A 53,482-nucleotide genomic window follows, 5' to 3' on the forward strand; every position below is an offset into this window, starting at 1 on the left:
GCGTGCTGCCGATAGAGGCAGGCGCATTATGGTGCGGCGAGATGTGGCTCGCGAGCTGATGATCGATGCGATCGCGGAGGAGATTTACTCCGTTACGCCGGACGACGCGGACCTCGACGTGCTCGCGCTGGCCGACACCATCGTGGACCGCTTGGAGGCGATGGGCGTCGAGCTTCTCAAGCCTCGCCTCAGTGTTCGGGCGGCGACGCAGCGCGCGGCCTGAAGCCCAGGGCGAATTACGACATGAGGCCCGCCGGTGCAGATCGGCGGGCCTTTGCTTGTCAGATTGCTATTCGCTTTCCACTACGCGGCAGCTATCGCCTTTGTTGGCTCGGCAGAAGCCGAGGGCAGCCTTGCGCGCTTCGGCGACGTTCGCCTTGCCATATGCATAGCCGCACGCTTTGGTCGTGCCCTTGGCGAAGGCCTTTGGGGCTTTAGATGCCGCGAAAGTTTCGTAGTGCTTTTGGCAGCCTGCTCCCATGCCGGCCGGCATGGCCATCGCCGGCGCCGCAATCAGTAAAAGCGCAAGCGCGGTCGCCGTTCCCAATAGTTTCATAGTAGATACCCCAGCCATAGCCAGCGCCAGTGCCGGCGCACAGCATCACCTTACGGCAGCCGGAATCAGGTTGTCGAGATAGCGTTACGGCTCATCGCCTGAATCCTAGCGTGATTTACGACATGAGGTCCGCCACGTCGGCGGGCCTTTGCTTGTCGCGCTAAGCCGCAACCGGCATAGTAGGTCAAGCAGGGGGAAGCTACATGAAGTTCGACTACACCGTTACCGCGCGTTGGATGCGCCAGAGATTCGTCCGCCATGCTTGGACGACATCACAGCAAAAGTGGACGACATCGTGCGCCATTGGCGGGCTTGTCCTCGCGACGATGGTCACTCCCGGCTTTGGGATCGCCGTCTTCGGAACCGCGTTTGCGGGTTGGTGGGTGGCCGTAATCCTCATTACGATCTTCAGCGGCCTATTCGGCAGGCACCTCAGCCTTTCCCGTTCACACTCAAAGCTGGTGAAGCAAGTAGAGGCCGACCGCTTGCGGGCTGAGTAGCCTTGCTACCTCACTACAAGGCCCAGCGGTGCATGTCGTCAGGCCTTGTAGCATTGAGGCAGATTTACCGCCTCAACATTTCTTTGCCAGCCGAGCATTCTCAATTACGAGAAGCTTCCCCTTCGAAACGGCGACATTTCCTTCCTGATCACCTCCAAACGCTGAAGATGTTGGAACGCCGATCAGAAAGACACCCACTGCATCGCCTGTCGCAGTGCTATTTTGAGCAGCCGACAACGCAGCGAATCGCGCGTTCTCATTGTTAAGTTCATCGTTCAACCGACTGCATGACATAGCCATATATGCATCTGAAGGAATCGTGGCTGGTGCAATAGCGTCAGGTCGCTTGGCGCAAGCCGATACGAGCATCGACAGGCCAACAAGGCCAAAAGAATACATTACGTGCATTTGTCGCCCCTTTAGATCGCTGAGGCTATCGCGAACGAGTTCAGCGACTCGTTTCTCAGCCATAGCGATTCTTATTCAAGCCCACCTTCACCATAGCGACGCTCAAAGCCGCTGCCATCCCTCTCGCCGTTCAGGACGCGCGTCATCAACTGTAACGAGTGGTTCAGCGGATCAAGCGCGAGGTAGACGCTGCTCGCGATAGGAACCTCTGCTGCCCACCTCCGCACCTTCCATTCGAAGTCCTTCGCCTCGCGCTGCATCTCTTCGATTTTACCGAGATGCAGGGAGCGCTTCGACCTCTGGACCATCACTGATCCTCCCCGACGACGCGAGGCGCCCTAGCGCCCTCTGAGAACACGCCACGGACGAAGCCGCGCGAGACTGCCTTGTCGGCATCGGCAAGCAGCACATGGAAATCGTGCAGGAGCGCCCGCAGCGCCGCGCGCTCGCTGCCGTGCTCTTCAACCAACTCGATCAGCTCCCATTCAAGGGCGTCCTTGTCGTCGTCAATCTCGGCCGGCTGCGCTGACATGACTTCTGTCCTCGTTATGAGAACAAAATAGGAACAAAAGCCGAGTGGGAGTCAAGCCTTGCCGTTGTCTTGCACAGCTAAAAGTGACCCAGCAGGCGCCCCACCCCAACGCCCCAAAATACCTCATAAGATATTGATTTAATTACGATATTCGGAGTTCGATCCTCTCCGCCGGCACCATGTCCCTTCTCGCGTTTTGCGATCTCCTGCCCGCCACGGATGGCTTGTCCAGCGGGCTTACGGCGCGGGCTTCGGCGACGGCATCGAGATCACCTTGCCGTCGGGCATGATGATGTCGCCCGGCTTATGGCCGGGCGCGCATTCGCCGACACGCGTGGCCTCGACGACGAGCTTGCGCTCCACCGGGCCGGACTGGCCGGGCATGCCGCTGATCTTCGTCGTGCCTTCGGTCCGGACCGATGTCTGGAAATCGCCGGTGATGACACTGTTGCCGGAAGCCTTGATCTGGCCAACCGCGCATTCCGTCTCGACGGCGTATCCGGTGGCCGTCTTGGTCACCAGCATCTTGGAGCAGGCACCGGCAGCAAGGCCTCCAACGATCGACTGGTCGGTTCCCGGGCCGACGCATTGCCTGGCGATAGTCTCGCCCTCGTTGCCCTTCGATTTCGTTTCCCAGAGCCCGGGCTTGCGCTGGGGCAGCTGCTGCGCCGCGGCGGGCAACGCAGCGAGGGCGCCGAGCGCGGCGATCAACGCGAGTTTCATGGCGGTGCTTTCCCCTGTGAATCGGCAAGTGCCGAGACAAGACGGGCGCCAAGGCCAGAATGAGGCAGTGGCCATGCGGGCCTGGGGCGATGGAACGCCCCTTGACAGATAGGCCGTGCGGGGAACGTTTGGCGGACCAGGCGGTCATCCGGCTGGTCAAGCTTCGGGAGGCTTCGATGAAAGCCATTGTCCTCACGCTCGCCCTTGTCCTCACAGTCGGAAGCGCCGTTGCGCAAACGCGGCCCTCGACCGTCTCGCGCCCCTGCACGGCGAGCCAACGCGACGTCCAGGCGAATGGCGCTATCGTGCTGGGTACGGGCGGCTTCACCTATGACCGCTTCGTGCGGGACCGTAGCTTCTGCGAATTCGACGAGGGGCTCGAGGCCGCCTTCGTGCCGAGCCGCGACAACCCGACCTGCTTCATCGGCTATCGCTGCAAGACGCAGTCTCGCTGGATGAACGACTAAGCCCGCGGCCATTCTGACCGCCTGAGCATTCCGAGGCTGGCCGGCAGACGCGATCATGGGTTAGATGGCGGGATCGCGGTGCCCACTTGCGGCCCACCGCCCTGATCGATCTTTGCACGGACCGGAATGGACGACCGGACACAACTTCTCGCGCTGGCGGCCCGCTGCGAGGCTTCCAGCAAGCCCGACCGCGAGCTCGACGCCGATATCTACGAGGCGCTCGGCTTCGTCGTCAGGCGCAAGCCGGCGCAGCTGGTCAACCGGCGCACGCCGGCCGGCGGCATCTATCAGCACGGCTCGTTCTGGAAGACGCTGGGAACCGTCAGCGCCGATATCGACATCGCCGTCTCGCTGCTGCGGCAGAAGGCGCCCGGCTGGAGCTGGAGCCTGCAATGCCTTGCGAACGAGGAGACGCTCGCCTTCCAGGCGCTCGTCGCCGATTGCTCCGGCCAGGGCGTCATGGGCTCGCTCGCACTTTGCGCCGCAATGCTGCGCGCGCTGGCACGGCGAGATCCGGCCACTCCGGAATCGGGCCTCACGGAAACTTGACCTTCCGGCAAGCCCTTGCGGTTGAAAGCAGGATGGCCGCCGCTAGTCTGCCTGCGACCCGAGGGGAGACCAGATCATGCAGGATACAGATTTCTCGCGCCGCGCCGCCCTTGTCGGCGCCGGCGCGCTCGTTGCAGCCGCGACACTCGATCTGCCCGGCATCAGCCCGGCCCAGGCACAAGGAGTTCCCGTGAACCAGGCTCCCGGCTTCTATCGCTACAAGATCGGCGACATCACGCTCACCGCGATCAATGACGGTTTCGGCAGGCGCCCGCTCGAAGGCTTCGTCCGCAATGCCGAGCTCGCCGACGTCAAGAAAGCGATGGAGCAGGCCTTCCTGCCGCAGGATGCGCTCAGCATCACCTTCACCACGCTGGCGATCCAGCATGGCGGCAAGCTGACCCTGATCGATACCGGCAACGGCGATTCGGGCGCGCCGACCTCCGGCACCTGGATGGCGAATTTCAAGGCCGCAGGCCTCGACCCGAAGGACGTCTCCAGCGTCGTCTTCAGCCATTTCCACGGCGACCACATCAACGGCTTCCGCCTGAAGGACGGCACGGCCGTGTTCCCCAATGCCGAGGTCATGGTGCCGGCCGCCGAATGGGCCTTCTGGATGGACGATGCGAAGATGAATGCCGCGCCGGATGCCATGAAGGGGGCCTTCGCCGGCGTGCGCCGTGTCTTCGGCCCCGTCGCCAAGGATGTGAAGCAGTTCGAGCCCGGCAAGGAGCTCCTGCCCGGCCTGACCCCGGTCGCGGCACCCGGCCATACGCCCGGCCACACGGTGTTCGCGCTGAGCTCGGGCAACGGCAAGCTGATGATCATGTCCGACACGACTAACCACCCGGCCCTGTTCGTGCGCAATCCCGACTGGTCGGCGGTGTTCGACATGGATGGCCCGCAGGCGGCGGCAACGCGGCGCAAGCTCCTCGACATGGTCTCGGCCGAGCGCATGCAGGTCGCCTTCTATCACGCCCCCTTCCCCGCGACCGGGCATATCGCCAAGGACGGCAACGGCTTCGCGATGGTGCCCGTGCAGTGGAGCACTGCTCTCTAAGGGGCGTCGGTTTCTCAGTTCACATCGAGGCCGGGCGAAAGCCCGGCCTTTTTCGTTGCCGGGACTTTGTTGCCGCCATGGCCTCGCGGCCTGACGCCCGAACGTGTTAAGCCTGCCTCGATACCGCAGGGCCTGCCGTTTCAGGACACGCTATGACCGAACGATTCGGCGCGATCTCCTTCGTCGCCAGCGAAACCCCTGAGGCGCAGGCGGCGCTCGACAAGCTCGTCGAGCGCTACGGCAATGCCGATCCGGCCAAAGCCGATGTCGTGGTCGCGCTCGGCGGCGACGGGCTGATGCTGCAGACGCTCCACCGCTTCCTCGGCACGGGCAAGCCGATCTACGGCATGAACCGCGGCTCTGTCGGCTTCCTGATGAACGAGTTCAAGGAACGCGGCCTGACCAAAAGGCTGGACGCCGCCCAGCGCAGCATCGTGCATCCCTTGTCGATGCAGGCGACGGACTGCAACGGCGCGACCGTGCAGGCCAAGGCGATCAACGAGGTCTCGCTGCTGCGCCGCTCCTATCAGGCGGCGAAGCTGCGCATCTCGGTCGATGGCCAGGTGCGCCTGTCCGAGCTGATCGCCGACGGCCTGCTGCTGGCGACCCCCGCCGGCTCGACCGCCTATAATCTCTCGGCCAACGGCCCGATCCTGCCGCTCGACGCGCCGTTGCTGGCCTTGACGCCGATCTCGGCCTTCCGGCCGCGACGCTGGCGCGGCGCCCTGCTGCCGGACCATGCCAAGGTCTTCATCGAGGTGCTTGAAGCCGAGAAGCGCCCCGTCAGCGCCGTCGCCGATCACACGCAGATCGACGAGGTCAGCTCGGTCTCGATCGAGATCGACCGGAGCGTCGACCTCGTCATGATGCACGATCCCGGCCACAGCCTGGACGAACGCATCCTGCGGGAGCAGTTCGGGTACTGAGCCTCTTCAGGCGGCGTCGCGCAGGTCGCTTTCCGCGAGCTCGATCAGGAAGGACGGATCAGCCTCGACGAGGAGGGCAAGCGCCGCATCGTCCGCCAGCGAATCCGCCAGACCGCGCGCCTCTTCGCGGGCAGCTTCCGCATCGAGGCGGCGCAGCAAGGCCATCAGCGCTCCCGCTTCAGGTCCTTCCGCCCCCTCGCAGGCGATCAGCACCGTGCGCAGCAGATCGCGGTCCATGCCGGGACGGACCGGCGGCCGATCGAAACCGCGCGCATTGAGCGCCATGATCGCAGCCGAGAAGGCCGGCTCCAGCGAGGCCGGCAAGCCCGCCTTGCGGCAAAGCGCCTTGAGCCCGGCACCGCGCCTGTCGCGCAGCAGGGCCGCGACGCGCTCCTCGGGCAGGCCGGACAGGGCGACGAAAGCCGCCTCCGCCAGCGCCGGCTCGCCGCTGAGCAGCGAGCGCAACATCAGCCCCGGCGTCAGCCGCCCGGTGACCCTGAGCACCTCGACGATCGCCGGCGCATCGCTGGCTTCGCCGCCGGCCGCGAGCGCAACGGCAACCCGCTCGGTCGATTCACGCGCCAGTCGCGCGCTCCGCTCAGCCGTCAGCCAGCCGCAGCCGGTGACGAAACTCGCCAGCGTGTCGGAAACCCTGGCCGCGATCGTCTGCCGCAGGCCGCCCGGCAGGTCGACACGCTCGAGCAGTGCCTCGCGGAGCGCGCCGCTATCGCCATGGCGCTCGATCATGCGCTCCAGAGAGAAATCGGGGATCTCGGCGGTGCGATTGCCCGCGAGCGTGACGAGTGCCTCCTCGCAGCCGACTTCGGCCAGCGCTGCGCAGACGCCGACCGGCAGGCAGCGGCGCATGGCGATGGCCTTCTGGGCGAGCGTGTCGCCGACAGCGGCGGCATCGACGAGGTCAGCCTCGGTCAGCACCGGCGAATGCGCCAGGACCAGCGCCGCGACATCGCTTTGCTCGGCGATCAGGCCGAGCGCGAGATTGCGCGGCGTGCGCATCGAAGGCGCCATTTCCTCGGCGATCGCGCGCCGCACCAGTGGTGAAGGATCGTCGATCAGCGCGATCAGCGCCGTCTCGGCCTCATGGCGGTCCTCGTCGGACATGCCGGAGCGCAGATAGGCGCCGGCCAGCGCCGCGGCCCCGCTGGCGCGCGCCTCGGCCGGCGCGGTCCGGGCCCACAAAAGGAAGCGTCGAACGATCATGTTCCGCTCCGCTGGATCATGAAGGAAGACAGGTCGAGCGGCCCGCTGCGACGCTTGCCAGCCGGCTGCGCGGCAGCAACATCGGGCTGGGACAGATCATTCGGGCGCGACGGCGGCAGCGGCGCGTTGACCGCCTTGGCCGGAGCACTGACGACCGATCCGGTCGCCGCGGGGCTCGCATCGGACAGCGCGCCTTCGCTCTGGCCGGGCCGCGGGAAGTAGCGTTCGCCGCCTTCGAGCGAGGCCATGCGCGTGCCATTGCGAGGCGGCGTCGTCCAGAGATTGGCGACGGCCTTCGAGACCGGATCGCGGGAACCGCCGGTCGAGAACAGGCCGACGAGCCCCTTGGCGCGCTCGGGCCGCAGCGCCGCCGCGATCTCAGCGACCGGGATATCGCCCTGCGCCGCTTGCGCGTTCGGCGTCACCTTGGCGGCGACCTGCGTGCTGGCATGGCTGGCCGCCAGCACGCCATAGACCTCCTGCACGCTGCGCGCGCGGCCGGCCTTGTCGTAGAAGATCGAGCGATTGGCGGCGGCGGCCTCCGGGAAATCCCGCGCCGCGACACGGCCCGGATCGTTGGCCGTCGCACGGATCAGGTCGGAGGCGCCGCGCGCGCCGAGCACATGTGCCATATAGAGCTCGCCGGCCTGCGGCTGGCGGCCGAGGCTGGAAGCGAGCTGGTCGCGATTCTTCTGGGTCAATGCACCGGCCATCACGGCCGCGACCTGCGGATCATTGCGCAGCTGGAGAATCTTCTCGCGCGCCGCCGGATCGGAGACGCTGAGGCGCCCGCCGCTCTCCGTGATGGCGTCGGCATATTGCGAGAGCCCCTGCTTCGGCCCCTCCTGCTTGACCATGGATAGCCAGGTCTGCTCGATGAACTGGAAGAGCCCGGTGGCGCTCGACGTGCCCGCCTTGGCCGTCGGCTCCAGCGCCGATTCCCGCTGCGCCGTCTTGAGCAGATAGTCGAACCCCACCCCCGTCCGCTCCGCGCCCTGACGAATGGCGCTGACGACCGGGTTCGCTGGCTGCGTTTCGCGGCTCTGGCTCTGCGGCGTGGTGAAGAGGAACATCGAGACCTTCAGCGGCGGCCCGCGCGCATTGCGAGGGCACCCTCCAAAATTGCTCCATTATGGTAAGCGAACCGTTAAGATCGCCCATGCGCCGGGGCTCCAGCGCTTTCCGCTTCCCTCCCGGCGGAGGTCCCTCTACGACTTCTGGTTCCGGCTCAGCAGCCGGCATGAAGAAGGCGGAGGCGTCTATGGCGGATGTGGTGCGTCACAAGCGTGGCGGGATCTATTTCGAGGATTTTCAGGTCGGCGCGGTCATCGAGCACGGCCTGACCCGCACCGTCACGCAGATGGACAACATGCTGTTCTCCAACATGACGCTGAACCCGCAACCCCTTCATATCGACGCGCATTTCTGCGCGACCGAGACCGAATGGGGCAAGCCGCTGATGAACTCGCTGTTCACGCTCGGCCTGATGATCGGCATCTCCGTCAACGACACCACGGTCGGCACCACCATCGGCAATCTCGGCATGACCGACGTGCTCTTCCCCGCCCCGCTCTTCGAAGGCGACACGATCAACTGCACCACCGAGATCGCCGCCAAGCGCGAGTCGCGCTCGCGGCCCGAGGCCGGCATCGTCGAGTTCGTGCACAAGGCCTACAAGCAGGACGGCACGCTGGTCGCCCAGTGCCGCCGGCAGGCCTTCATGCGCAAGCGCCCGGCCCCCGAGACGGTCGCGGTCTGATCATGCGTTCGCTCCTGTTCGTGCCGGGCGACAGCCCGAAGAAGCAGCAGAAGGGCCTGGATTGCGGCACTGACGCGCTGATCCTCGACATCGAGGATTCCGTCGCGCTCGACAGCAAGCCGCAAGCGCGCGAGATCACCCGCGCCTTCCTCGAAGCGACCCGCCCCCTGCCGAAACGCCCCTTGCTGATCGTCCGCATCAACGGCCTGGCAACCGGCATGAGCGACGCTGATCTCGACGCGATCATGCCGGGCAGCCCGGACGCGATCATGCTGCCGAAATCAGAGGGCGGCACCGATGTCGGCCATCTCGCTGCCAAGATCGCGGTGCGCGAGGCCGAGGCCGACCTGCCGGACGGCACGACGCGCATCCTCCCGATCGGCACCGAAACCGGCAAGGCCATCTTCGGGCTCGGCAGCTATAGCCGCTCCTCGCATCGCCTGATGGCGCTGACCTGGGGAGCAGAGGACCTCTCGGCCGATCTCGGCGCCGAGACCAACCGGCTGGAAGACGGCTCCTATACCGATCCCTATCGCCTCGCCCGCGCGCTGACTCTGTTCGCGGCGACTGCGGCGCAGGTCGACGCGATCGACACCGTCTTCACCAATTTCCGCGACGATGCCGGCTTCCGGGCCGAATGCCTTGCCTCGCGCCGCGACGGCTTCACCGGCAAGATGGCGATCCACCCGGCGCAGGTCCCGATCATCAACGAGATCTTCGCGCCCTCGCCGGCGGCACTCGCCAAGGCCGAGCAGATCATCGCGCTGTTCGAGGCCAATCCGAGTGCCGGCGTCATCGGGCTCGATGGCGAGATGCTGGATCGCCCCCATCTGATCAAGGCGCAGCGGCTCGTCGCGCGAGCTCGCAAACTGGCTGAATGAACCGCCGGAGGCGATTCGAATGACTCAGGTTTTCGAGGTTTCAGGCATGCATTGCGGCGGCTGCGCCTCGCGTGTCCAGCGCGCCGCGACGGCGCTCGCTCCCGGCGCGACGGTGACGCTCGATCCACCACGCCTGACCTTGCCGGAGGGCGCCAAGCTTGATGCCGAGGCAATCAACAAGGCACTGGCGGAGTTCGGCGACTATCGCGCCAAGCCGCTGGCGAGTTGACGCCAACCGGGCCGAGGCGCCTCCCCCACGAAAGCATCGTCCAAGCGAATGCCACCGATGCGCAGCCACTTCGCGAAATACGACGGCGCCTGTCCGTCAAAGTGACAGTGCGGCCTTGAATTTGGCCGAGCAGTTCGCGGCTGTCCGGCCGCGTAGGGCCAGAATCAACGGAACGGATTCGCGCCACTTCGCCAGCGGCATGGTGGACGCCTCCGTTTCCGCACAGGACTGGATCATCACGACTTCTTGCGTCTTGATGTTCGTGACGTTCATCCCGACGGTGTAGGTCAGCTGGAAATGGTCCCCCATCGCGGGCGTCAGGCTCCCGCCGCCGGCAACCAGGACTTTGTAGAAATTCTGCGCCGATGCGTCAGGGCGGCGGAATTTCTTCTGAAGACCATCTGCGATCGGCTGGGTTACGTTTGCGATATTGGGAATCTCGGGCTCGGCCGATGCCGCAACGATGGCCGCCCCGATCAGAACTCCGGCAATACCGCCTTGGCCGTTCATGATCGCGGTGCCCGCAGTTTGCCCTCGGGTGACGACATTCACAGCGTTGCGGCTGGTATTGGCCTCAACCTCCACCGAGCCTTTCGACAACATGTCGGCGACCTCGATGGACGAGTAGCGCGGTACGCAAGCGCCAAGGCTCGACACGAAAAAAGCCGCCAGCGCGGCGGCTCGGAAAGATGAATGCATTCGGCCCGTCCCCTATCCCAAGGCATGTCGCATGCCGCGGATTATCGAGTCGAGGCGATCCCTGCGCAGGCGATGTGCAAATGCACAGCTTATCCGCCGGCCGGGCGGGTGATCGAGAACAGGCTCGTCACCTCGGCATAGTCGGCATAGCCGCAGCGCGCGATCGGGTTAGCACCGGCGGTGTCGAAGCGCCCGTCCTTGACATAGGCATCGTCGATGAAGATGCCGACGACCTGCCCCAGCACCATCCAGCGCGGCACGGCCTGCCCGTCGACATCGTGCAATTGCTGGACAGAGAGCAGCTTGCATTCGAGCGCGGCCGGCGTACCGGCGACGCGCGGCGGCTTGACGAAGCGCGACGGCGCCATTTCCAGCCCGGCATGGGCGTATTCACTCTCGCCGCGCGGCAGCGGCGCCGAGGTCAGGTTCATCGGATGTGCCAGCGCCTTGGTGACCAGCGAGCAGGTGAACTCGCCGGTCTCCTCGACGAAGGCGACGGCGTCCTTCTTGTTCTCCGAGGAGAACATCACGATGTTCGGCCGCGACGAGATCGCGTTGAAGAAGCTGTAGGGCGAGAGGTTGACCTCGCCCTTGGCGCTCAGCGCCGTGATCCAGCCGATCGGCCGCGGTGCGACGATCGCCTTGAACGGGTCATGCGCGAAGCCGAGATCTTCTTTCGTGGCCGAGTAGATCATCGCGTCAGGTCCCGTAATAGCTGACGATATCGGCCATCACCGGCCGGTCGCGATCGGTGATCGGCGCTGTCGGCGTGCCCAGGTGCACGAAGCCGGCCATCCGCTCGTCCTCGGCCAACCCGAAGGCGCTCAGCACCTGCCGGTCAAAGGAGAACCAGTTGGTCAGCCAGGAGCCGGCATAGCCCATGGCATAGGCGGCAACGAGCATGTTCATGCAGACCGCGCCGGCCGAAAGCTCCTGCTCCCAGAGCGGGATCTTGGCATGCTCGCGCGCCCGCGAGACCACGGCGACGATGACCGGAGCATGCAGCAGGCGCTTGCGCTCGAACTCGACCTGATCCTCGCTCGCCTGCGGGTTCTTCTCGCGATAGATGCGCGCAACGATCTCCGCCGCCTCCTCGCGGGCCGCGCCCTTGAAGACGATGAAGCGCCAGGGCGCGAGCTTGCCATGATCGGGCACGCGCGCGGCAATGGCGAGCAATTCGTCGAGCTGGGCACCATCGGGACCGGGCGCCGTGAGGAACTGCGGCGGCACGGAGCGACGCAGCTTGAGCAGAGAGAGCGTATCGGTCATGAAACATCCTGACTATGGCTTGGGAATTGACCTATTCCTTCGCCATGATGAGGACAAGCGGAGCTGCTCATCATCGCCGCAGAGCCGCCGAGGACGAAAAGCATGTTTCAATTGGAGGGCTTTAAAGCTCGCCGCCTTGTCGGGGTCGCCTTCGCCATGGCCGTCCTGCTTGGGTCGAACCTCGCCGGCGCCCAGACTGTCGATCCCGGCCCCGGCGCGGACACGCCATCTCCTGCGCCCCTGCAAGGCCAGCCTGTCGCACCGAACGGATTGGCGCGCCTGTCCGTCTCCGCCCAGTTCGCCGCCGACCGCAAGCCGATCCGCTCCGGGTTGAACTGGCGGGTTCTCAGCGAAGGCAGTGACGGCGCCTCGTCGCGGATCGTCGCGCGCTCCTCCGAGCCGGAGCCGGCCTTCTCGCTGCCGCCCGGCAACTACGTCATCCATGCCGGCTACGGTTTCGCCAGCGGCACCAAGCGCGTCAGCCTCGGCCAGCAGGGCCTGCGCGATCAGGTCCAGATCAGCGCCGGCGCGCTCTCGCTGGCCGGCTCGATCGGCGATGCCCCGATCCCGGCTCCGCTGCTCTCCTTCTCGGTCTTCGTACCTCTGCAGGGCAATTCGGAAGGCCGCCTGATCACCAGTGGCGCCAAGGCGGGCGAGGTCATCCGCCTGCCCGAGGGCACCTATCACGTCGTCTCGACCTACGGCGATTCCAACGCGATCCAGCGCGCCGACGTGAAGGTCGAGACCGGCAAGGTCACCGACGCGACGCTGCATCACCGCGCCGCCAAGGTCACATTGAAGCTTGTCGCCAATACGGGTGGCGAAGCCTTCGCCGGCACCGCCTTCAGCGTGCTGACGCCGGGTGGCGACGTCATTCGCGAAGCGATCGGCGCCTTCCCGCAGGTCATCCTGGCGGAAGGCGACTATGTCCTGATCGCCCGGCAGGAGGGGCAGGTCTATTCCCGCGACTTCAAGGTCGAGTCGGGCAGCGATCGCGATATCGAGGTTTTGGCGAAGTAAGCCGGAGCAGGTCTAAGGCGCTCGCCTCAGTTCGTCGGCTTTCCGCCCCCGGCTGCCTCGATCCTGACCGGCCCGATCCCCGTAGCGATGCCGTCGGCCAGCCGTAGTGCGAGGCAGCGATAGCCGGCATCAACCAGATGCAGCCCGTCCATGCCGACGAGTTCCTCCGGTGTGAACTGGCGCGAATTCGACCAGCCCTTCATCATCGCATAGCGCGGGAACAGCGAGATGCCCTGGTCCTGCGCCGTCTTCGTCAGCACGGCGCGGTAGTCGTCGTAGTGGGGATAGCGCCCTTCGCGCGGCAGCCAGGGCAGGTCCATCAGGATCATCTCGATCCCGGCCGCGCGAGCCTTGCCCACGCCCTTGCGCAGGATCTTGCCGAGCTTGTCCTCGCCGATATCGCGGATCGCATCGTTGATGACGGTCTGCCAGATCACGATCGCCGGCTTCTCGTCGATGACGTCGGTCTGCATGCGCAAGAGCATGTCATAGGCCGACTGGCCACCGACGCCCTTGTTGACGACCCTGACCTCGGCCCCCGGCAGACGCCGGCGCAGCTCCGCCTGGAGCACGGCAGGATAGCTCTTGTCGTCGGCGCTGGCACCGGAGCCGGCCGTAGCCGAGGAGCCCAACGCGATGATGGTCAGGCGGCCGGTTTCCTGCAGCGCCTTGCGCGCGGCCGGCAGACTCGGCTGGAAGGCGGTCTTGGCAGCTTCCGCACGGCAGCGCACATCGAGCGGCGGCGGCAGCGGCGCCGCGCTCGATCCGGAATTCAGCGCGAGGAAAAGGAAGGCCGCGGCGACGGCGCGCCACGGGCCTGGGTAGACTCGGCGCCTGCGCCGCGTTTCGTGATCGAACGGTACCACGACAGGAAAATCCCTAACCCTGTCAGAATTGTAGCGCCACCGGCGCATATCAGCAACTGAACGCCCAGATCGAAGGATGTTTCCGCCAGCACGATCTGCCCGATGATCGAGAGCACGACACCCGCGCAGAAGACATGCAGAGAGTTCTGCCCGGCATTGGCGAGCATGCGGCCGGGTGCGGCCTTCGCCAACCCCATGCCCGACGGCAGCCAGCGGATCGCCAGCCAGGCCAGCGCGCCGATATGCAGGATGCGCGTCCAGGCGAGATTGGTCTTGTCCGAGCCGAGCTGCACCGAGTCGAACCAGTCGTTCAGCGCGGCGATGCCGGTCGGATTGCCGCTCGACGTCTTCACCGCCCAGGCGAAGACGATAAACGTCACCGCTGCGACATCGAGCCAGATCAGGCGCGGCGCGCGGATGCCGAGCTGCGCCGCCCGCCCGATGATGATGCCGAGCGTGAACACGACCTGCCAAGCGAAGGGGTTGAAGAACCACACGCCCGCGCTGCCATTGGGCAGGTTGAGCTCGAAGGCGAGCGCCGCCTGCCAAATCACAAGCGAGCAGGCGAGCGTCAGCAGCGGGCTCAGCCGCGCCGCGTAGTAAATCACCGGGAACAGCGCCAGCAGCACGATGTAAAGCGGCAGGATATCGAGATAGGACGGCTGATAGGTCAGCGTCAGCGCGCCGATCAGCGCCTCGACCGTGTCGCGGAAGAAGGGCTGGATATTGATCGCCTCGATATAGAGCGGGTTCTGCGTCCGCGTCACCGCCGTGGCGACGACGCCGCAGACGATGATGAACACCGCGAGATGGGCGATGTAGAGCGTCCAGAGCCGGGCGCCGAGCTTTAGCCCGGCGACCGCGAAGCCGCGCTGCTCGATCAGCCCACCATAGGCCAGCGTCGCCGAGACGCCGGCGAGCAGCACGAAGATGTCGGCTGCATCCGAGAAGCCGAAATTATGCGGCATATAGGCCGAGACGACGTTTCCCGGCATGTGATTGATAAAGATGATCAGCAAAGCGAGCCCGCGGATCACGTCGATCCGTGCATCCCGCCCCGGCGCGGCCAGCACCGCGTCCACGGCCGGTCGGCCGAGAAGCAGGAAGCGCCTGAAGGAAGAATGGGAGGACACGGGACGCAAGTCCTTCAGCAGGCCGGAAAATCCAGGGTCGAAACGCCGGCGGCCGATGCATGTTCCCGGCTCGCCGCTCTCAAGATGAACGTTCGTTGTCGAACCTGTTCATCTGCCGTTCATATAACTCCTGAGGATTCGCGTCACGCGGCGTGTTGTCACAAGCGCGTGTGGCGGATCATCAGCGGCTTTGCGGCAGGGGTGAGACGAAGCAGCGCCGACACGGCAATGTGATGCCGCGCCGTTCGGACCAGGCTGTTCAGCGGGCTGATTTCAGTAGGGCGGTTCGGCGTAGACCGGCTTGCCGTCGATCAGCAGGCGCTTGATCGCGGCCTCGCCCGACGAAGAGACGGCGGCCACCACCTCGATCCGGGCCTTGTCGGTGGTCTCGATCGCCTTGCCCTCGCCTTGCGGCACGAAATAGCTTTCGAGCCCATAGGCGATGCGCAGGCGGTTGCGCTGGCCGCTGCAATCGAAGGCGCCGTCCGCATTTGTGGCGCAGGCCGAGGTCGCGGTGACGCGCCCGGCGATCACGACGACACCGTCACCGGCCTTGCGCCACTCACGCGAAACGCCGGTCGCCTTGGCAAAACCCTGCTCGTCCCGGCCGAGACTGACATAGACCTGCTCGCCGCGCTGGAAGCCCGGCTGGCTGGTCGCACCGGTCTCGACCGTGCTGATCGGATAGGCGAGGATGACATAATCCCCGCGGAAGAGATCGCGCGGATCGACGGGCACGCTCCGCAGCCGGATCTCGGTGCCGCCGCGCAGGATGCGCGCCCTTTGCTCGACCAGCGTAAGCAGGACGAGCCCAAGCAGCAGCGCGGTCGCCAGCGCGCGCCAAACCAGCGGCACCTTGGCGACGAGGCTATCGGCCGAAAGCGCGCGCATCAGGCGGCTTCCTTCTCAGGCGGGTTGAGCCGGGCGAAGAGCCGCCGCGCGCCGGAGGCGATCGCCAGCAGGGCCGCGCCCGCGACGAGGAAGAACAGCGACTGGTCGAGCAGCGTGCCGATCGTCTGCCAGAGCAGGATCAGGATCGCGACGCCGAACAGCACCGAACCCGCGAGCACCAATCGCCGGATACCGCCGACCGACCCGGCCACCACCAGCGCCGTAGCAGTCAGCAGCACGAGGCTCGCGACGATGATCTTGCCGGCCATGGCGGTGACGATGCCGGTCCAGAACACGACCGGCACCAGCAAGGCGAAGGCAAGCCCTGCCGCCAGCGGCCACGCAAAACGCCGCTCGCGAGCGAGCCCTGCCAAGGCGGCGACGACCGGTAGAGCAACGGCATAGGCCATGAAGACGAAGCGGAAGGCGTGACCTGCCCGCGCCTCGTCCCGGTCGAGGATGCGGATCAGCTCCGTGTTCAGCACCAGCACCAGCCCGAGGAGCCCCCAGGGCAGGCAGGCGGTCAGCACCGAAGGCAAGCCCCGGTCAAGCGCCACTGCGCCCAGCGCCACATAGAACGCGGCAAGCGCCAGCCCATAGGCCAGGAGCCCGTAGTCGAACTGGTCGAACAGCCCATAGCCCGGCGCCATGGCGAGCCAGGCGGCAGCTGCAAGCACGACGAGGTGATGGACCAGCCGGTTGTCGCGCGACAGCGAAAGCCACAGAGCCGGTAGATAGAGGATGAAGAAGCCGAGATGGGCGCCGCCGCGCGCCTCCTCCCAGCGCCCGCCGCTCCAGGCGCAGATCGCGATCAGCGCGATCGCCAGCGCGCCGTTCGAGCGCATCAGGACGGCGGCGATCAGGCCGCCGAGCGCGACCAGCACGGCTCCGCCCGGCCAATCCGCCGGCAGATGATACATCTGCCCGACCAGTGCCAAGCCCGCGCCGAAGATCAGCACGCCGCAGGTCACGGCGGCATCGGCGCCACGCGGCGAGCCCTGCCGCTCCAGCCGGAAGGCATAGGCAATGCAGATCGCGATGGCAGCCAGGATCATGCCGAGCTTGATGAGGCGTGGGATATCTTCCCAGCCCGCCGCGACGAAGGCCGCGACGCTCGCCGCGATCAAGAGGCCGCCGAGCAGGCCGATCACGGCCGGCAGGCGGATGCCGCCCTGCTCGCGCGCGACCGAGCGCCGGATCGCGCCGGCATTCTCGGCCGTGAGCCAGCCCTCAGTGACCCAGCGGGGAAGATCGGCTTCGAGCCGCTTGCGATAGGAGCCTGTCAGCATTGCCGGCAATCTGCCATGGCGAGGGCTGGATTCGCTAGGGGTGCGCAAACTCCGTTGTCATTCCGGGGCTTCGCGCAGCGAAGAACCCGGAACCCACGACTGGGCGCCACATCTAACGCCCTTTTGCAGACGGCTCACCCAGTCGTGGGTTCCGGGTTCGCGCCTGTGACGCGCCCCGGAATGACAACTGTGTGGTGCCGCTGGTTACGCCGCCTTCACGGCCTTCCGGCGCGCGAGGTCAGGCGCCAGCGCCTCCTGGCCGAGCGCCGCGAGCGCCTCGTCGAGCGTCATCACCGTCTGCGCCTGGCTGCCGAGGCGGCGGACCGTCACGGTCCTCTCCTCGGCTTCGCGCTTGCCGACAGCGAGGATGACCGGGACCTTGGCCAACGAGTGCTCGCGCACCTTGTACGAGATCTTCTCGTTGCGCAGGTCGGCGCGCGCCCTGAGGCCGGCGCCCATCAGGGCCATCGTCACATCCTCGGCATAGGCATCGGCTTCCGAGGTGATCGGGCAGACCACGATCTGCTCGGGCGCCAGCCAGAGCGGGAAATGCCCTGCATGGTGCTCGATCAGGATGCCGGTGAAGCGCTCCAGCGAGCCGCAGATGGCGCGGTGGACCATGACCGGCTGCTTCTTCTCGCCATCGGCGCCGATATAGAAGGCACCGAACCGCTCCGGCAGGTTGAAGTCGACCTGCGTCGTGCCGCATTGCCAGTCGCGGCCGATGGCGTCGCGCAGCACATACTCGAATTTCGGCCCGTAGAAGGCGCCCTCGCCCGGATTGATCTCGGTCTTGATCCGGTTGCCAGACTGCTTGGCGATCCGCTCCAGAACGCCGGTCATCACCTCCTCGGCATGGTCCCAGACCGCGTCGGAGCCGACGCGCTTCTCGGGCCGTGTCGAGAGCTTGATGACGAGCTCCTCGGTGAAGCCGAAATCCTCGTAGACCGAGAGGATCAGGTCGTTGATCTTCAGGCACTCGGCCGCGAGCTGCTCTTCCGTGCAGAAGATATGCGCGTCGTCCTGCGTGAAGCCGCGCACGCGCATCAGCCCATGTAGCGCACCCGAGGGCTCGTAGCGGTGGACATTGCCGAATTCGGCAAGCCGGATCGGCAGATCGCGATAGCTCTTCAGACCGTGCTTGAAGATCTGGACATGACCTGGGCAGTTCATCGGCTTGAGCGCGAAGACGCGATGGTCGCGCTCGGCATCGGCCGGGTTCTCGAAGGCCGAGGCCGACTTCACTGCGAACATGTTGTCCTGGTACCAGCCCCAGTGGCCGGAGGTCTCCCAGAGTGACTTGTCGAGGATCTGCGGCGCATTCACCTCCTCGTAGTCGGCGGCGAGGCGCCGGCGCATATAGGCGATGATCTCCTGGAACAGGCGCCAGCCTTTGGAGTGCCAGAACACGACGCCCGGCCCCTCCTCCTGGAAATGGAACAGGTCCATCTCCCGGCCGAGCTTGCGGTGGTCGCGCTTCTCCGCCTCCTCGAGCTGCTTGAGATAGGCGTCGAGCTCGTCCTGCTTGGCGAAGGCCGTGCCGTAGATCCGGGTCAGCATCGCGTTGTTCGAGTCGCCGCGCCAATAGGCGCCGGCCGTCTTCATCAGCTTGAAGGCATTGCCGACCTTGCCGACCGAAGTCATGTGCGGGCCGCGGCAAAGATCGATCCAGTCGCCCTGCGCATACATCTTCAGCGTCTGGTCGACGGGGATCGCATCGACCAGCTCGACCTTGTAGGCCTCGCCCTTCGCGGCAAAGAAATCCTTGGCCTTGTCGCGGCTCCAGACCTCCTTGGTGAAGGGTTTGTCGCGCGCGATGATCTCGCGCATCTTCTTCTCGATCGCCGGGAAGTCTTCGGGCGTGAAGGGCTCGTTGCGGGCGAAATCGTAGAAGAACCCGTTCTCGATCACCGGGCCGATCGTCACCTGCGTGCCCGGAAAGAGCTCCTGCACGGCCTCGGCGAGGACGTGGGCGGTGTCGTGCCGGATCAGTTCGAGCGAACGCGGGTCTTCCCGGTTCAAAAGCTCGATCCTGGCGTCAGTGGTGATCGGGTCGGCGAGGTCGACGACGGTGCCGTCGAGCGCCATCGCGACGGTGCGCTTCAACAGGGAGGGAGAGATGCCCTTGGCGATCTCGACTCCGGTAATGCCGGAGGGGAATTCGCGCTTGGCGCCATCGGGAAATGTCAGGGAGATCGTCATGGATCGCTATCCTGCTCACTCGGGGATACAAGCCCCGTAAGACTAGGCCGGCTACGGATGTGGGGATTGCGTTCCGCCGCCCGTGGCCGGTTCGGCGTCGGAATCGAAAGCCGCCGGCACGTTCGTCCCGCGCCAGCGGCCATAGGACCATGGCCTATACCACCTCGCATCGGGCGGCAATGCCTCGCAGACGATGTCGACGCCGCTCGTGCCCCACGGGTTGCAGCGGCAGATTCGGGCGAAGCCGGCCCAGCCGCCGCGCCACAAGCCGAAGCGCAGGATCGCCTCGTCGGTATAGGCGGAGCAGCTCGGCCAATGCCGGCAATGCCGGCCGACCAGCATGGAAAGGCTCAGTTGATAGCCGCGAATGGCGAAATGTGCGGCTTTTCGCGGGAAAAGCGCGATGCTTCGCAGCAGCGAAAATCTTTGCTTAACAAAGAGACGCTGGAATAGATCGTCTGCTTCGTTTCGTTCAGCCACAACCAGAACCGCTTCCCTTGCTCGACACCGGAAACATGATGCGCGCCGCTCGCTTTCGCCAAGCCCTCGTTCGCAAGACCATTCTCGGTGCCGGCCTCGCTGTTGGCCTCGGTCTCGCCATGCCGGCCTCCGCCCAGCAGCGGCCTTACCTGCTCTGGCTCGACGGCGCCAAGCTCGACATCGCTCATATCATCGGCCTGCCGCCGGCGCAGAACAGCCCCGAGGGCAAGGCCGAGTTCGAGCAGGTCCAGCAGATCAGCGCGAACCGCACGCCAGAGCGCGAGAAGGCCGCCATTGCAGACCAGCGCCTCGCGCTGGTGAATTTCCTGAACGGCATGGACACCGGTTATGTCGACAACACTCATCGCGAGGTCCGGCTACTCTTCCGCGAGGCGCAGGTCGAGCTCGGCATCCTCCTGAAGAGCGTCCATCGCCTGACCAGCCGCCAGCGCCCGTTCCAGCTCTGGGCGAAGGTCCGCGTCAAGCCCTGCCCCGGTGCACGCCCGGAAGGCACCTCCTTCCCGTCGGGTCACGCGGCAACGGCAGCGCTCTATGCCGAACTGCTGAAGGCCGCGGCTCCCGAACTGTCCGACAAGCTGGAAGCGCGGGTGAAGAGCTATGGCGAGAGCCGCCTGATCTGCGGCTTCCACTATCCGAGCGATCTCGTCGCCGGCGACAAGGTCGGCCGCGCGGTCGCCAAGGCCCTGCTCGCCGACCGCGCCTTCAAGGCCCGCTTCGACGAGACCGTGCCGGAAATCCGCGTCGCCTTCGGCGTGAAGTGAGGCACCGCTAGACGGCAGCCTCGCGGCGCTTGGCCTCGATCTGGTCGATCGCATCGACCACCGCATCGAAGGTCAGCATCGTCGAGGCGTGGCGCGCCTTGAAGTCGCGCACCGGCACGAGCACCGCGAGATCGGCCCATTTGCCATCGGGCGGCGCGGCATTCTCCTTCAGGATGGCACGGGCCTGCTCGCGCACCTCCCGCAATTCATCGGCCGTCGAACCGACGACATGGCTCGCCATGATCGAGGATGAGGCCTGCCCGAGCGCACAGGCCTTCACCTCATGGCCGAAGCCGCTGACGACATCGCCCTTCATGGTGACATCGACTGTCACGGTCGAGCCGCATAGCTTCGAATGCGCGCGCGCCGTCGCATCGGGCGATGGCAAGCGCTGCAGCAGGGGAATGTTCGCGGCAAGCGAGAGGATGCGCTTGTTGTAGACGTCGTCCAGCATGGCCTGTTCCCGGAGCCCGTGCCGTTCGGATTGCAGCGCAATCTGATCCAACGACGCGTTCTCTAACGTATAGGCGGAGACGGATTCACCGATGAGGTTGACCAACCTGATCGGACCCGGATCCGGCCGGTCTGGAATGACCGGCACGCAGACCCAATATAGGGTTGATCGCCACGAAACGGGAGGGCATGGAAACCTCTTCCGCCGCGAGGCATCAAACTTGTCGCACCGGCCTCGCGAGCCGCAGCCTTTGAGGGGCAGCTCGCGAATCCTTCATCGTCCCAACGGGAGGCACCACATGATCCCTGTGGTTAAGTCCTTGTCCGTCGAGGGGGCCGTCGGCCCCTCCGCTGACAAGTTTCTGGTTCGCAAACCTACGCAGGAAGAGGCCGAGGCCGCTGTCCGCACGCTCCTGCTCTGGGCGGGCGACGACCCGTCGCGCGAGGGCCTGACGGATACGCCGCGGCGCGTCGCCAAGGCCTACAAGGAATTCTACAAAGGCTACGCTGAGGATCCGCACCATATCCTCGACCGCGTCTTCGAGGAGGTCGAGGGCTATCGCGACATGGTCCTCGTCCGCGACATCCCGTTCTATTCGCATTGCGAGCACCACATGGTGCCCTTCGTCGGCAAGGCGCATATCGGCTATTACCCCGCGAAGGGCGTGGTCGGCCTGTCGAAGCTCGCCCGCATCGTCGATGTCTATGCCCGCCGCCTGCAGACCCAGGAGACCATGACCGCCCAGATCGCCGACGTGATCGAGGAGGTGCTGGAGCCGCGCGGCATCGCCATCCTCGTCGAGGCCGAGCATATGTGCATGTCGATGCGCGGCGTGCAGAAGCAGGGCTCCTCGACGATGACGACGCAATATCGCGGCGTCTTTCGCGACGATCCGGCCGAGCAGATCCGCTTCTTCACGATGGTCAAGTCTCCTGGGCTTTGATCGCTCCGGTTGGCCGCGCCTTGTCGTTCCCCTACAAGGCGCGTGACCACCTATGCCCGGAGCCGAGATGAGCCTCTTCCCCACCGCGCCCGACAAGCACGCCCTCGAGGAGGGCACCGTGCTCAGCCCCCGCTTCGATGCCAACGGCCTCGTCACGGTCGTCGCGACGGAAGCCGATAGCGGCGCGGTCCTGATGGTCGCCCATATGAATGCCGAGGCGCTCATGCGCTCGATCGAGACCGGCGAGGCCTGGTACTGGTCGCGCTCGCGCCAGGAGCTCTGGCACAAGGGCGCGACCTCCGGTCAGGTCCAGACCATCGTCGAGATGCGGGTCGACTGCGACCAGGATGCGCTCTGGATCAAGGTGAAGGTCGCCGGTGACGGCGGCTGCTGCCACACCGGGCGCTGCTCCTGCTTCTACCGGGTCCAGCCGCTCCGGAACGAAGCCGGCAAGCCGCTGATCTCCTGCGATTGACCGCGCTGAGGCCGGCGCGCATCGGGGATGCAGCCGGCACGCCTTCACCAATCCGTCAAATACAGGCGATAATCGCCGAAGGCTGAGCCGTTCATCTTTCGCTCATCGGCTTCTGAGACCCTCTCATTCTACGGAGGGACGAGCCCATGCGGTGGGATGGTGTCGCGCGGCGAGCCTTTGGTCTCGGCGGAGGTGGTGCCGCAATGAACGATATGCGTCCTGTTGAGGGACAGCCCGCCTTGATCAGGCCGAAGATCGGTCTCGCGCTCGGCGGTGGCGCGGCACGCGGCTGGGCCCATATCGGCGCGCTCGAAGTGCTGATCGAGGCTGGTTTCGCCCCCGATGTCATCGCCGGAACCTCGATCGGCGCCGTGGTCGGTGGCTGCCTCGCCGCCGGCAAGCTGCCCGAACTCTCCGAATTCGCCACCAGCATGACCAAGCGCCGCATCGTCGGCCTGATGGATTTTCATATCGGCGGCGCCGGCCTGATTTCCGGCGGACGCCTGAAGCGCCTGCTCGAACAGCATCTCGACGGCATCCGGATCGAGGACCTGAACCACCGCTTCGTCGCGGTCGCGACCGAACTCGGCTTCGGGCATGAAATCTGGCTGACCCATGGTCCGCTCGTCGAGGCGCTGACCGCCTCCTACGCCCTGCCCGGCATCTTCGATCCCGTGAAACTCGGCGGCCGTTGGCTGATGGACGGCGCGCTGGTCAATCCAGTTCCGGTTACGGCGGCGCGCGCGCTCGGCGCCGATGTCGTGATCTGCGTCAACCTCAACAGCGACCTCACCGGCCGCGGCACGACGATCCAGGATCAGAGCTCGGATCCCGATCCGCTCGTGCCGGAATTGCGCATCCAGCCGGAACCGCGCTGGTATGACGGGATCAGCGGCGCCGCCAAGCGCGTCCGCAACATCGTCGGTCGCCCAACGGAGAACCGCCCCGGACTGGCCGGCGTGATGATCGACGCCTTCAACATCACACAGGATCGCATCTCGCGCTCGCGGCTGGCGGGCGATCCGCCCGACGTGATGATCGGCCCGAAGCTCGGCCGCATCGGCCTGTTCGATTTCCATCGTGCCGGTGAGACGATCGAACTCGGCCGTCAGGCGGCGCGCCGGTCCCTGGACGATATCGCCGCCTTGGTCGCCGCCAATCATATCGCGCCGGAGAGCTGACGCTCCCCGGCCGTTTCACGCATCCTCAGGCCATCGCGATGTAATCGCGCATCGCCTGGCTCTCGGCCTCGATCGCGGCGACCCGATGCTTCACCACATCGCCGATCGAGACGAGGCCGGTGACGCGGCCGTTCTCGACCACCGGAACATGGCGGAAGCGGCCGGTCGTCATGATCTCCATCAGTTCGTCGACGCTGGTCTGCGGCCGGCAGGTCACGACCTTCGAGGTCATCGAGCGCGAGACCGCGCTCTCCAGCGCGCCGGCTCCCAGCTCGCCGAGTGCCCGGATGATGTCGCGCTCGGACAGGATGCCCACCAGCGCCCCGTCCGCTCCCATGACGACGACGGCGCCGATGCGCTTCTCGCTCAGCGTGCGGATCGCCTCGGACAGCGTCCGATGCGGCTGCACCGAGATCACATCGTGCCCCTTGCCGCTCAGCAACTGCTCGACATTCATGGCCAGTCCCTCCTCGCAGGCGCGCCGTTGCCGGCGCGCGGTTTCGCTGGAACTTCGCGAGGGCCGGCAAGTCTCACGATGCCGGGCGGGCTCGGGAAGTGCTTCGCAATGAGGCGAGTGTGGGCGAAGACCTTGGCGCAGGCAAGGTTTCCGAAACGGTTCTAAAGAGCCTTGCGAAGGAAGGCAGCCGGCCGGGTCAGCGCCGCTGCTGCCCCCGGTCGAACAGCGGAAACAGCAGGAGCCCGACGACGAAGCCGCCGATATGGGCTTCCCAGGCGATGCTGGTCTCCTCGCCGAAAATCGGGACCAGTCCGGCCCCGAACAGGATGTTCGTCACGAACCAGATCGCGATGAACAAGAGCGCCCGCGAATTGCGCCAGAGTTGCCCGAGCGGCTCGGCCGGAATCGCCTGGACGACCGCGTCATTGCCGAGTTCTCCGAAGCGCAGGCCCGGCGCGAAGACGAAGCGGATCGCCGCCGCCGTCGCGCCCGAGATGCCGGCGGAAGCGCCGACCAGCGGCAACACGTCGAGGTCGCGCGACCACCAGTGCAGCAGCGCGCCACCGATCGTCGCCAGCGCCATCAGGTTGAGGAAACGCCCCGGCCCGAGCCGCCGTGCGACCGGGCTCCCGAAAGCCGCGAGCCAGACCGCGTTCGAGATCAGGTGCAGCCAGGAGCCGTGCAGCAGGCCATAGGTCAGGACCGTCCAGAGCCGAACGCCGCCATCGGCGAGCAGCAACCGGACGAGCTGGAGCCGCTCGACGACATCCTGCCCCGCGGTGAGCTGTGCCATCGCGCCGACGACGTCATCGATCCGCCCCGGCGAGAGCCAGAGCGTCAGGCGCGCCGGCACGAAGGCGAGCCAGGACATGAGCACGTAGTCGTCATAATCCGACAGCAGCGCTCGCCCGGCCTGGATCAGGACCAGGACGGCCAGCAGCCAGACCACGACGGAAGGCAGGTTGAAGACGGGCTCTCGTCCCGGCGGGGAAGGATGATGGGAAGCCATGCGGCCGTCACACTTGCCGAAGCGCCAGCAGGGCGCAAGCCGCGAGCCCTTGGCGAGGCACGAAAAAGGGGCGCGGCTCGCGCCGTCCCCTTTTTCGCCGGCTGTGGCGCCGCCCGGTCGTGCCGGGCGACGGGCTCACGCCCCCCTCCACCTCGTCCTGCGTACGCTGTCGGCGCCCGCGAATTCCGAAGGCGATTCATGCGCATTTTAGCGATCATCCACAATCGTAAGACTTGATTAACCCTAACGCCCCTGCCGCCTCCCCCGACTCAGTGCGGGGTGGCAAGACGGCACGGCGAATGCGTCAGCGCTCTTCCGAGAGATTGATTCGTCCTCCTTTCGAACGGTTCCGCGTCATCATTGGACGCTGGCCCGCTCCAGGGAGAGACAGACGGCGAATATGGGCACAGGATGAAGAACGCGAGCACAAAGCTGGTTTTCGACTATTGGGACACGCTGCGTGGCGATCGCGCGGCGCCCGAGCGCGGCGAGATCGAGCCCGGCGCCCTGCGGCATGCCCTGGCCGATACCTTCGTGCTCGAGAACGAGCCGATCGGCCCGGTCTTCCGCCTGGCCGGCACGCGGCTCTGCGCCCTGATCGGCCAGGAACTGCGCGGTCGCGCCTTCACGGCGCTCTGGCCCGATGTCGAGGCGCAGGGCGACATGCGCCGCCTCGTCCAGACCGTGATGGATGAGAGTGCCGGCGCGGTTGCCGGCCTGTCCGGCAAGTCGGTGACCGGCACGCCGATTTATCTCGAATTACTGCTGCTGCCGCTGCGCTATCGCGGCCGCACCCATGCCCGCGTGCTGGGTTCGCTGTCCCCTGCCCTGTCGCCGGACTGGCTCGGCCTCGACACCATCGAATCGATGCGAATGATCTCGCTTCGAATGCTTTGGCCCGCAGCAGCCGCGCGCCCCCCCGTCGCACCGCGCCGTGCCGAACCGCCCCGTCTCGTGGTATTACCGGGCGGGCGGGCCTGATCGGAACGATACGTTAACCGAACCCCGCCTAGGATTATCGAGGAATCTAGGTCGGTTATTGATGTTGAGCGCGCTCAAAACGCCCCGTGCGGCTGCCTTCCCTGCCGAGCGCAGGCGGCATTTCCGTATGAAGGTCGTGCTGCTGGGCCGCTACATGCTGCCGAACCGCATGGAATACCCATGCCAGACGATCGACATCTCGCCCGGCGGCGTCCATTTGGCGGCGCCGGCTAAGGCAAGGCCCGGCGAGCGCGTCATCGTCTATCTCGAGCATCTCGGCCGCATCGAGGGCAACTGCGTCCGCACCACGGCCGAAGGCTTCGCGATGACCATCACCGCGACCAGCCGCAAGCGTGAGAAATTCACGGCCCAGTTGACCTGGCTCGCCAATCGTGAGGAGCTCGGCCTGCCCGAGGATCGCCGCCACGAACGCATCGTGCCGCGCAACCCGCGCTCGACGCTGGTCATGGAGGATGGCGCCGAGCATATCGTGCGCGTCATCGACATCTCGCTCTCGGGCGCCGCCTTTTCCAGCGATCTCGACTTGCCGCTCAACACCCCGGTTCGGCTCGGCACCACGCCGGCCCGTGTCGTGCGTCGCTTCGACGGTGGCTATGCCGCCGAATTCCGCTTCCCGCTCTCGGCCGACCTGCTCGACGAGAACCTGGAGCTCTGAAGCCCGCCTCGCGGGCTTTCGGCGCCCTTCACAACGTCAGCTCGCGGAGCGCCGCCTGGCGTCCGCCGCCTCGAAGAGCGCGATCTGGTCGGCCTGGGCTTTCCTGAAGGCCGGCCGGCCCGTGATGCGGACGACATAGGCCTCGCTCGCCGGCCGGTCGCCGAAGGCGCGAACCTTCTCGACCCGCAGCACATCCGCCATCAGCAGATCCGCGACGGTGAAGCGGCCGGCCGCGAGCCATTCCCGTTCGCTCAGGACCTGTTCGAGCTGGCCGAGGCGCAGGCGCATCCAGTCCGTGAGCTGATTGTCCCGCGCGCCGGTGACGGTCAGGAACCACCAGGGCACGGACACCATCTCGATCGAGTTGAGCGCGGCCAGCGTCCATTGCAGCGTTTCAGCCTCACCCACCGGATCGATCGGCATCAGCGCCTCGCTCTTCCGCGCCAGATGCAGCAGCCCCGCCCCGCTCTCGAACAGCTTCACCGCGCCATCGTCCAGGAACGGAATCTGGCCGAAGGGCTGGCACGCGAGATGATTGGTCTCGCGCCCATCGAAGGGAATGGTGCGGACGCCGTAGGCGAGCCCCGCCTCCTCGCAGGCCCATCGCAGCCTGAGGTCGCGCACGAAGCCGCGCGGGCCTTCAGGGACCCAGTCATAGCTCCAGATCGTCAGTTCGCTCATCGCGGCAGGCCTCTCCGACACGCGCCTATCCCGAACAATCGCTGATCGCGGGTCGTCGTTCCATATCCCCGGCTGTCATCCGCCGGCAGCCGCGCTGGGAAAGGCAGGAAAACCGGACCCGGCTCCGTGCTTGCGCGCCATCGGCGCGTTAATGGCTGCGTAGGTTAATCAGGCCTTTCAGCATAACCAACAATTAATGGTTACCAATTGGTTTTATGATCGATGCAAATCGTTACTTCCGGCTTTGAACAAGGTTGATCCTGATTTTTACTTAGGCTCGGCGCAGCCCGAATACATAAATTTGTACGTTTCCATTTCAGCTCGAATCCATCCGCCGCCGCGCATCGTCTCCCCGGGACAGAAAGGGGACGACATGCTCTCACTCCATCGCAATCTGCTTGGTACCGCTCTCGCCGCCATGATCATGATGACCGGGGCAGGCACGGCCCAGGCTCAGGGTTCGGCCGGCATTCCCGTCGCGAGCCTCCCGGCCGAAGCCTCCGGCGACGCCCGCGCGCCCTATGCCTGGACGGATTTCTGCAAGCGCACGCCGTCGGAATGCCGCGTCGATACCCGTGAGGCCGAACGGATCGAGCTGAACGCCAAGACCTGGAAGACGATCGTCGGCGTTAACACCAACACCAATCGCGAGATCGAGGCGATCACCGACGAGGACCATTGGGGCGTCGTCGATCGCTGGGACATCCCGACGGACGGCAAGGGCGATTGCGAAGACTACGTCCTGCTGAAGCGCAAGCGCCTGGCCGAGGCCGGCCTGCCGCGCCGCGCCATGCTCGTCACCGTCGTGATCGACGAGGAGAATGCCGGCCACGCCGTGCTGATGATCCGCACCGATCGCGGCGACTTCATCCTCGACAACAAGCGCAATGCAATCCTGCCCTGGAGCCAGACCGGCTACGTCTACGTCAAGCGCGAGTCGCAGTATCGCACGGGCTGGACCTCGCTCGGCGGCGCGCAGACCCCGACGGTCGCTTCGGTGCAGCGTTGATGAAGACCGCCGCAGCTCGGTTACGAATGCGGCCATAACGACGGCGAGGCTCGGTCACGTCCCCACCCACCCGTCCCCAAGGATCGGGTTTCGCCAAGGGCCGGCTTTCCCCAGCGGGAAGCCGGCCCGCTTCGTTTCGGGATGTCAGTCCAGCCGTTCGAGCCCGGCCGCGAACTGCCGCCAGCGCTGGACATAAGCTTTCGCCGAGGCGGTGATCCCTGCCGCCGCCTTGTCGTCGAGCGTCCGGATCGCGCGGGCCGGCGAGCCGACGATCAGCGAATTGTCGGGGAATTCCTTGCCTTCCGTCACCAGCGCATTGGCGCCGACGAGGCTGTTGCGGCCGATCTTCGCACCGTTGAGCACGGTCGCGCCCATGCCGACCAGGCTGTTCTCGCCGATCGTGCAGCCATGCAGGATGGCGCGATGGCCGATCGTGCAATTGGCGCCGACCGTCAGCGGATAACCCATGTCGGTATGGAGCACGCAGCCTTCCTGGAGATTGCTGCCCTCGCCGATGGTGATCCACTCGTTGTCGCCACGCAGCACCGCGCCGAACCAGATTCCCACTCCGGCCGCGAGCCTGACCCGCCCGATGACATGCGCATCGGGCGCAAGCCACCACTCTCCAGCCTTCGCGGTTTCGGGCCTTGTTCCATCGAGCGCATAGAGGGGCATCGGCTTGTCCTGACGGTTCGAGCCCTCAGGATTGCAGGCGGGCGGCGCCTGCCGTCAAGCGCCGAGCAGGTGCAGAAGGTCTAGCACGACCCGGCCCGAGACCAGGCTCCAGATGCCGGCCGTCAAGCCGGCGAGCATGAGGAAGGAGAACGGCCGCCCGTCGCTCTGTCGGCCCTGCACCAGGCTGCGCAGGATCAGGAATGGTGCGCTGAACACGACCACCGGCACGCTGGCGACGGCGGTGAGGCCGCCGGCCTGGAGCAGTTTGAAATCGGCGCGCCGCTCCGTGAACAGTTCGAACGCGCTCGCCAGAAGCCCTGCAAAGGCGAAGCCGAGGAACAGGGATTGCAGCGCCTCGACGGCGGAAGGCTGGATGGTCACGGACGCAAACTCTCGACCAGAGCGACGCCTGAACCTGCCGCATGGTCCACGGCCTGTGAAGGACAGAGTTTACCGATGGTTAACCCTACCGGCGCGGTTATGGTTTACGCGGCATTAAGCCGGCGGTGATTCAGTGGTTGCGACTTGATTGCAAGGCACCGGAATGACCGCATCGCTGCCCTATCACCGGCCTGGCCACCAGGCCGCCCATCTGACCTCGATGGTGCGCATGCGCCTGCAGCAGAAGGCCGCCCCTCTGCCGCGGGCAGATTGGGCGCTCCTGAAGGCGGTGCTGCTGATCGTGACGGCCGGTGCGCTGGCGACGGCGCTGGCCGTCTATCTCACCCATCGCCGCGACGAGCCGGTCACGGCGCCGCAGCCGGCCCGCGTCGGCGAAGTCGCCCTGATGATCCCGAAGGACCTCACCGGCATCGAGGATGATGGCGAGACGAGCCGACTCGTCGGCATGGTGCGGCTGCGTCTGGATTGGCCGAGCCTGGGCCCGGCCCAACCGAACAATCGCAGACGGCTGCTGATCACGCTGAGCCCGCCCGACCGGGTCAACGAGCCCGCCCGCCAGCTCGCGACCTATGCCCGCTTCCTGACGCCGACCGTCTGGTCCAATCCCGGCGGCCTCGTGGTGCGCGGCTTCCGCAAGGGCTCACCCTTCGAGAACGATGAGTTCTACGTTTCCGTCCCGGACGGCAAGGGCTTCGCCGCGCGCTGCCCGATCGATACCGGCTCCGGCCTCGAGGAGCCCTGCCGCATTACCTTCCAGCATCGCGGCATGGATGTGAACATCCGCTTCCCCCGCACCATCATCGCCGACTGGGCGCTGATGCTCGGCGGCGTCAGGCGGACGCTCGACGGGCTGATCCGCTGACGTAATCGAGGAAGCCGCACCGGCTTCCTCGCAATCGCTATGGCTGAGCGCCTCAGTCCTCGAGATCGACGTCGAGGATCGCCATGGTGAAATTGAACGAGCGGTCGCCGTCCTCGTCGTCGACATGGATGATGCCGATGAACTCCTCACCCAGATAGACCTCGGCCGAGTCGGTCTTCTTCATCCGGGCGCGCACGCTGATCGCGTGGTTGTTGAAGGTGCGGCGCAGATAGGTTTCGAGCTTGGCGAGTTCTGTCTTGTCCACGGTCCTGGATCCTTTCGAATTGGCCGGGAGCGATGCCACGGCAGGCCACGAAGGGCAAGCGAAAGCAGCCGCTGCCGGCATGGCAGGCCCCATCCAGCCGGTGGTTGTGGATGCCATGCGGAATCGTGCCATGTTCGCGAACCTCCGGAACCTTGACGGACCTTGAGACCATGAAGCCGTGGCTTGCCCCCGCCCTCGACTATGTCGTGTCCTGGCTCGATTTCCAGCGCAGCCACCACGAGCAGCCAGGCTGCGCCGTCGCAATCGCCAATGACGGCGAGATCGTGCTGGAAGCCGCCTTCGGCAGCGCTGACCTCGCGACCGGCGAAGCGCTGACGCCGCGCCACGGCTTCCGCATCGCCTCCCATTCCAAAAGCTTCACCTCGGCCGGCATCCTGCGCCTCGTCGACGAGGGGCGCCTGCGGCTCGACGACGAGGTCGGCAGCCTGATCGACGGTCTGCACCCGGAGGTTGCCAGGGTCACCGTCGGCCAGGTTCTCTCGAATAGCGCCGGTCTGACCCGCGACGGCCCCGATGCCGGCCAGTTCCTCGACCGCAAGCCCTTCTGCAGCAAGGCGGAACTGCTCGCAGATCTCGCGAAGCCCCCGGTCCTGCCCAGCTCGCAGCGCTTCAAATACTCGAACCACGGCTTTGGCCTACTCGGCCTCGTCATCGAGGCCGTGACCGGCCAGAGCTACAATGAATGGATCACCGACGAGGTCGTCGCCAAGGTCGGTCTCACCGAGACCAAGCCCGATATCGGTCTCTGGGGCCATCGGCCGATGGCGAAAGGCCATACCGGCAGGCAATTGCTCGGCCGGCGCATGGTCATCCCGGCCGATAATCATTGCCATGCCATGGCTTCCGCCACCGGCTTCGTCGGGACCGCCGCCGATGTCGCGCGCTATTTCGCGCAGCTCTCGCCCCATGCCGAGCGCAGCATCCTCTCCGCGAAGAGCCGCCGCGAGATGGTCCGCCGGCTCTGGCCGGACGACGAATCCAGCCTCGGCCGCCACTACGGGCTCGGCACGATTTCCGGTGGCGAGGGGGATTGGCGCTGGGTCGGCCACTCCGGCGGCTTCCAGGGCTTCATCACCCGCACCGCGATCATCCCGAAACAGGGCCTGACGATCTCCGTCCTGACCAATGCCATCGACGGCCTCGCACATCCCTGGCTCGACGGCGTCGCCCATATCCTGAAGGTCTTTGCCGAGCGCGGCGGCCCGTCTGCCCAGACGCGGGACTGGACCGGGCGCTGGTGGACGCTCTGGAGCGCGACCGATCTCGTCCCCGTCGCCGATCGCGTGCTCTGCGCCGCGCCTGCACTGCTCACGCCCTTCCTCGATGCCGCCGAGATCGCCATCGAAGCCCCCGATCAAGGCCGCATCGTGCGCGCCTCCGGCTTCCACAGCCCCGGCGAGACCGTCGCGCTGGAGCGCGAGGGCGGTAAGGTGCGCTCGGTCAGGATGGCCGGCTCGCGCCTGCTCGATGCAGACGCGATGCGCACCGAGATGGAAGAACGCTACGGCGGCAAGGCGGGCGTCTAGCCCGCCACGCATTCGCCGCCTTCCGGTCGCAGCCTTCGTACCGAGGGCTGGCCGATGCGTGTTCTTGCCTCGATGATCGCCGCTGTCCTGATCGCGGGAGCGACGGTCGCGCGCGCCCATCAGGCCCCGCGGGGCTGGGATTACCCGTTCTACTGCTGCCTCGATTCCGACTGCGCCCAGATCGAGGCGGAGGCCGTCCGGGAAGTCACGGGCGGCTTCGTCGTGACGATCGCGCCGGGCAAGCACCCGATGTGGTCGAGCGAGCGCAAGAAACCGCTCACGCTCGAAATCCCGCAGGACAAGGCCAAGCAATCGCCGGACGGCCACTGGCATCTCTGCATCGACGATTCCGGCGAACTGCTCTGCTTCTTCGCGCCGGGCAACGATTCCTGAGGCCGGCGACGCTCACCGCATGAAATGCAGCTCTCGAAACCGGCCACGAAACGCCGTCACGTCCTTCGCAACCGCCTCGGCCGGGCGCGAGCCGTTCAGCCCCTCGGCGATATAACCGGCGAGTTCCGGCATATCCGCCGCCGTCATGCCGAAGCGGACGATCTCCGGGGTGCCCAACCTGAGGCCGTTGACGTCGCCTTCCACCGCCGGCAACGGCAGGCCGATGCCGCAGGAGAGGATGTTGACGGCGCGCAGCTTCTTCGCCGCCGCCTGCCCGCCGCCATAGGCCGAGGCCTCGATCGCGAACTGGTGCGAGGTCGTCATGCCCCGGTCGCGGGCGAAGACCGGCACCTGCCGCTCACTGAGTGCCTCGGCCAGGGCCTTCGCCGTCTTCGCCATCTTCTGCGCATAGGCGCGGCCATGCGCCTTCCAGTCGAGCAGCGAGACGGCGAGCGAGGCCGATTTCGCGGCGTCGAAATTGGCGGTGAGGCCGGGATAGGCGATGGCGTCGAGCTTCCGGGCAATCTCGGCATCGTTGGTCACGATCAGGCCAGAAGGCGGTCCGCCCAGGCTCTTATAGGTGCTCATCGTCATCAGATGGGCGCCCTCCTCCAAGGGCTGCTGCCAGCCATGGCCGGCGATCATGCCGGACATATGCGCTGCATCGAACAGAACGATCGCCCCGATCTCGTCGGCGATGGCTCGGATCTCGCGGATCGGATGCGGGAAGAGATTGAGGCTGCCGCCGATCGAGATCAGCTTCGGCTTGAGGCGCAGCGCGTCCGCCCGCAGCTTCTCGACATCGACTGTATAGCGCACCGGATCGATCGGCGCGGGATGGGTGATGATGCCATAGAGCCCGGCCGCGCCGGCGCCGTGATGGGTGACATGCCCGCCGATCTCGCCGGGCGGCGCGATGATGCAGTCGCCTGCCTTGGCCGCGATCATGAAGGCGTAGAGATTGGCGATGGCACCGGAAGGCACGCGGATTTCGGCATATGTCGCGCCGAACACCTCCGCCGCGAGCTCGGCGGCGATGATCTCGATCTGCTCGATCGCCTCCAGCCCCATCTCGTATTTGTCGCCGGGATAGCCGAGCGAGGGCCGCGCCCCGATCCCCGCCGAGAGCAGCGCCTCGGCCTTCGGGTTCATGACATTGGTCGCCGGGTTGAGATTGACGCAGTCGCGCTCGTGGATCGTCCGATTCTCGATAGCCAGCGCATCGATCCGCGCCGCGATCGCATCGAGCGGCTGGCTCGCCGTCTCAGCCGCGACCTTGAGCACATAATCCTCGCTCGCTTGGGGAACCCAGTCGCGCCTGCCCAGTGCCGTCATCTCGCTTGTCTCCCGAACCAACCAAACCCCTTGTTACCGCCATAACAGCGGTTTGCCGGCCCGCGTGCAAACGAGTATTCATCGCTTGCAGGCTGAGGAATTCTCAGCCTCGACCTGGAGCCTCGCCTTGCCGGTCAAGCCGCCACGCCCGCGCCTGCCATCGCTCAATGCGCTCCGTGCCTTCGAGGCTGCGGCACGCCTGGAAAGCTTCGCCAAGGCCGCCGACGAGATCGGCGTCACGGCCGGCGCCGTCACCCAACAGATCAGGCAGCTCGAAGCGACCTTGGGCTTCGCGGTCTTCCGCCGCCTGCCCCAAGGCGTCGCCCTGACCGATGCCGCCCGCGAGGCCCTGCCGCGCCTGACGCGCGGTTTCGACATGCTGGGGCAGGCAGTGCAGGCTTTGCGCGAGGCACAGCCGCATCGGCCGCTCGCCATCGCAGCCCTGCCCTGCATTGCCCAGCTCTGGCTCTCGCCGCGCCTGCCCGCGCTGCAGGCCGCGTTCCCGGACCTGCAGATCTCGATCTCGGCGATGGAGGAACCGCCCGATCCGCAGCGCGATCCCTACGATCTCTCGCTGTTCTATCGGGAGGCAGCTCCACAGGGCGGTGGGGTCCAACTGGCGGGCGACGCGATCCTGCCCGTCTGCGCGCCCGCTCTCGCCGCAAGGCTCGCGACACCCGCCGATCTCACTGCGCAGACACTGCTGCACGATGCGGTCTGGCGCGGTGACTGGGCGCGCTGGCTCGCCTACGCCGCGCCGGGCACCAAGGTCGACCCAAGCCGTGGCCCAGCCTTCTCGCTTTACAGCTTGGCGCTCGATGCCTGCCTGTCGGGTTCAGGGGTCTTGATGGGGCGCATGAGCCTCGTCGCCCCCCATATCAGAACGGGGAGGCTGGTCGCGCCCTTCCCACAGGCCATGCCGACGCCGGACCGGCTGACGCTCGCGACCGCGACGGCTGCCGGCGCGCATCCGCGCCGGGCCGAGATTATGGAATGGCTCGCCGGCTCGACCGGCTGAGCGCATCAGATGTAGGCGCCGCAATCGCCGGCGAGCGTCTGGTCCATCGAGCGCGAGGGCTCGGCACAGCCCGCCTCCCCGACCACCTTCGCCGGCACGCCCGCCACGGTCTTGTTGCGCGGCACAGGCTGGAGCACGACCGAACCGGCCGCGATGCGGCTGCATTGGCCGACCTCGATATTGCCGAGGATCTTGGCGCCGGCGCCGATCAGCACGCCCTTGCGGATCTTCGGATGGCGATCGCCACCCTGCTTGCCGGTGCCGCCCAGCGTGACGCTGTGCAGCATCGAGACATCGTCCTCGATGACGGCGGTCTCGCCGACGACGAGGCCTGTCGCATGATCGAGGAAGATGCCCTTGCCGATCCGCGCCGCCGGGTTGATGTCGGTCTGGAATACCTCGGACGAGCGCGCCTGCAGGTAGAGCGCGAAATCGCGCCGGTCGCGCTTCCAGAGCCAATGCGCCAGCCGGTGGCATTGCAGCGCATGGAAGCCCTTGAAGAACAGCACCGGCTCCAGCACGCGATAGCAGGCAGGGTCGCGGTCGAGCACGGCCATCACGTCAGCGCGCATGCCGGCGCCGATCGTCTCGTCGCTGGACATCGCCTCGGCGAAGCCCTGCTCGATCAGGTCAGCGGTGACGGCGGGGTGGCCGAGCCTTGCCGCGACGCGATGCGCGACGGCGCCTTCGAAGCTCGGCTGGTTGAGAACGGAAGCGACGATCAGCGTGCCGAGCGCCGGCTCGGCGGCAACCGCTGCCTCGGCCTCGGTCCGCAGGCGGGACCAGACGGGATCGACCCGGTCGAGCCCGGTAGCGAAGTCGCGTGCTTCCACGACGGAGCGCCCTGACGGCATGGTCATTCTCCGGAAAGACGGGTTCGGCGGAAGGACAGCCTAGCGCAAGGCAGGTGTCCGCATCAAAAGCTCAGGCCGAACCGAAGTTGAATCGAAAAGCGAGGCAGCGGAATCAGAATTTCAGGGAAGATCGACAACACATTGGCGTCGCCCGCTTTTCCGGATTGCCTCTCGTCATTGCCGATGCTCTCACAAACGCGCGAGGAAGTCGAGGACGGCCTGCTTGTGGCTCTTGTCGCCGACCGCGAGATTATGGTCGCGCCCGACGATATCGAAGGACTCCGCACCCGGAATGAGCTTCGCCAGCTCCGGCCCGGAGCCCGACACATCGTCCTTGGTGCCGACGCTGATCAGGGTCGGCATCGAAATCTGCCCAACCTGCTCGGCGGTCAAGGTCTGGCGCGAGCCGCGGATGCAAGCGGCGAGCGCCTTGAGATCGCTCTTGGTCTGCTCGGCGAAAGCACGAAACATGCGCTGCATCGGATCGGTCAGGACATCGAGCGACCGCGCCTCCATCGCATCCGCAATGCCGAGAGGCAGCCCGACGCCCTCGACGAGATGGATGCCGAGCCCGCCAAGCAGCAAGGCCTCCAGCCGGCGCGGATGCGCCAGCGCCAGATGCGCCGAGATGCGCGCGCCCATCGAATAGCCCATCACCGCCGCGCGCGGGATGTCGAGATGGTCCATCAATCGGCGCACATCCTCGGCCATGACCTGCGAGGAATAGGCGGCGGGGTCGTAGAGCTTCTCGCTCTGGCCATGGCCGCGATCGTCGAGCGCGACGACACGATAGCCGGCATGGGTCAGCGTCTTCGTCCACTGGGTATTGACCCAGTTGATCATGTGCGAGGAGGCGAAACCGTGCACCAGCACGACGGTGCGGTGCTTCGGCTCGTCATTGGTCGGCGCCATGTCGATGAAGGCGATCTTCACGCCGTCGGAAGAAAAGCTCTGCATGCGGGTCTCGGATCGCAAGATCGGAACGGTCACCCTTCCCTGCCATGACCGGGCGGCTTTGGGTACCCGCCATGGCGCGGCTTGCTTATGAGCGCCCGCCATGATGAACGATGGCCCATGATCCAGCCTGCACCCCGCGAATCGTCACGCCTCGCCATCGTCGACATCGCCCGCGGCGTCGCGCTCATGGCCATGTTCGTCTACCATTTCGCCTACGACCTCTCGATGTTCAGGCTGATCGAGACCGATATCGTCGCCGAGCCGGGCTGGCGCCTGTTCGCACGCGGCATCGCCGGTACCTTCCTGACCATCGTCGGCTTCAGCCTCGTGCTTGCGACGCGCAAGGGCCTGAACCTCAAGGCCTATCTCAAGCGCCTCGCCATGGTCGCTGGCGCGGCGGCTCTCGTCACGCTCGGCACCTGGCGGTTCATGCCGGGCGATTTCATCTTCTTCGGCATCCTGCACCATGTCGCGGTCGCGAGCGTACTCGCCCTGCCCTTCCTGCGCCTGCCGGTCATCACCGTCGCGCTTGCAGCCGCGCTCGCCTTTGCGCTGCCCTCCGTCGTCGCCCATCCGCTGCTCGACCAACCCTGGGCAGCCTGGCTCGGCTTCTCGCAGGCGCCGATCCACACGGCCGATTTCGTGCCGGTCTTCCCCTGGTTCGGCTGCGTGCTGAGCGGCATCGTGCTGGCCCGCCTCATCCTGTCGCGCCTCGCCGGCACTGCGCTCGCCGGCTGGCGACCCGGAAACAAGGCGACCCGAATCGTCGCCTGGGGCGGGCGCCACAGCCTGCTGGTCTATCTCGTCCACCAGCCGCTTTTCATCGGCGCGCTGATGCTGTCGATGCAGGTCATCGCTCCGACCTCTCCGGAGGAACGCGCCTTCCGGAACGAATGCCAGCGCAGCTGCTCCGGCCCCAATGTGCCGCAGGAGATCTGCCGCATGGTCTGCGCCTGCACGGTGGACGGCCTCAAGCGCGAGCAGCTCTGGCAGAAGGCGCTCGACAACCTGCTCTCGCCGCAGGAAAGCGCCCGGATGACCGAGCTGGCGCGGGGCTGCCTGCGCGACGGGCGCTGATGCAAATTGCGCACTGGAGCATTTTCGAGCGAAGTGGATACCGGTTCGCGTCAAGAAAATGCGACAAAACAAAAGGCTAGAGCCTTTTCGCGTTTCGGAGAAATGCGGAAAGGCACTGGCGTCAGGCCGCCTCACGCGATAGGTTGCGGCCGAATTCCAGACCTTCGAAGAGCGACGACCATGGCCGCGACCGGCATCCCGCATTTCCACAATGACCCCGGCGTTCCCGTCATCAAGGTCGGCGCGCATGAGTTCATGTGCATCGGCGCCAAGCCGCCCTTCGACCATCCGCATGTCTTCCTCGACATGGGCGCGGATCACGAGATCATCTGCCCCTATTGCTCGACGCTGTTCAAATACGAGCCGTCGCTGAAGGGCGCGGCCTGCATCCCGCCGGAATGCGCCTATACCGATCCGGCCAAGGCGGCCTGAGGCTCGCCTACCGCATCCGGCGCGCGGGTTCTGAGGGGCGCCCGCGCCTCGTCTTCCAGCATCATCATCGAAGGCGTCCGATCCCGTGTCCGCTCCTCATTTCGTCATCGCCGGCGCCGGCATCGGCGGCCTGACCATGGCCCTGTCGCTGGCGCGGCGCGGCATCGCCGCGACCGTCGTCGAGAAGCGCACCGGCTTCGGCGAGACCGGGGCCGGCCTGCAGGTCACCTCCAATTCCGGCCGCGTGCTTGATGCGCTCGACCTCGCCTTGCCGCTGAAGCGCATCAGCGTCACCTCGCACGGGCTGATGATCCGGCGCTGGGCCGACGGCTCGCAGGTGCTGGAGATGCCCTCCAGCCCCGAGCGCATGCCGACACCGTTCCGCATGATGAAGCGCAACGACCTTCATACCGTGCTGCTCGACGCCGCCCGCGCCATGCCGAACATCCGCCTGATGGTCGGCCGCAGCGTCGATGAAGTCAGCCAGAACGCCGAGGGCGTCACGATCGGGCTGACCGCGCGCGACGGCGTCGGCGGCACGCTCTCCGCGCTGGGCCTGATCGGCGCAGACGGCCTGTGGTCGCGCGTGCGCGATCTCACCGGTGACGCCTCCCCGCCCGTCTTCACAGGCTACGAGGCCTGGCGCGCCGTGGTGCCGGCCCGCGCCGGCGACAAGCCGCGCGTGACGCTGCATATGGGCTCCGGTCGCCATGCCGTGCACTACCCGGTCGCTGGTGGCAAAGAAATCAACATCGTCGTCGTCCGCCAGGCGAAGGAGGCCCGCGAGGGCTGGTCCCGCGACGGCGACCGCAATGTCGTCACCGAGCATCTCGCCGGCGCCTCGCCGGCCCTGCGCGAGCTCACCGGAGCGGCCGAAGGCTGGCAGGTCTGGTCGCTCTTCGACCGCAGGCCCGCCGCCATGGCCAAGGGCCGGATCGCGCTGCTCGGCGATGCCGCTCACCCGATCCTGCCCTTCCTTGCGCAGGGCGCCTCGCTCGCCATCGAGGATGCCGCGGTGCTCGCCCGCCTGCTGGCCGAGACGCTCGGCCGCGAGGGCGCTGCCGGCGTGCCCATGGCCTTCGCCGCCTATGCGGCTGCCCGCGCCCAGCGCGTCGCCCGCGTGCAGGAGGAAAGCCGGGGCAACGGCCGCAACTACCATATGGGCTGGCCGCTCAGCATCGCCCGCGATTTCGCGCTGAAGCGGCTCGGACCGGACGGCCTGCGCAATCGCTATGGCTGGCTATATGACTGGCAGGATGCAGCCTGATCTCGTCAAAGCCGCAATCGGTTCCTATCTTTGTGCCGGAGGAAGGGACCGAAACCAGATGATCCGCGTCAATCTCTACGAGCAGCTCAACGGCCGCACCCGCGCTATGCCGCGCTGGCAGGCCTGGCTCGCCATGGCGGCGAGCCTCACCATCGGCGTCGCGCTTTTCGTGCTGGCCGCAAGCCTCGCGCTCATCCTGATCCCGGTCGTGCTGGTCGTCGGCGCGATCGCGGTCTGGCGCCTCAAGTCGAAGCTGAAGGCGGCGGGCATCGACCCCGCCAATCCCTTCGCCAACCAGCCGCGTCAACCGGATCGCGTCGAGGTCATCGACGCCGAATATCGCATCATCGAGCCGGATGAGCCGCGCCGCTGAGATTCACTATCCGCCTTTGAGCAGGATTCCAGCGACCGCGCAGGCAACCAAAACCGGAATCATGCCGAGCTTGAGGCGCAGAAGCGCAACGGCGGCCCCGGCCGCCAGCAGCGCCGCGCGCCAGTCGAGCGATCCAATCACCGGCAGTTCCGGCTTCATTCCGAGGAAGGACAGGCTGGAAACCTCGCGGAAGAGGACGTGCAGCCCGAACCAGAGCGCGAGGTTGGCGATGACGCCGACCACGGCGGCGGTGATTGCCCCGAGCGCGGCCGCTAGCCCCTTGTTTTCCCTGAGAGCCTCGACATAAGGCGCCCCGAGAAAGATCCAGAGGAAGCAGGGCGCGAAGGTTACCCAGACGGTGAGCAGCGCCCCGAGCCCGCCGGCCACGAGCGGCGGAAGGCTGCCCGGCGCCCGGAAGGCGGCGAGGAAGCCGACGAATTCAAGCACGAGGATGAGCGGCCCCGGCGTCGTCTCGGCCAACCCCAGCCCATCGAGCATCTCGCCAGCCGTCAGCCAGCCGAAGCCGTCGACAGCCGCCTGCGCGACATAGGCCAGCACCGCATAGGCACCGCCGAAGGTCACCATCGCCATCAGGCTGAAGAAGCTGCCGATCTGCGTCCAAACGCTTGCCGGACCCGTAACGAGCCAGAGCAGGGCAACCGGGGCAAGCCAGAGCGGCAGCCAGAGCGCGAGCACGCGCATGGCCTTCGCCGTGGAGGGCCGGACATGCGCAAGAGTTCCCTCGGAAAGCAGCCTATCGACCAGCCCGACGACCGGCGGTCCGGCAGCGCCGTGCCGCCCGCCCCCGCCGAACCAGTCCGGCCGGATACGGTTGCCGAGCCAGCCGACGAGCCCAGCGGCCAGGATGATCGCCGGAAACGGCGCCTTGAACAGGAAGATCGCGACGAAGGCCGCAACCGCGACGCCAACCATCGCCCTATTCTTCAGCGCCCTGCGGCTGATCCTGAGGCCCGCCTCGATCACGATGGCGAGCACCGCCGCCTTCACGCCGAAGAAGATGCCGTCGACCAATGGCACATGGCGCCAGGAGACATAGAGGATGCTCAGGCCCAGCATCACCAGCGCGCCCGGCAGGATGAAGAGCAGGCCCGCGATCAACCCACCGATCGTGCGGTGCATCAGCCAGCCGATATAGACGGCGAGCTGCTGCGCCTCCGGCCCGGGCAGGAGCATGCAGTAGTTGAGCGCATGCAGGAACCGCTCCTCGCCGATCCAGCGCCGCTCCTCGACCAGTTCCTTGTGCATCAGCGCGATCTGGCCGGCAGGCCCGCCGAAGGACAGGAAGCCGATCCGCGCCCAAACGCGCGTCGCCTCGGCCAGCGTCGGCATGCGCCCTGCCGCCGTGCTCGTTTCCACGACGTTCATCGCCGCGCCTCCCCGGCCGGCTTCGGCACCGGCCAGTTATGGGTCTCCTCGCCCGCGTCGCGGCACCAGCGATAGAAGGCGTCGTAGAGCAGCATGCCGGCTTCGAGCTGTTCGAGATCGTGCTTGTACATGCGCGACAGCCCGAGCGATGCCGCGAGCAGGCCCGCGGCTTGCGGCTCGGCTTCCAGCGTCGCTGTATCCGCCGCCCGTACGATCCGCGCCAGACGGTCGAGCGCCGGCGAAACCAGCCCGAATTCGGCGATCATCGCGTCGAAGGTGCAGAGCGGCCCGCGATGGCTCCAGAACACCCCCTCGATATCGAAGGGTGTGGCGCCGAAACGTTCGGCCACCGCCTCGACCTCGGAAGCTGCGACGAAGAGAAACACGGCCTGCCGGTCTATGAAGCGGCGGATGAGCCAGGGACAGGCGATACGGTCGATCTTCGGCCGCGCCCGCGTCACCCAGACGCTGCCGCCTGACGCTCCCGGCCGCGGCAGATGCTCCGCCGAGAACACCGTCCCCCCGGCCTGACGCCAGGCCTGATGCCCACCCTCAAGGGTTTCCGCGGGGATGCCGAGATGGCGCAGCCAGGCGGCAACACCCTCGCTGAGCTTGAGGCCGCGATGGCAGACGACCACCACGCGTCGCTGCCCGGCGAAATCAGCGCCCCAGTCGGCAACAGTGCGATAGTCGCGCCGAATCGAGCCGGGCAGGAAGACGGGATCGGCTGCGACGTCTTCGTCGATGCGGACGTCGATGATCGCCGGTGCATCGGGCAGGCCGACCAGCCGTGACAGCTGGGCGACCGTGATCTGTTCGTTGGAGGGCATGGCTTGCGTCCATCCTGAAGTGAGGAAGTTGGACGCGAACATTGGGCCGAAGCCTCACGGGGTCGTCGCGATGGAACCCCTTGATGGCGACTAAACCATGTGGGCGCGGCCGGCGTCAACGCCGGCCACGGCATCACTCGATCCGGGTGACCAGGATCTTGTCGATGCGGCGGCCGTCGAGATCGACGACCTCGAAGCGCCAATGCCCCTTGTCGAAGCTCTCGCCGACATTCGGCAGATGGTTCAACTCGGCCAGGATGAAGCCGGCGACAGTCTGGAAATCGGCGTCGCGCGGGATCGGGATGCCGAGCTCGTGGGAGAACTCGTCGACCTGCATCCAGCCGGCGACGAGATAGGAGCCGTCGGCACGGGTGACGATCGCGGGCTCGTCCTCCTCCTCCTCCTGGAAGGCGCCGATGATCGCCTCCAGCACGTCGCCGGGCGTGATGATGCCCTCGAAATGGCCGTACTCGTCGAAGACCAGCGCCATGTGCACGCGGCTGGAGCGGATCTCGCGCAGGACATGCAGCGAGTCGGCTGTGTCCATCACGATCGGTGTCTCCTGCACCAGCGCGCGCAGGTCCTGCGTGTCACCGGCCTGAAGAAACTCGATCAGGTCCTTGACCACGATCACGCCGATGATCGCATCCGCCTCGCCATCCTGCACCGGCAGGCGCGAGCGGCGGGTGGCGCGCAATTGCTGGCGGATTTCCTCGGCGCTGTCTTCGAGATCGATGACCTCGACCTCGCGGCGCGGCGTCATCAGTGCCCGGGCCGAGCGATCAGCCAGACGCATCACGCCGGCGATCATCTCGCGTTCGTCGCGCTCCAGCACGCCGGCCGTCTCGGCTTCCGCGATAATGGTGCGGACTTCTTCTTCCGTGACCTTCTCTTCGGACTCGCCCTTCTGGCCGAGCAGGCGCAGCACGGCCTTGCCGGAGACATCGAGCAGGAACACGATCGGCGCGCCGATCTTGGACAGAAGCCACATTGCCGGCGCGACACGGGCCGCCACCCGCTCTGGATCGCGCAGGGCGATCTGCTTCGGCACGAGCTCGCCAAGGATCAGCGAGAGATAGGTGATGGCGACGACCACGAGGCCGACGCCGAGCGTGTCCGATACCGATGGCGAGAAACCATGCGTGCCCAGCCATTCGGAGAGGCGCGCGCCGAGCGTGGCGCCCGAGAAGGCGCCCGAAAGCACGCCAACGAGCGTGATGCCGATCTGGACGGTGGAAAGAAAGCGACCGGGATCTTCGGCCAGGCGCATTGCGGTTGCCGCGCCCTTGCTGCCCTGATCGCTGAGAACCTTGAGGCGCGCCGTGCGGGAGGAAACCACGGCGAGTTCCGACATGGCGAGGAGTCCATTGACGATCGTCAGCGCCACGACGACCAGGATTTCGGTTAACAAAACCAGCCTGCTTGCTGCGGAACCACGACATCTGGCGGCCCGCTTCCAGCCCTCTTATAGCGGATCGCGGCTCCAACGCGATGGGCCGGACGCAAGATTCGTGAGCGGATAATGAGCAAGCCCCAGTTCTGGCAGCCAACCGCCGACCCACAAGCCGGCACCGATCCCCGCCTGCACGCGCCCTCGGCCCAGCGCAATCGCGATGCGATCCTCGCCGTACTGGCCGATATCCTGCCCTCGTCCGGGCTTGTCCTGGAGATCGCCTCCGGCTCCGGCGAGCATGCCGTGCACTTCGCCGGCGCCCTGCCCGGCCTGACCTTCCAGCCGAGCGATCCCTCGCCGGATGCGGTCGCGAGCATCGCGGCCTGGGCCGCGGAATCCGGCCTCGGCAACGTCCGCGCGCCGCTCGTCATCGATGCCACGGCACCGGACTGGCCGGTCGAATCGGCCGACGCGATCCTCTGCATCAACATGATCCATATCGCGCCCTGGGCCGCGGCCGAGGGCCTTTTCCGCCACGCGGGCCGCCTGCTGAAACCGGGCCAGCCGCTCTATCTCTACGGCCCCTATCGCCGGCCGGATCGGCCGCTGGAGCCGGGCAATGCCGCCTTCGACGAGAGTCTGCGCGGCCGCGATCCTGCCTGGGGCCTGCGTGAACTCGATGCCGTCGCGGGGCTCGGCGCAGCCAGCGGTTTTACCGCACCGGACATCGTCGAGATGCCCTCGAACAATCTGAGCGTGGTCTTCAGGAAGATTTGACTGCCCGGCTGCGCATGCTGACGAAAGGCAGAATCAGCTTGGTGCGGACGGCGGGACTCGAACCCGCAAGCCTTTGAAGGCGCAAGATTTTAAGTCTCGTGCGTCTACCAGTTTCGCCACGTCCGCAGGCGGCACAGCGATAGCGGGCAGGCGCAGCCGGCGCAAGCCTCCGGAAGTACGCTCCAGCTGCGCAGCTCTCAATGCCGGCGGGCGGGCTTGTACCACTCGACCCCGTCGGGATCGACATAGAGGCCGGGCTTCACATCCGAGCCGATGGTCTTCTCCTCCATCGGCACGCGCACCGTATCGTCGCGGTCACCGCGCTTGATATAGGGGGCAGAGCCTTGCCCGGCCTGCCCATGCCCGCCACGCCCGGCGCTGCTGGCCTGCCCGATGATGCCACGCCGCCCCGCGATCCTGTCCTGCAATTCCGTCACCGGGCGCCCGGCGAAGACGACTTTCGCCGTGCCCTCGACCACCGGCAAGGCGCGGCGCGCGGCGCCCTCGCCCGTCACGCGCACACCGATGAAGCGCGGCACATAGCTCGCCCCGCCCTTGCCGAAAGATTCCCAGCCGCCGGCCGAGACCATCTGCGCGCCGCAGCGCTTATGGCTGCGCTCGCAGGCCGCCCGCGAGCCGTAGCGCGGCGCCGCCTGCTCGAATTCGGCACGCGCGTTGCGATAGGCGAACTCGCATTGCTCCGCCGTCAGCTTGCCCGCCTCGATGCATTCGTCACGGCGCACGTAGAGCGCGCCGGGCGCCTGCGCCGCGAGATCGGAAGGTCCTGTAAGCGACAGGGCAGGTGCGAGGGCGGCGACGCGCAACAGCGCCAGGGTGGAACCCGGAATCATCATCCGGCGTAATAGAATTACAATTGTGGCTTTACCGCAGCGAGCCGGGCTCACAGCAGCGACCGCCGCGAGGCTGCGAGCTCCCGCGTCGAGCCATAGTCGATCTTGCCGTTGCCGAGCACGGGGATGGCCTGCGTCACCAGGATCGCGCGCGGCACCCATAGTTCCGGGAAGCCCTGCTCCTTCGCAGCCTCCTGCAGCGCGGCGCGGTCGGCATGCGGCGTCTCGGTCACGAGGACGAGCTGCTCGCCTTTGCGCGGGTCGGGCAACGCGACGACGACATGGTTCTGGTCCGGCCAGACCTTGGCGACCATGGTCTCGACCGCCGCCAGCGAAACCATTTCGCCGCCGAGCTTGGCGAAGCGCTTGGCCCGGCCACGGATCGCGACGAACCCGTCCTCGATCACGACGATATCGCCGGTATCGTGCCAGCCGCCTTCGGGCGGGATGATCCGGCCCGGCTGATCGGGATCGAGATAGCCGGCCATGACGTTCGGCCCGCGTACGGTCAGACGACCGCCCTCATGGATGCCCTCGACCGGCTCCAATTTCGCCTCGATGCCGGGCAGGAGCTTGCCGACCGTGCCCTCCCGGATCGCGGCCGGCGTGTTGACGGCGAGCACCGGCGAGCATTCGGTGCAGCCATAGCCTTCGAGGATCGTGGTGCCATAGGGCTCCCACATCCGCTTGGTCTCGGCCTTCACGCGCTCGGCACCGGCCACGACATAGCGCACGCTGCCGAGATCGTCCTTCTCCGCCGCGCGGGCGTAGCCTTGTAGAAAGGTATCGGTGGCGAGCAGGAAGGTCGCCTTCATGTCGCCGATCAGCTTCGGCACCTGCTTGTAGTGCAGCGGGCTCGGATAGAGCACGACCTTCATGCCATGCAGCAGCGGCACCATCAGCCCGGCCGTCAGCCCGAAGGAGTGGAAGGCCGGCAGCGGGTTCATGAACACGTCCCGCTCGGAGATCGCTCCGGCCGCATGGGCGAAGACCTGCCTGGCGTTCGAGACGATATTGGCATGGCTCAGCGCCACGCCCTTCGGTTTGCCCTCGGTGCCGGAGGTGAACAGGATCACCGCCGTATCGTTGGGCTGCGCTTCGAACGCGCGATGGACCAGCCCCGGCGCCAGGCTCTGCAAGGCGCCGAGTGCCTTGTCGAAGCTGGTGATCTGCTTGCGGACATCTTCGAGATAGATGACGCGCCGCCGCTCGCCGAGCGCCGCGATCTCGTCGTCGAGCTTGCCCTGGTCGACGAAGCGGCGCGAAGTGACGATCGTCTTGAGCTGCGCGAGTTCCGCCGCCGCACGCAGGTTGCGGACGCCGGCCGTGAAGTTCAGCAGCGCCGGCACGCGCCCATAGGCGAAAAGCGAGAACAGCGTCACCGCCATGCCCTGCATGTTCGGCAGCAGCACCCCGACCTGCTCCTTCGGCGTCGTCAGCGCCGCGAGCTTGCGCCCCAGCACCAGCGCGCCGAGCACGAGCCGGCCATAGCTGATCGGCTGGCGCTCCGGGTCTTCGAGCGCGATGCGGCCCTTGCCGTGGCGGGCGATGGTCTGAAGCAGGGCGCGAAAGAGCGTGATCCGCGCGCCCGCGGCATCGAAATTGGTGGCGGCCATGTCTGGCGCGTCTCCCGTCGGCATTTCCCCTGCCGGTCAAACTAGTGAGATCGGCGCGGGTTTCAACGCCGATCCCGACCGGCCGTCAGCCGAACGCGCCGATCTCGTGCTGGATCGCGCCGGAAATCTCGCGGATCAGCGCGAACAGCCCCAGCATCGGCGCGAACACATCGCGATGCAGGGCCTCATAGGTGCCACCCTCGCGCGGCCCCGGCGGCTCGCCGAAATCGAGCCCGATGGTCGGATCGGGATCGCGCGGGAAGATTTCGGCCAGCAGCGCCAGCGAAGCCGGCACGTCGAGCCGCAGCAATCGTTCGATCAGGGCATCGCGGGTCAGGCCGGCATGCGGCCGGAAATCCGGGATATGGGCGAAGGACAGCCAGATGCGATGCATCGCGGCGAGCCTCAGCGCATGCAGTGCCACGAGTCGCGCCGACATCTGCGGCACATCGTCGGCCGCGACCTTGAGCTTGAGCGCATCGGCGGAAAGCCGCCAGAACAGGCGCCGCAGCGCCGGCGCCAGCTCCAGCCGCGACAATGCCTCCGCGACGACCAGCAATTCCTCGCGCCGTCCCTCTTTCACGGTCCGGCGCGCCCGGTCGAACCAGCTGCCGGGGTCGAGCGTGTCGAGATAGGCCCGCAGCACGTCGAGATCGCTATGCGCCATGGCATGGGCCGCGAGGCGGTAGGCCCGGTCGAAACGCTCCGAGCGCTCGCGCATGGAGCGGAACAGGTCCGGCGCACGCGAGGCGGCATGGCCGACGCCGTGCATACTGTTCGCCATCCAGCCGAGCTGCTGGAGGATGGCGTTGTTGGGGATGGCGCGCAATTCACGGGGATGGCGGATGCGCGTCGGCCCCGCCCCCTCCGACTGGCGCGCTGCGGGACGCGAGCCCGTCTTGTCGAGCAGCGAGGGGCCGAACGTGCCGATCAGCGCGGCATAGCCGGGATCGTCGACCAGCTCGTTCATCTCCTCCCGCACGGTCTGGAAGAACTCGCTGGCGAAATCCGGCTCGTCATAGATCGGGTCCTCGGCGACCTCGGGCGATGCGAAGACCGCCTCGGCGATCCGGCCGACCGTGGCCCCGGCGAGCAGCGGCGTGCCGAACAGCAGATAGCCGTCGCTGCCCTGGAAGCTGGTCTCGCGCACCGTCCTGATGCCGGCGCGCGCAAAAGCCTGCCGCGCATAGGCCGGGTCGAGATAGGCCAGCCGGTCCGACAGGCTGTCGGGATGGGCGCCGCGCCCGACCGACTCGCCATGGGTATCGAAGATCACGAGCTCGACATCCGCAAGCTCGTAACGTCCGAGCAGTTCGGCGATCCGGATGCGCAGCCTCTCGACCCAGAAGGTCGAGGCGACCTGCCCAATATAGCGGCCGGAATCCGAATAGCCGAACTGGATGCACAGCCGCCCATGGCGCTTGAGATAGTCACGGAAATGCGGGCTGCGCAGCGCCTCGTCGATGATGCGCGGTCCCTGCTCCAGCGCGTCCGAGGTCTCGAAGAGCGGCGAGATCTCGACACGGTCAGCGATACCGAAGCGGCTCGCCAGCCAGAGAGCGCAGAGCAGCGTGTAGCCGGTCTCGGTCTCCGCGATCAGGAAGCGCACGGGCTTGCTGCCATCCACATGCTTCACGATCTGCGCGATCGTCATCATCATCCGCGCGGCCGAGGCTCGCTCCGCCGCCAGCGCCCCGAAATCGACCGTGATCGCCTCAACCTTGTCGAGCGCCGTATTGGCGGCGGCGAGGAAGGCGCGCCGTTGCGCCGGCTGGCCCGGCTCCTCCTCCAGCGGGATCGTCGCGCGCAAGGCGTTGTGGAGCTGCGAGGCGTTGAGCCTGAAATGCGGCAGCGCGATCGAGACGCCATGCGCGAGGCAGCCGGCCCGGATCAGGGCGAGCGCAACGCGCGTCTTCTCGTCGGAGGCGTCGGCCAATGCCTTATCGAGCGCCTCGACCAGACGGGAGGCTTCTGGCAGCGCCGTTTCGCGCTCCTGAACCAGCGAGAGCGCGAAAGCCTGAAGAGCCTGCAGCGAGGGCTGCGTGCCGATCGGGGGCGCCAGAGCGAGCTGCCGCTCCACGGCGGCCAGCGCCTCGCTCACGAGCTGGCGTACCGCTTCCGTAGTCGGAACCTGCGGGAGCTTTTCGAGGATGCGCGCGAACTGCCCGCTCTTCGACTCCAATCGGTAGCGTAGGGTATCCCACCAGCCGATATCGGTGCGCCCATCCGTGTCGCAGCCGACCCATGAGGCGAGCGTCACCGGCTTCGGCGCAAGCTGCGTCCACTGCTCCGGCCAGCGCTCGCGGGCGACGGCGAAAAAGGCCGCGTTCAGCCGGTCGATGGCGTCGCGGGCGTGACGCACGGCGTAGCGCGCCTGCTCGAACTCATCCTGCAAGGTGATCCGCCCATCGGGGCGGAAGCTGAGAGCGCCATCGGCCAGGACAGCGTCTCCGGCCGTTCCGCCGGAGGCGAGATCGGCGAGCGCATGGCAGAGCTGCCGCGCCATGCCGAAGGTCGGATGCGCTGTGAACACGGCAGCGAAGCGGGACCGCTCCACTTCTTGCCGAAACGCATCAAAGGACTGGGCCTCCCCCGCTGCCTCTTGCGCCAGCGCCGCGAAAACAGCGGCCTCGTCGTTCTGGAGCCCGACATAGCGCGCGACCCTGCCGGCACGCTGATGCAGGGCCTCCCGCCCAAGCCGGCGCACCAGCTCGGAAGCAGCGTCCATGCTGAGCTCGCCGCGGTCCATCAACCGCGTCAGCCAGAGCGTAACGCTCAGCACCGGATTGCCGAAGGGATCGTCGCGGGAATCGTTGCGCGCTGCCTCGACGCGGGCCAGCAGCTCGTTGGCGAGGCCGGCAATATCAGGGAGCGAATGACCTTCTGTAGCGATCGTCCCGGTCATGACCCCTCTCCCCTTTTCCGATCGGCCGCTGCGTATCCGCCAGCGCAATCGACTTTACGCTGCATTGCAGCATCGGATCCTCGCAGCTGCAAGCAGGAAGCTTAAGCGGGTCGCCGGATAAATTTTACCCGGATCATATTGCACTACTAAAATCACCCGGATAATTAACGGCCCCATCAAGGAGCGTTCATGTCCGATATCGCATTCAGGCCCGCCACCGCCTTTCTCGACACCAGCCGCATCGCCAGCGGCCCACTGGCGATTGTCGCGCTCGCGGTGAAGGCGGCGCTCGTCACGAACCCCGAGGCCGCGATCATCGTCTTTGAGGACCAGACCGGAAAGGTCGTTGATCTCGACCTGCGCGGCAGCGACGCCGAAATCGCGGCACGCTACGCACCTCCGGCAGTCGCGGCCCAAGAATCGACCGACGATGCACCGCGCGGACGCGGCCGGCCCAAGCTCGGCGTCGTCGCGCGCGAAGTGACCTTGCTGCCGCGCCACTGGGACTGGCTCGCCTTGCAGCCGGGCGGCGCCTCGCAGGCCCTGCGGCGGCTCATCGACGAAGCCCGCAAGGCCGATGGCGGTCGAAGCCGGACGCGCGCGGCGCAGGAACGCGCCTATGCCTTCATCGCGACGATGGCAGGCGATCGGGAAGGGTTCGAGGAAGCCTCGCGCGCTCTCTTCGCCGGGGATGATGCACGCTTTGCCGAACACAGCCGGACATGGCCCGCGGATATCCGCGCTCATGCCGCAAAGTTGCTGGCCAATGATCACGTTGCTGACAGCTGAAAGAGGCTCCGAGGCATTCAACCTGCCTTGGAAGCATCCCGGCAGCGCAACCGCAGCGGGTTGCCGCTCGGGTGCGGCAAGGGCATAGCAGCGCACGCATCCTGACGCCTGCATAGCCCTGCCGAAAGCCGCCTGTTCATGACCACCCGCGCTCAATGGCTCGGCATTCTCTGCGGCTTGCTGACCGCGATGATCTGGGGCGTCCAGTCGGTCGTGTCGCGGCACGCGATGCTGATCGACCTGACGCCGGCGGATGTCACGATCCTGCGCTTCGTCTCCGCCGCTGCCGTGCTGCTGCCCTGGGCGCTCAAGAACATGCGCCCCTTCCCGGTCGGCTCGCTTGGCTGGCCGCGCGCCTGGGGGATGGCGCTGCTGATCGGCCCGCTCTACAGCCTGATCCTCGTTGCCGGCGCCTCCTTCGCGCCCGCGCTGCATTCCTCGATCATCTCGCCCGGCCTGATCCCGGTCTTCACCGCGCTACTGATCTTCCTCGTCACCGGCGAGCGCGCCGGGCGGATGCGATTGATCGGCCTCGGCATTATCGTGCTCGGCATCGGCATCTTCTCGCGCGATGCGCTCGCGATGACGCCGTCGCGGCCCGACGCCTGGATCGGCGACCTGCTTTTCGTCCTGATCGCCTTCCTCTGGGCGATCTTCGGCCTGCTCGCCCGCCGCTGGAACGTCAGTTCGCTCGAGGTCACCGCCGCCTCATGCATCCTCTCGGTGCCGTTGCTGGTGGTCGTGGCGCTGGTACTGCCGATCCATATGGCGCGCGCACCATTCGCCGAGCTGCTGCTGCAGGCGCTCTATCAGGGCGTGCTGGTCGGCGTCGTCGCGCTCTATCTCTACGCCCGCTCGGTCGAGACGCTGGGCGCGGCCAGGGCGACGCTCTTCCTGCCGCTGGTGCCGATCGCGACGGCCGCCGCCAGCGCCCTGCTGCTGGCGGAAGTGCCCTCTCCGACTGAAATCGTCGGCATGGCGATCGTCGTCGCCGGGATGCTGATCGCGTTCCGCTCGCCCTCGGTGGGCTGAGCGCGCCTCTCAGCCCTGATGCCCCTTGGCGATCGGCTCGACATAGGAGAGCCCCATGTCCCAGGGGAAATAGATCCAGGTGTCCTGGCTGACCTCGGTCACGAAGGTATCGACCGTCGGCACGCCGGCTGGCTTGGCATAGACCGTGGCGAAATGGGCGTTCGGCAGCATCTCGCGCACGACGCGCGCCGTCTTGCCGGTATCGGTGAGGTCATCGACGACCAGCACGCCCTTGCCCTTGCCGTCGCCGATCGCCTTGATGTTCGGCGCGATATCCTTGAGCACCTTGAGCTCGGTCTGGTTCTTGTAGTCGTGATAGCTCGCGACGCAGACCGTCTCGATCATGCGCAGGCCGAGCTCGCGGCAGATGATCGCCGCCGGCACCAGCCCACCGCGGGTGATGCAGACCATCGCCTCGAAAGGCCCCTTCTCGGCGAGGCGCCACGCCAGCGCGCGGGCATCGCGATGGAACTGATCCCAGGAAACCGGGAAAGCCTTGTTCGAGGACGGTTCGGCCATGGCGGAGCGCTCCGGACTTGTCGCGACGCGAAAGGCGCCGTTTCCGACCGAAAAGCCTATCGGCGCGCGCCTGACAAGAGGCGCGCGCCGAACATCCCCAATTCAGCGTCGATAAATCGCGTCAGAACTCGGCCCAGCCATCCGCCGTGCCGCCGCCGGCCACCCGCCGGCCGCGCATCGCCGGCGCCGCGGCGCGCGGCGCCTCGGGAGCCGAATGGACGAGCTGCGGCGCGAGCCGGTGCCGCTCTCCGCCGAGCTGGAAGGCCGAGACCATCGTGCTCAGCGCGGCGGTCTCCTGCTGCAGGTCCCGGGCGACCTTGGCGCTCTGCTCGGCGAGCAGCGAGTTCTGCTGCGTGATCTCGTCCATATGCGCGACAGTGCGGGCCATCTCGTCGATGCCGTTGGCCTGCTCCGTTGTCGCCTGCGAGATCTCGCTGACGGTCGAGGCGACCTTGGAAGCGGCGCCAACGATCTCGCCGAGCGTTGTCCCGGCATCCTTGACCAGCCCCACGCCGGCTTGAATCTGTTGCGCAGAATTCGCGATCAACGCCTTGACGCCATTGGCGGATTCGCTGCAGCGAGCCGCCAGCGCGCGCACCTCCGTCGCCACCACCGCGAAGCCGCGCCCGGCATCACCGGCCCGCGCTGCCTCGACCGCCGCGTTGAGAGCCAGCAAATTGGTCTGGAAGGCGATCTCGTCGATCATCGAGATGATCTCGGAGATGCCGGACGAGGCCTGCTCGATCCGTCCCATCGCCGCGACCGCTTCGGTCACGATAGCCCCGCCGCGCGCCGCGACCTCGCTCGCCTCGTTGCCGAGCTGCACCGCCATACGCGAATTGCCGGCGCTGTGCTTCACCGACGCGGCAAGCTCCTCCGTCGTCGCCGCGGTCTGCTGGAGGCTCGACGCGTTCGCTTCGGTCCGCTCGGCCAATTGCTGGCTGTCGGAGGTGATCTTGAGTGAGGCGTTGTCGATGCGGCCCGAAATGTCGCGCACCGTGCCGACCACCTCCGCCAGCGTGTCGAGCAGGTCGTTCACCCCGACACAGAGCGTAGCGACCTCCCCGCTCTTGCCGTCGAGCGGCACGCGGCCGGTCAGGTCCTTGCCCTTGGCCCGGCCGATCACCGCGCTCGTCTCCTGCACCGCCGCCTCGAGCTGCTTGCCCTTGAAGGTCGCGGTGATGTCGGAGGCGAACTTGACGACCTTGTAGGGGCGCCCCTGCGCGTTGAGGATCGGGTTGTAGCTGGCCTGGATCCAGATCTCCTTGCCGCCCTTGCCGATGCGCCGATACTGGCCGGCATCGTATTCGCCATGGCCGAGGCGCTCCCAGAAGGCGCGATAGGCCGGCGTCTCGCGCTCGGCGGGATCGACGAACATCCGGTGATGCTGCCCGACGATCTCCGGCAGCGAGTAGCCGAGCACGCTCAGGAAATTCTCGTTCGCCGTCAGGATCTTGCCGGTCAGGTCGAACTCGATCACGGCCTGCGCCTTGTCGATCGCCGCGCGCTGCCCTTCGAGATCGGCGAGGCGGTTCTTCTGCTCGGTGACGTCGAAGGCATATTTGATCACACCGACCGGCTTGCCGCCCGCCCCGAGGATCGGGTTGTAGCTCGCCTGG

At 66.6% G+C, this 53,482-nt stretch carries 62 protein-coding genes and 1 tRNA gene (2 of these 63 running past the window's edge); 28 read left to right on the forward strand and 35 right to left on the reverse strand.

Annotated elements, in window-relative coordinates:
- Positions 1-223, forward strand: the 3' portion of a protein-coding gene (locus NUV79_RS05855; protein WP_257732127.1) for a hypothetical protein. The gene continues 35 nt to the left of window position 1, outside the view; the window shows 223 of its 258 coding nt (coding positions 36-258); its start codon lies off the left edge, out of view; the stop codon is at positions 221-223.
- Between the two features lie 66 nt (positions 224-289).
- Here the strand turns inward: NUV79_RS05855 and NUV79_RS05860 are convergent, their stop codons facing one another.
- Positions 290-556, reverse strand: a complete 267-nt coding sequence (locus tag NUV79_RS05860; RefSeq protein ID WP_257732128.1) for a hypothetical protein — start codon at positions 554-556, stop codon at positions 290-292.
- 203 nt (positions 557-759) lie between these two features.
- On the opposite strand from NUV79_RS05860, the gene NUV79_RS05865 reads away from it, so the two are divergent.
- Positions 760-1,056 (forward strand): hypothetical protein, encoded by a 297-nt coding sequence (locus NUV79_RS05865; protein ID WP_257732129.1) that lies wholly within the window; start codon positions 760-762, stop codon positions 1,054-1,056.
- Between the two features lie 72 nt (positions 1,057-1,128).
- Here NUV79_RS05865 and NUV79_RS05870 read toward each other — a convergent pair whose 3' ends face one another.
- The 4 genes from NUV79_RS05870 to NUV79_RS05885 form a co-directional block, all read right to left on the reverse strand.
- A complete protein-coding gene (locus NUV79_RS05870; protein WP_308218166.1) occupies positions 1,129-1,527 on the reverse strand; it encodes a hypothetical protein in 399 nt (132 codons plus the stop codon).
- 8 nt (positions 1,528-1,535) lie between these two features.
- Positions 1,536-1,772 carry a hypothetical protein gene (locus tag NUV79_RS05875; protein WP_257732130.1) on the reverse strand — a complete coding sequence of 79 codons (237 nt, stop codon included), beginning with the start codon at positions 1,770-1,772 and terminating at the stop codon, positions 1,536-1,538.
- On the reverse strand, positions 1,772-1,996 hold the full coding sequence (locus tag NUV79_RS05880) for a hypothetical protein (protein WP_257732131.1): 225 nt from the start codon (positions 1,994-1,996) through the stop codon (positions 1,772-1,774). The genes NUV79_RS05875 and NUV79_RS05880 overlap by 1 nt, the downstream gene beginning before the upstream one ends.
- A gap of 237 nt (positions 1,997-2,233) precedes the next feature.
- Positions 2,234-2,719, reverse strand: coding sequence for a DUF3617 domain-containing protein (locus NUV79_RS05885; protein WP_257732132.1), 486 nt, complete (start codon positions 2,717-2,719; stop codon positions 2,234-2,236).
- 176 nt (positions 2,720-2,895) lie between these two features.
- Between NUV79_RS05885 and NUV79_RS05890 the strand changes: the two genes are divergently transcribed.
- The 4 genes from NUV79_RS05890 (at position 2,896) to NUV79_RS05905 (ending at position 5,721) form a co-directional block, all read left to right on the forward strand.
- Positions 2,896-3,186: a hypothetical protein gene (locus NUV79_RS05890; RefSeq protein ID WP_257732133.1), complete on the forward strand. Its 291-nt coding sequence runs from the start codon at positions 2,896-2,898 to the stop codon at positions 3,184-3,186.
- A 126-nt stretch (positions 3,187-3,312) separates the two neighbouring features.
- Positions 3,313-3,735 carry a hypothetical protein gene (locus tag NUV79_RS05895; RefSeq protein WP_257732134.1) on the forward strand — a complete coding sequence of 141 codons (423 nt, stop codon included), beginning with the start codon at positions 3,313-3,315 and terminating at the stop codon, positions 3,733-3,735.
- A gap of 76 nt (positions 3,736-3,811) precedes the next feature.
- A complete protein-coding gene (locus NUV79_RS05900) occupies positions 3,812-4,795 on the forward strand; it encodes an MBL fold metallo-hydrolase (RefSeq protein WP_257732135.1) in 984 nt (327 codons plus the stop codon).
- A gap of 152 nt (positions 4,796-4,947) precedes the next feature.
- The gene (locus NUV79_RS05905) at positions 4,948-5,721 is read left to right on the forward strand and encodes an NAD kinase (RefSeq protein WP_257732136.1); all 774 of its coding nucleotides are present in this window, start codon (positions 4,948-4,950) and stop codon (positions 5,719-5,721) included.
- A gap of 6 nt (positions 5,722-5,727) precedes the next feature.
- On the opposite strand, the gene NUV79_RS05910 is transcribed toward NUV79_RS05905, so the two are convergent.
- Entirely contained in the window at positions 5,728-6,942 is a 1,215-nt protein-coding gene (locus tag NUV79_RS05910; protein ID WP_257732137.1) for a DUF2336 domain-containing protein, read from the reverse strand.
- Entirely contained in the window at positions 6,939-8,015 is a 1,077-nt protein-coding gene (locus NUV79_RS05915; RefSeq protein WP_257732138.1) for a transglycosylase SLT domain-containing protein, read from the reverse strand. The genes NUV79_RS05910 and NUV79_RS05915 overlap by 4 nt, the downstream gene beginning before the upstream one ends.
- A gap of 188 nt (positions 8,016-8,203) precedes the next feature.
- Here NUV79_RS05915 and NUV79_RS05920 point away from each other — a divergent pair, with 188 nt between their 5' ends.
- The 3 genes from NUV79_RS05920 to NUV79_RS05930 are packed head-to-tail and all read left to right on the forward strand — an operon-like array spanning position 8,204 to position 9,811.
- Entirely contained in the window at positions 8,204-8,701 is a 498-nt protein-coding gene (locus tag NUV79_RS05920) for a MaoC family dehydratase (RefSeq protein ID WP_257732139.1), read from the forward strand.
- 2 nt (positions 8,702-8,703) lie between these two features.
- Positions 8,704-9,582, forward strand: coding sequence for an HpcH/HpaI aldolase/citrate lyase family protein (locus tag NUV79_RS05925; protein ID WP_257732140.1), 879 nt, complete (start codon positions 8,704-8,706; stop codon positions 9,580-9,582).
- Positions 9,583-9,601: 19 nt separating this feature from the next.
- Positions 9,602-9,811, forward strand: coding sequence for a heavy-metal-associated domain-containing protein (locus NUV79_RS05930; protein ID WP_257732141.1), 210 nt, complete (start codon positions 9,602-9,604; stop codon positions 9,809-9,811).
- A gap of 96 nt (positions 9,812-9,907) precedes the next feature.
- Here NUV79_RS05930 and NUV79_RS05935 read toward each other — a convergent pair whose 3' ends face one another.
- From NUV79_RS05935 to NUV79_RS05945, 3 genes are all read right to left on the reverse strand, one after another.
- Positions 9,908-10,510 (reverse strand): SRPBCC family protein, encoded by a 603-nt coding sequence (locus NUV79_RS05935; protein WP_257732142.1) that lies wholly within the window; start codon positions 10,508-10,510, stop codon positions 9,908-9,910.
- Between the two features lie 89 nt (positions 10,511-10,599).
- Positions 10,600-11,205 (reverse strand): flavin reductase family protein, encoded by a 606-nt coding sequence (locus NUV79_RS05940; RefSeq protein WP_257732143.1) that lies wholly within the window; start codon positions 11,203-11,205, stop codon positions 10,600-10,602.
- Between the two features lie 4 nt (positions 11,206-11,209).
- Positions 11,210-11,779, reverse strand: a complete 570-nt coding sequence (locus tag NUV79_RS05945; RefSeq protein WP_257732144.1) for a nitroreductase family protein — start codon at positions 11,777-11,779, stop codon at positions 11,210-11,212.
- A 102-nt stretch (positions 11,780-11,881) separates the two neighbouring features.
- On the opposite strand from NUV79_RS05945, the gene NUV79_RS05950 reads away from it, so the two are divergent.
- On the forward strand, positions 11,882-12,799 hold the full coding sequence (locus tag NUV79_RS05950; protein ID WP_257732145.1) for a collagen binding domain-containing protein: 918 nt from the start codon (positions 11,882-11,884) through the stop codon (positions 12,797-12,799).
- Between the two features lie 26 nt (positions 12,800-12,825).
- On the opposite strand, the gene NUV79_RS05955 is transcribed toward NUV79_RS05950, so the two are convergent.
- The 6 genes from NUV79_RS05955 to yidD form a co-directional block, all read right to left on the reverse strand.
- Positions 12,826-13,665, reverse strand: coding sequence for an SGNH/GDSL hydrolase family protein (locus NUV79_RS05955; RefSeq protein ID WP_257732146.1), 840 nt, complete (start codon positions 13,663-13,665; stop codon positions 12,826-12,828).
- On the reverse strand, positions 13,572-14,798 hold the full coding sequence (locus NUV79_RS05960) for an OpgC family protein (RefSeq protein ID WP_257732147.1): 1,227 nt from the start codon (positions 14,796-14,798) through the stop codon (positions 13,572-13,574). Before NUV79_RS05960 ends, NUV79_RS05955 begins: the two co-directional genes overlap by 94 nt.
- A gap of 273 nt (positions 14,799-15,071) precedes the next feature.
- On the reverse strand, positions 15,072-15,689 hold the full coding sequence (locus NUV79_RS05965; protein WP_257732148.1) for a GDYXXLXY domain-containing protein: 618 nt from the start codon (positions 15,687-15,689) through the stop codon (positions 15,072-15,074).
- Entirely contained in the window at positions 15,689-16,978 is a 1,290-nt protein-coding gene (locus NUV79_RS05970) for a DUF2157 domain-containing protein (protein WP_257732149.1), read from the reverse strand. Before NUV79_RS05970 ends, NUV79_RS05965 begins: the two co-directional genes overlap by 1 nt.
- Before the next feature lie 204 nt (positions 16,979-17,182).
- Positions 17,183-19,180 (reverse strand): threonine--tRNA ligase, encoded by a 1,998-nt coding sequence (thrS, locus tag NUV79_RS05975; RefSeq protein ID WP_257732150.1) that lies wholly within the window; start codon positions 19,178-19,180, stop codon positions 17,183-17,185.
- A 51-nt stretch (positions 19,181-19,231) separates the two neighbouring features.
- Complete coding sequence (gene yidD / locus NUV79_RS05980) at positions 19,232-19,585, reverse strand: membrane protein insertion efficiency factor YidD (protein WP_257732345.1); 354 nt, start codon at positions 19,583-19,585, stop codon at positions 19,232-19,234.
- A gap of 110 nt (positions 19,586-19,695) precedes the next feature.
- Here yidD and NUV79_RS05985 point away from each other — a divergent pair, with 110 nt between their 5' ends.
- Positions 19,696-20,442 carry a phosphatase PAP2 family protein gene (locus NUV79_RS05985; protein WP_257732151.1) on the forward strand — a complete coding sequence of 249 codons (747 nt, stop codon included), beginning with the start codon at positions 19,696-19,698 and terminating at the stop codon, positions 20,440-20,442.
- A 7-nt stretch (positions 20,443-20,449) separates the two neighbouring features.
- On the opposite strand, the gene NUV79_RS05990 is transcribed toward NUV79_RS05985, so the two are convergent.
- Positions 20,450-20,896 (reverse strand): iron-sulfur cluster assembly scaffold protein, encoded by a 447-nt coding sequence (locus NUV79_RS05990; protein WP_257732152.1) that lies wholly within the window; start codon positions 20,894-20,896, stop codon positions 20,450-20,452.
- Between the two features lie 298 nt (positions 20,897-21,194).
- Between NUV79_RS05990 and folE the strand changes: the two genes are divergently transcribed.
- The 3 genes from folE to NUV79_RS06005 all read left to right on the forward strand — a co-directional run bounded on the left by folE (position 21,195) and on the right by NUV79_RS06005 (position 23,495).
- A complete protein-coding gene (folE, locus tag NUV79_RS05995; protein WP_257732153.1) occupies positions 21,195-21,839 on the forward strand; it encodes a GTP cyclohydrolase I FolE in 645 nt (214 codons plus the stop codon).
- A gap of 67 nt (positions 21,840-21,906) precedes the next feature.
- A complete protein-coding gene (gene hisI, locus NUV79_RS06000) occupies positions 21,907-22,314 on the forward strand; it encodes a phosphoribosyl-AMP cyclohydrolase (RefSeq protein WP_257732154.1) in 408 nt (135 codons plus the stop codon).
- 146 nt (positions 22,315-22,460) lie between these two features.
- Entirely contained in the window at positions 22,461-23,495 is a 1,035-nt protein-coding gene (locus NUV79_RS06005; protein ID WP_374678889.1) for a patatin-like phospholipase family protein, read from the forward strand.
- Between the two features lie 25 nt (positions 23,496-23,520).
- On the opposite strand, the gene NUV79_RS06010 is transcribed toward NUV79_RS06005, so the two are convergent.
- Together NUV79_RS06010 and NUV79_RS06015 are read right to left on the reverse strand one after the other, a co-directional pair.
- The gene (locus tag NUV79_RS06010) at positions 23,521-23,952 is read right to left on the reverse strand and encodes a CBS domain-containing protein (protein WP_257732156.1); all 432 of its coding nucleotides are present in this window, start codon (positions 23,950-23,952) and stop codon (positions 23,521-23,523) included.
- A 196-nt stretch (positions 23,953-24,148) separates the two neighbouring features.
- Positions 24,149-24,961 (reverse strand): rhomboid family intramembrane serine protease, encoded by an 813-nt coding sequence (locus tag NUV79_RS06015; RefSeq protein ID WP_257732157.1) that lies wholly within the window; start codon positions 24,959-24,961, stop codon positions 24,149-24,151.
- Positions 24,962-25,372: 411 nt separating this feature from the next.
- Between NUV79_RS06015 and NUV79_RS06020 the strand changes: the two genes are divergently transcribed.
- Both NUV79_RS06020 and NUV79_RS06025 read left to right on the forward strand, forming a co-directional pair.
- Positions 25,373-25,942 carry a PAS domain-containing protein gene (locus NUV79_RS06020; protein WP_257732158.1) on the forward strand — a complete coding sequence of 190 codons (570 nt, stop codon included), beginning with the start codon at positions 25,373-25,375 and terminating at the stop codon, positions 25,940-25,942.
- 61 nt (positions 25,943-26,003) lie between these two features.
- The gene (locus tag NUV79_RS06025) at positions 26,004-26,618 is read left to right on the forward strand and encodes a PilZ domain-containing protein (RefSeq protein ID WP_257732159.1); all 615 of its coding nucleotides are present in this window, start codon (positions 26,004-26,006) and stop codon (positions 26,616-26,618) included.
- Between the two features lie 36 nt (positions 26,619-26,654).
- Here the strand turns inward: NUV79_RS06025 and NUV79_RS06030 are convergent, their stop codons facing one another.
- The gene (locus NUV79_RS06030) at positions 26,655-27,299 is read right to left on the reverse strand and encodes a glutathione S-transferase family protein (protein WP_257732160.1); all 645 of its coding nucleotides are present in this window, start codon (positions 27,297-27,299) and stop codon (positions 26,655-26,657) included.
- Positions 27,300-27,672: 373 nt separating this feature from the next.
- Here NUV79_RS06030 and NUV79_RS06035 point away from each other — a divergent pair, with 373 nt between their 5' ends.
- Complete coding sequence (locus NUV79_RS06035) at positions 27,673-28,308, forward strand: transglutaminase-like cysteine peptidase (protein WP_257732161.1); 636 nt, start codon at positions 27,673-27,675, stop codon at positions 28,306-28,308.
- Between the two features lie 144 nt (positions 28,309-28,452).
- Here the strand turns inward: NUV79_RS06035 and NUV79_RS06040 are convergent, their stop codons facing one another.
- Entirely contained in the window at positions 28,453-28,983 is a 531-nt protein-coding gene (locus NUV79_RS06040; RefSeq protein ID WP_257732162.1) for a gamma carbonic anhydrase family protein, read from the reverse strand.
- Between the two features lie 54 nt (positions 28,984-29,037).
- Positions 29,038-29,364 (reverse strand): DUF6949 family protein, encoded by a 327-nt coding sequence (locus NUV79_RS06045; RefSeq protein ID WP_257732163.1) that lies wholly within the window; start codon positions 29,362-29,364, stop codon positions 29,038-29,040.
- 163 nt (positions 29,365-29,527) lie between these two features.
- Between NUV79_RS06045 and NUV79_RS06050 the strand changes: the two genes are divergently transcribed.
- The gene (locus NUV79_RS06050; protein WP_257732164.1) at positions 29,528-30,247 is read left to right on the forward strand and encodes a hypothetical protein; all 720 of its coding nucleotides are present in this window, start codon (positions 29,528-29,530) and stop codon (positions 30,245-30,247) included.
- Between the two features lie 52 nt (positions 30,248-30,299).
- Here the strand turns inward: NUV79_RS06050 and NUV79_RS06055 are convergent, their stop codons facing one another.
- Positions 30,300-30,512, reverse strand: coding sequence for a DUF3126 family protein (locus NUV79_RS06055; RefSeq protein ID WP_199092659.1), 213 nt, complete (start codon positions 30,510-30,512; stop codon positions 30,300-30,302).
- Between the two features lie 170 nt (positions 30,513-30,682).
- Between NUV79_RS06055 and NUV79_RS06060 the strand changes: the two genes are divergently transcribed.
- Positions 30,683-32,059 carry a serine hydrolase domain-containing protein gene (locus NUV79_RS06060; RefSeq protein ID WP_257732165.1) on the forward strand — a complete coding sequence of 459 codons (1,377 nt, stop codon included), beginning with the start codon at positions 30,683-30,685 and terminating at the stop codon, positions 32,057-32,059.
- Between the two features lie 54 nt (positions 32,060-32,113).
- The gene (locus NUV79_RS06065; protein WP_257732166.1) at positions 32,114-32,452 is read left to right on the forward strand and encodes a hypothetical protein; all 339 of its coding nucleotides are present in this window, start codon (positions 32,114-32,116) and stop codon (positions 32,450-32,452) included.
- A 12-nt stretch (positions 32,453-32,464) separates the two neighbouring features.
- On the opposite strand, the gene NUV79_RS06070 is transcribed toward NUV79_RS06065, so the two are convergent.
- On the reverse strand, positions 32,465-33,787 hold the full coding sequence (locus tag NUV79_RS06070; protein ID WP_257732167.1) for a serine hydroxymethyltransferase: 1,323 nt from the start codon (positions 33,785-33,787) through the stop codon (positions 32,465-32,467).
- 85 nt (positions 33,788-33,872) lie between these two features.
- On the opposite strand from NUV79_RS06070, the gene NUV79_RS06075 reads away from it, so the two are divergent.
- Positions 33,873-34,805, forward strand: coding sequence for a LysR substrate-binding domain-containing protein (locus tag NUV79_RS06075; protein WP_257732168.1), 933 nt, complete (start codon positions 33,873-33,875; stop codon positions 34,803-34,805).
- A 5-nt stretch (positions 34,806-34,810) separates the two neighbouring features.
- Here NUV79_RS06075 and cysE read toward each other — a convergent pair whose 3' ends face one another.
- Positions 34,811-35,659, reverse strand: a complete 849-nt coding sequence (gene cysE / locus NUV79_RS06080; protein ID WP_257732169.1) for a serine O-acetyltransferase — start codon at positions 35,657-35,659, stop codon at positions 34,811-34,813.
- Between the two features lie 189 nt (positions 35,660-35,848).
- Positions 35,849-36,616, reverse strand: a complete 768-nt coding sequence (locus NUV79_RS06085) for an alpha/beta fold hydrolase (RefSeq protein ID WP_257732170.1) — start codon at positions 36,614-36,616, stop codon at positions 35,849-35,851.
- Between the two features lie 117 nt (positions 36,617-36,733).
- Here NUV79_RS06085 and NUV79_RS06090 point away from each other — a divergent pair, with 117 nt between their 5' ends.
- From NUV79_RS06090 to NUV79_RS06105, 4 genes are all read left to right on the forward strand, one after another.
- Complete coding sequence (locus NUV79_RS06090; RefSeq protein ID WP_257732171.1) at positions 36,734-37,693, forward strand: heparan-alpha-glucosaminide N-acetyltransferase; 960 nt, start codon at positions 36,734-36,736, stop codon at positions 37,691-37,693.
- 180 nt (positions 37,694-37,873) lie between these two features.
- Positions 37,874-38,125 carry a zinc-finger domain-containing protein gene (locus NUV79_RS06095; RefSeq protein WP_257732172.1) on the forward strand — a complete coding sequence of 84 codons (252 nt, stop codon included), beginning with the start codon at positions 37,874-37,876 and terminating at the stop codon, positions 38,123-38,125.
- A gap of 85 nt (positions 38,126-38,210) precedes the next feature.
- On the forward strand, positions 38,211-39,392 hold the full coding sequence (locus NUV79_RS06100) for an FAD-dependent monooxygenase (protein WP_257732173.1): 1,182 nt from the start codon (positions 38,211-38,213) through the stop codon (positions 39,390-39,392).
- Between the two features lie 58 nt (positions 39,393-39,450).
- Entirely contained in the window at positions 39,451-39,765 is a 315-nt protein-coding gene (locus NUV79_RS06105; protein WP_257732174.1) for a hypothetical protein, read from the forward strand.
- Between the two features lie 6 nt (positions 39,766-39,771).
- Here the strand turns inward: NUV79_RS06105 and chrA are convergent, their stop codons facing one another.
- From chrA to NUV79_RS06120, 3 genes are all read right to left on the reverse strand, one after another.
- A complete protein-coding gene (gene chrA / locus NUV79_RS06110; protein ID WP_257732175.1) occupies positions 39,772-41,151 on the reverse strand; it encodes a chromate efflux transporter in 1,380 nt (459 codons plus the stop codon).
- Positions 41,148-41,981, reverse strand: coding sequence for a sulfurtransferase/chromate resistance protein (locus tag NUV79_RS06115; protein WP_257732176.1), 834 nt, complete (start codon positions 41,979-41,981; stop codon positions 41,148-41,150). The genes chrA and NUV79_RS06115 overlap by 4 nt, the downstream gene beginning before the upstream one ends.
- Before the next feature lie 133 nt (positions 41,982-42,114).
- Positions 42,115-43,392, reverse strand: a complete 1,278-nt coding sequence (locus NUV79_RS06120; protein ID WP_257732177.1) for a hemolysin family protein — start codon at positions 43,390-43,392, stop codon at positions 42,115-42,117.
- Positions 43,393-43,503: 111 nt separating this feature from the next.
- Between NUV79_RS06120 and NUV79_RS06125 the strand changes: the two genes are divergently transcribed.
- On the forward strand, positions 43,504-44,151 hold the full coding sequence (locus NUV79_RS06125; protein ID WP_257732178.1) for a class I SAM-dependent methyltransferase: 648 nt from the start codon (positions 43,504-43,506) through the stop codon (positions 44,149-44,151).
- A gap of 39 nt (positions 44,152-44,190) precedes the next feature.
- On the opposite strand, the gene NUV79_RS06130 is transcribed toward NUV79_RS06125, so the two are convergent.
- The 4 genes from NUV79_RS06130 to NUV79_RS06145 all read right to left on the reverse strand — a co-directional run bounded on the left by NUV79_RS06130 (position 44,191) and on the right by NUV79_RS06145 (position 49,523).
- Positions 44,191-44,277: transfer RNA gene (locus NUV79_RS06130), tRNA-Leu, on the reverse strand.
- Positions 44,278-44,348: 71 nt separating this feature from the next.
- Positions 44,349-45,002, reverse strand: a complete 654-nt coding sequence (locus NUV79_RS06135; protein WP_257732179.1) for a DUF1190 domain-containing protein — start codon at positions 45,000-45,002, stop codon at positions 44,349-44,351.
- A 50-nt stretch (positions 45,003-45,052) separates the two neighbouring features.
- Positions 45,053-46,618 (reverse strand): AMP-binding protein, encoded by a 1,566-nt coding sequence (locus NUV79_RS06140; protein WP_257732180.1) that lies wholly within the window; start codon positions 46,616-46,618, stop codon positions 45,053-45,055.
- Positions 46,619-46,703: 85 nt separating this feature from the next.
- Positions 46,704-49,523 (reverse strand): phosphoenolpyruvate carboxylase, encoded by a 2,820-nt coding sequence (locus NUV79_RS06145; RefSeq protein WP_257732181.1) that lies wholly within the window; start codon positions 49,521-49,523, stop codon positions 46,704-46,706.
- A gap of 189 nt (positions 49,524-49,712) precedes the next feature.
- Between NUV79_RS06145 and NUV79_RS06150 the strand changes: the two genes are divergently transcribed.
- Both NUV79_RS06150 and NUV79_RS06155 read left to right on the forward strand, forming a co-directional pair.
- Positions 49,713-50,312, forward strand: a complete 600-nt coding sequence (locus tag NUV79_RS06150) for a DUF2239 family protein (protein ID WP_257732182.1) — start codon at positions 49,713-49,715, stop codon at positions 50,310-50,312.
- Positions 50,313-50,450: 138 nt separating this feature from the next.
- Entirely contained in the window at positions 50,451-51,344 is an 894-nt protein-coding gene (locus NUV79_RS06155) for a DMT family transporter (protein ID WP_257732183.1), read from the forward strand.
- Positions 51,345-51,353: 9 nt separating this feature from the next.
- Here NUV79_RS06155 and gpt read toward each other — a convergent pair whose 3' ends face one another.
- Positions 51,354-51,863 carry a xanthine phosphoribosyltransferase gene (gene gpt / locus NUV79_RS06160; RefSeq protein WP_257732184.1) on the reverse strand — a complete coding sequence of 170 codons (510 nt, stop codon included), beginning with the start codon at positions 51,861-51,863 and terminating at the stop codon, positions 51,354-51,356.
- Positions 51,864-51,984: 121 nt separating this feature from the next.
- On the reverse strand, positions 51,985-53,482 hold the 3' portion of the coding sequence (locus NUV79_RS06165) for a methyl-accepting chemotaxis protein (RefSeq protein WP_257732185.1). 302 nt of this gene lie beyond the right edge of the window; the window shows 1,498 of its 1,800 coding nt (coding positions 303-1,800); its start codon lies beyond the right edge, outside the window; the stop codon is at positions 51,985-51,987.

This window comes from Allobosea sp. 47.2.35 (genome assembly GCF_024655635.1).
Classification (GTDB): domain Bacteria; phylum Pseudomonadota; class Alphaproteobacteria; order Rhizobiales; family Beijerinckiaceae; genus Allobosea.

Coding starts and splice junctions, on each gene's coding strand:
- NUV79_RS05860 (WP_257732128.1), bottom strand. CDS start 556: ATGAAACTATTGGGAACGGCGACCGCGCTTGCGCTTTTACTGATTGCG.
- NUV79_RS05865 (WP_257732129.1), top strand. CDS start 760: ATGAAGTTCGACTACACCGTTACCGCGCGTTGGATGCGCCAGAGATTC.
- NUV79_RS05870 (WP_308218166.1), bottom strand. CDS start 1,527: ATGGCTGAGAAACGAGTCGCTGAACTCGTTCGCGATAGCCTCAGCGAT.
- NUV79_RS05875 (WP_257732130.1), bottom strand. CDS start 1,772: ATGGTCCAGAGGTCGAAGCGCTCCCTGCATCTCGGTAAAATCGAAGAG.
- NUV79_RS05880 (WP_257732131.1), bottom strand. CDS start 1,996: ATGTCAGCGCAGCCGGCCGAGATTGACGACGACAAGGACGCCCTTGAA.
- NUV79_RS05885 (WP_257732132.1), bottom strand. CDS start 2,719: ATGAAACTCGCGTTGATCGCCGCGCTCGGCGCCCTCGCTGCGTTGCCC.
- NUV79_RS05890 (WP_257732133.1), top strand. CDS start 2,896: ATGAAAGCCATTGTCCTCACGCTCGCCCTTGTCCTCACAGTCGGAAGC.
- NUV79_RS05895 (WP_257732134.1), top strand. CDS start 3,313: ATGGACGACCGGACACAACTTCTCGCGCTGGCGGCCCGCTGCGAGGCT.
- NUV79_RS05900 (WP_257732135.1), top strand. CDS start 3,812: ATGCAGGATACAGATTTCTCGCGCCGCGCCGCCCTTGTCGGCGCCGGC.
- NUV79_RS05905 (WP_257732136.1), top strand. CDS start 4,948: ATGACCGAACGATTCGGCGCGATCTCCTTCGTCGCCAGCGAAACCCCT.
- NUV79_RS05910 (WP_257732137.1), bottom strand. CDS start 6,942: ATGATCGTTCGACGCTTCCTTTTGTGGGCCCGGACCGCGCCGGCCGAG.
- NUV79_RS05915 (WP_257732138.1), bottom strand. CDS start 8,015: ATGTTCCTCTTCACCACGCCGCAGAGCCAGAGCCGCGAAACGCAGCCA.
- NUV79_RS05920 (WP_257732139.1), top strand. CDS start 8,204: ATGGCGGATGTGGTGCGTCACAAGCGTGGCGGGATCTATTTCGAGGAT.
- NUV79_RS05925 (WP_257732140.1), top strand. CDS start 8,704: ATGCGTTCGCTCCTGTTCGTGCCGGGCGACAGCCCGAAGAAGCAGCAG.
- NUV79_RS05930 (WP_257732141.1), top strand. CDS start 9,602: ATGACTCAGGTTTTCGAGGTTTCAGGCATGCATTGCGGCGGCTGCGCC.
- NUV79_RS05935 (WP_257732142.1), bottom strand. CDS start 10,510: ATGCATTCATCTTTCCGAGCCGCCGCGCTGGCGGCTTTTTTCGTGTCG.
- NUV79_RS05940 (WP_257732143.1), bottom strand. CDS start 11,205: ATGATCTACTCGGCCACGAAAGAAGATCTCGGCTTCGCGCATGACCCG.
- NUV79_RS05945 (WP_257732144.1), bottom strand. CDS start 11,779: ATGACCGATACGCTCTCTCTGCTCAAGCTGCGTCGCTCCGTGCCGCCG.
- NUV79_RS05950 (WP_257732145.1), top strand. CDS start 11,882: ATGTTTCAATTGGAGGGCTTTAAAGCTCGCCGCCTTGTCGGGGTCGCC.
- NUV79_RS05965 (WP_257732148.1), bottom strand. CDS start 15,689: ATGCGCGCGCTTTCGGCCGATAGCCTCGTCGCCAAGGTGCCGCTGGTT.
- NUV79_RS05970 (WP_257732149.1), bottom strand. CDS start 16,978: ATGCTGACAGGCTCCTATCGCAAGCGGCTCGAAGCCGATCTTCCCCGC.
- thrS (WP_257732150.1), bottom strand. CDS start 19,180: ATGACGATCTCCCTGACATTTCCCGATGGCGCCAAGCGCGAATTCCCC.
- NUV79_RS05985 (WP_257732151.1), top strand. CDS start 19,696: ATGATGCGCGCCGCTCGCTTTCGCCAAGCCCTCGTTCGCAAGACCATT.
- NUV79_RS05990 (WP_257732152.1), bottom strand. CDS start 20,896: ATGCTGGACGACGTCTACAACAAGCGCATCCTCTCGCTTGCCGCGAAC.
- folE (WP_257732153.1), top strand. CDS start 21,195: ATGATCCCTGTGGTTAAGTCCTTGTCCGTCGAGGGGGCCGTCGGCCCC.
- hisI (WP_257732154.1), top strand. CDS start 21,907: ATGAGCCTCTTCCCCACCGCGCCCGACAAGCACGCCCTCGAGGAGGGC.
- NUV79_RS06005 (WP_374678889.1), top strand. CDS start 22,461: ATGCGGTGGGATGGTGTCGCGCGGCGAGCCTTTGGTCTCGGCGGAGGT.
- NUV79_RS06010 (WP_257732156.1), bottom strand. CDS start 23,952: ATGAATGTCGAGCAGTTGCTGAGCGGCAAGGGGCACGATGTGATCTCG.
- NUV79_RS06015 (WP_257732157.1), bottom strand. CDS start 24,961: ATGGCTTCCCATCATCCTTCCCCGCCGGGACGAGAGCCCGTCTTCAAC.
- NUV79_RS06020 (WP_257732158.1), top strand. CDS start 25,373: ATGAAGAACGCGAGCACAAAGCTGGTTTTCGACTATTGGGACACGCTG.
- NUV79_RS06025 (WP_257732159.1), top strand. CDS start 26,004: ATGTTGAGCGCGCTCAAAACGCCCCGTGCGGCTGCCTTCCCTGCCGAG.
- NUV79_RS06030 (WP_257732160.1), bottom strand. CDS start 27,299: ATGAGCGAACTGACGATCTGGAGCTATGACTGGGTCCCTGAAGGCCCG.
- NUV79_RS06035 (WP_257732161.1), top strand. CDS start 27,673: ATGCTCTCACTCCATCGCAATCTGCTTGGTACCGCTCTCGCCGCCATG.
- NUV79_RS06040 (WP_257732162.1), bottom strand. CDS start 28,983: ATGCCCCTCTATGCGCTCGATGGAACAAGGCCCGAAACCGCGAAGGCT.
- NUV79_RS06050 (WP_257732164.1), top strand. CDS start 29,528: ATGACCGCATCGCTGCCCTATCACCGGCCTGGCCACCAGGCCGCCCAT.
- NUV79_RS06060 (WP_257732165.1), top strand. CDS start 30,683: ATGAAGCCGTGGCTTGCCCCCGCCCTCGACTATGTCGTGTCCTGGCTC.
- NUV79_RS06065 (WP_257732166.1), top strand. CDS start 32,114: ATGCGTGTTCTTGCCTCGATGATCGCCGCTGTCCTGATCGCGGGAGCG.
- NUV79_RS06070 (WP_257732167.1), bottom strand. CDS start 33,787: ATGACGGCACTGGGCAGGCGCGACTGGGTTCCCCAAGCGAGCGAGGAT.
- cysE (WP_257732169.1), bottom strand. CDS start 35,659: ATGCCGTCAGGGCGCTCCGTCGTGGAAGCACGCGACTTCGCTACCGGG.
- NUV79_RS06085 (WP_257732170.1), bottom strand. CDS start 36,616: ATGCAGAGCTTTTCTTCCGACGGCGTGAAGATCGCCTTCATCGACATG.
- NUV79_RS06090 (WP_257732171.1), top strand. CDS start 36,734: ATGATCCAGCCTGCACCCCGCGAATCGTCACGCCTCGCCATCGTCGAC.
- NUV79_RS06095 (WP_257732172.1), top strand. CDS start 37,874: ATGGCCGCGACCGGCATCCCGCATTTCCACAATGACCCCGGCGTTCCC.
- NUV79_RS06105 (WP_257732174.1), top strand. CDS start 39,451: ATGATCCGCGTCAATCTCTACGAGCAGCTCAACGGCCGCACCCGCGCT.
- chrA (WP_257732175.1), bottom strand. CDS start 41,151: ATGAACGTCGTGGAAACGAGCACGGCGGCAGGGCGCATGCCGACGCTG.
- NUV79_RS06115 (WP_257732176.1), bottom strand. CDS start 41,981: ATGCCCTCCAACGAACAGATCACGGTCGCCCAGCTGTCACGGCTGGTC.
- NUV79_RS06125 (WP_257732178.1), top strand. CDS start 43,504: ATGAGCAAGCCCCAGTTCTGGCAGCCAACCGCCGACCCACAAGCCGGC.
- NUV79_RS06135 (WP_257732179.1), bottom strand. CDS start 45,002: ATGATTCCGGGTTCCACCCTGGCGCTGTTGCGCGTCGCCGCCCTCGCA.
- NUV79_RS06140 (WP_257732180.1), bottom strand. CDS start 46,618: ATGGCCGCCACCAATTTCGATGCCGCGGGCGCGCGGATCACGCTCTTT.
- NUV79_RS06145 (WP_257732181.1), bottom strand. CDS start 49,523: ATGACCGGGACGATCGCTACAGAAGGTCATTCGCTCCCTGATATTGCC.
- NUV79_RS06150 (WP_257732182.1), top strand. CDS start 49,713: ATGTCCGATATCGCATTCAGGCCCGCCACCGCCTTTCTCGACACCAGC.
- NUV79_RS06155 (WP_257732183.1), top strand. CDS start 50,451: ATGACCACCCGCGCTCAATGGCTCGGCATTCTCTGCGGCTTGCTGACC.
- gpt (WP_257732184.1), bottom strand. CDS start 51,863: ATGGCCGAACCGTCCTCGAACAAGGCTTTCCCGGTTTCCTGGGATCAG.